44 protein-coding genes (2 of these 44 cut by a window edge) are annotated in these 57,671 nt (G+C 68.2%); 23 read left to right on the forward strand and 21 right to left on the reverse strand.

Annotated features, from left to right (window positions below; all coding sequences use genetic code 11):
• The 4 genes from H9634_RS03535 to H9634_RS03550 all read left to right on the forward strand — a co-directional run.
• Positions 1–370 carry the 3' end of an ABC transporter permease gene (locus H9634_RS03535; RefSeq protein WP_191725392.1) on the forward strand. It extends 608 nt beyond the left edge of the window, so only the last 370 of its 978 coding nucleotides appear in the window; its start codon lies beyond the left edge, outside the window; its stop codon occupies positions 368–370.
• Entirely contained in the window at positions 367–2,307 is a 1,941-nt protein-coding gene (locus H9634_RS03540; protein WP_191725393.1) for an ABC transporter ATP-binding protein, read from the forward strand. Before H9634_RS03535 ends, H9634_RS03540 begins: the two co-directional genes overlap by 4 nt.
• Positions 2,291–3,424 (forward strand): serine hydrolase domain-containing protein, encoded by a 1,134-nt coding sequence (locus H9634_RS03545; protein ID WP_191725394.1) that lies wholly within the window; start codon positions 2,291–2,293, stop codon positions 3,422–3,424. Before H9634_RS03540 ends, H9634_RS03545 begins: the two co-directional genes overlap by 17 nt.
• Positions 3,425–3,552: 128 nt before the next feature.
• Positions 3,553–4,419 carry a hypothetical protein gene (locus H9634_RS03550; RefSeq protein ID WP_191725395.1) on the forward strand — a complete coding sequence of 289 codons (867 nt, stop codon included), beginning with the start codon at positions 3,553–3,555 and terminating at the stop codon, positions 4,417–4,419.
• Here the strand turns inward: H9634_RS03550 and H9634_RS03555 are convergent.
• From H9634_RS03555 to H9634_RS03565, 3 genes are all read right to left on the reverse strand, one after another.
• Positions 4,384–5,631 (reverse strand): MFS transporter, encoded by a 1,248-nt coding sequence (locus H9634_RS03555; protein ID WP_191725396.1) that lies wholly within the window; start codon positions 5,629–5,631, stop codon positions 4,384–4,386. The genes H9634_RS03550 and H9634_RS03555 overlap by 36 nt on opposite strands.
• 168 nt (positions 5,632–5,799) lie before the next feature.
• A complete protein-coding gene (locus H9634_RS03560) occupies positions 5,800–6,615 on the reverse strand; it encodes a MerR family transcriptional regulator (RefSeq protein WP_191725397.1) in 816 nt (271 codons plus the stop codon).
• Between the two features lie 334 nt (positions 6,616–6,949).
• Positions 6,950–7,507 carry a GNAT family N-acetyltransferase gene (locus H9634_RS03565; RefSeq protein WP_191725398.1) on the reverse strand — a complete coding sequence of 186 codons (558 nt, stop codon included), beginning with the start codon at positions 7,505–7,507 and terminating at the stop codon, positions 6,950–6,952.
• Positions 7,508–7,553: 46 nt separating this feature from the next.
• Between H9634_RS03565 and H9634_RS03570 the strand changes: the two genes are divergently transcribed.
• The 5 genes from H9634_RS03570 (at position 7,554) to H9634_RS03590 (ending at position 11,883) form a co-directional block, all read left to right on the forward strand.
• Positions 7,554–8,435 carry a DUF5926 family protein gene (locus H9634_RS03570; RefSeq protein WP_191725399.1) on the forward strand — a complete coding sequence of 294 codons (882 nt, stop codon included), beginning with the start codon at positions 7,554–7,556 and terminating at the stop codon, positions 8,433–8,435.
• Between the two features lie 60 nt (positions 8,436–8,495).
• Positions 8,496–9,251, forward strand: a complete 756-nt coding sequence (locus H9634_RS03575; protein ID WP_191725400.1) for a glycosyltransferase family 2 protein — start codon at positions 8,496–8,498, stop codon at positions 9,249–9,251.
• A 28-nt stretch (positions 9,252–9,279) separates the two neighbouring features.
• Positions 9,280–10,203 carry a prephenate dehydratase gene (gene pheA, locus H9634_RS03580; protein WP_191725522.1) on the forward strand — a complete coding sequence of 308 codons (924 nt, stop codon included), beginning with the start codon at positions 9,280–9,282 and terminating at the stop codon, positions 10,201–10,203.
• A 1-nt stretch (position 10,204) separates the two neighbouring features.
• Positions 10,205–11,428: an arginine deiminase gene (locus tag H9634_RS03585; RefSeq protein ID WP_191725401.1), complete on the forward strand. Its 1,224-nt coding sequence runs from the start codon at positions 10,205–10,207 to the stop codon at positions 11,426–11,428.
• Positions 11,429–11,706: 278 nt separating this feature from the next.
• The gene (locus H9634_RS03590) at positions 11,707–11,883 is read left to right on the forward strand and encodes a DUF6458 family protein (protein WP_191725402.1); all 177 of its coding nucleotides are present in this window, start codon (positions 11,707–11,709) and stop codon (positions 11,881–11,883) included.
• A 55-nt stretch (positions 11,884–11,938) separates the two neighbouring features.
• Here H9634_RS03590 and H9634_RS03595 read toward each other — a convergent pair whose 3' ends face one another.
• A complete protein-coding gene (locus H9634_RS03595) occupies positions 11,939–12,895 on the reverse strand; it encodes an NAD-dependent epimerase/dehydratase family protein (RefSeq protein ID WP_191725403.1) in 957 nt (318 codons plus the stop codon).
• Between the two features lie 251 nt (positions 12,896–13,146).
• On the opposite strand from H9634_RS03595, the gene H9634_RS03600 reads away from it, so the two are divergent.
• Positions 13,147–14,640, forward strand: coding sequence for a hypothetical protein (locus H9634_RS03600; RefSeq protein ID WP_191725404.1), 1,494 nt, complete (start codon positions 13,147–13,149; stop codon positions 14,638–14,640).
• Positions 14,641–14,718: 78 nt separating this feature from the next.
• On the opposite strand, the gene H9634_RS03605 is transcribed toward H9634_RS03600, so the two are convergent.
• Positions 14,719–15,546 (reverse strand): enoyl-CoA hydratase, encoded by an 828-nt coding sequence (locus H9634_RS03605; protein ID WP_191725405.1) that lies wholly within the window; start codon positions 15,544–15,546, stop codon positions 14,719–14,721.
• A 94-nt stretch (positions 15,547–15,640) separates the two neighbouring features.
• Between H9634_RS03605 and H9634_RS03610 the strand changes: the two genes are divergently transcribed.
• From H9634_RS03610 to clpB, 3 genes are all read left to right on the forward strand, one after another.
• Positions 15,641–16,183 (forward strand): helix-turn-helix domain-containing protein, encoded by a 543-nt coding sequence (locus tag H9634_RS03610; protein WP_225210536.1) that lies wholly within the window; start codon positions 15,641–15,643, stop codon positions 16,181–16,183.
• Between the two features lie 3 nt (positions 16,184–16,186).
• Positions 16,187–16,768: a PIN domain-containing protein gene (locus tag H9634_RS03615; protein ID WP_191725406.1), complete on the forward strand. Its 582-nt coding sequence runs from the start codon at positions 16,187–16,189 to the stop codon at positions 16,766–16,768.
• A gap of 246 nt (positions 16,769–17,014) precedes the next feature.
• The gene (gene clpB, locus H9634_RS03620) at positions 17,015–19,681 is read left to right on the forward strand and encodes an ATP-dependent chaperone ClpB (RefSeq protein ID WP_191725407.1); all 2,667 of its coding nucleotides are present in this window, start codon (positions 17,015–17,017) and stop codon (positions 19,679–19,681) included.
• A gap of 175 nt (positions 19,682–19,856) precedes the next feature.
• Here the strand turns inward: clpB and H9634_RS03625 are convergent, their stop codons facing one another.
• Positions 19,857–20,648: an exodeoxyribonuclease III gene (locus H9634_RS03625; RefSeq protein WP_175293703.1), complete on the reverse strand. Its 792-nt coding sequence runs from the start codon at positions 20,646–20,648 to the stop codon at positions 19,857–19,859.
• A gap of 212 nt (positions 20,649–20,860) precedes the next feature.
• Here H9634_RS03625 and H9634_RS03630 point away from each other — a divergent pair, with 212 nt between their 5' ends.
• The 9 genes from H9634_RS03630 (at position 20,861) to H9634_RS03670 (ending at position 32,679) form a co-directional block, all read left to right on the forward strand.
• Positions 20,861–22,258 (forward strand): FAD-binding oxidoreductase, encoded by a 1,398-nt coding sequence (locus H9634_RS03630; protein ID WP_191725408.1) that lies wholly within the window; start codon positions 20,861–20,863, stop codon positions 22,256–22,258.
• Between the two features lie 114 nt (positions 22,259–22,372).
• On the forward strand, positions 22,373–24,571 hold the full coding sequence (locus H9634_RS03635) for a malate synthase G (RefSeq protein WP_191725409.1): 2,199 nt from the start codon (positions 22,373–22,375) through the stop codon (positions 24,569–24,571).
• Positions 24,572–24,640: 69 nt separating this feature from the next.
• Positions 24,641–25,480 carry an SDR family NAD(P)-dependent oxidoreductase gene (locus H9634_RS03640; protein ID WP_191725410.1) on the forward strand — a complete coding sequence of 280 codons (840 nt, stop codon included), beginning with the start codon at positions 24,641–24,643 and terminating at the stop codon, positions 25,478–25,480.
• Positions 25,481–25,905: 425 nt separating this feature from the next.
• Complete coding sequence (gene pyrE / locus H9634_RS03645) at positions 25,906–26,466, forward strand: orotate phosphoribosyltransferase (RefSeq protein WP_191725411.1); 561 nt, start codon at positions 25,906–25,908, stop codon at positions 26,464–26,466.
• Positions 26,467–26,602: 136 nt separating this feature from the next.
• Positions 26,603–27,505, forward strand: a complete 903-nt coding sequence (locus tag H9634_RS03650) for an ABC transporter ATP-binding protein (RefSeq protein ID WP_191725412.1) — start codon at positions 26,603–26,605, stop codon at positions 27,503–27,505.
• Positions 27,506–29,182, forward strand: coding sequence for an ABC transporter permease (locus H9634_RS03655; RefSeq protein ID WP_191725413.1), 1,677 nt, complete (start codon positions 27,506–27,508; stop codon positions 29,180–29,182).
• Positions 29,183–29,184: 2 nt separating this feature from the next.
• Positions 29,185–29,847, forward strand: coding sequence for a TrmH family RNA methyltransferase (locus H9634_RS03660; RefSeq protein WP_225210578.1), 663 nt, complete (start codon positions 29,185–29,187; stop codon positions 29,845–29,847).
• A gap of 289 nt (positions 29,848–30,136) precedes the next feature.
• Complete coding sequence (locus tag H9634_RS03665; RefSeq protein ID WP_191725415.1) at positions 30,137–31,378, forward strand: amidohydrolase family protein; 1,242 nt, start codon at positions 30,137–30,139, stop codon at positions 31,376–31,378.
• 125 nt (positions 31,379–31,503) lie between these two features.
• A complete protein-coding gene (locus H9634_RS03670) occupies positions 31,504–32,679 on the forward strand; it encodes an LppM family (lipo)protein (protein WP_191725416.1) in 1,176 nt (391 codons plus the stop codon).
• Positions 32,680–32,854: 175 nt separating this feature from the next.
• Here H9634_RS03670 and H9634_RS03675 read toward each other — a convergent pair whose 3' ends face one another.
• The 5 genes from H9634_RS03675 to H9634_RS03695 form a co-directional block, all read right to left on the reverse strand.
• Positions 32,855–34,024, reverse strand: coding sequence for an LppM family (lipo)protein (locus H9634_RS03675; RefSeq protein WP_191725417.1), 1,170 nt, complete (start codon positions 34,022–34,024; stop codon positions 32,855–32,857).
• A 192-nt stretch (positions 34,025–34,216) separates the two neighbouring features.
• A complete protein-coding gene (locus H9634_RS03680) occupies positions 34,217–35,359 on the reverse strand; it encodes an acyl-CoA dehydrogenase family protein (RefSeq protein ID WP_191725418.1) in 1,143 nt (380 codons plus the stop codon).
• 37 nt (positions 35,360–35,396) lie between these two features.
• Entirely contained in the window at positions 35,397–36,590 is a 1,194-nt protein-coding gene (locus H9634_RS03685) for an acyl-CoA dehydrogenase family protein (protein ID WP_191725419.1), read from the reverse strand.
• 247 nt (positions 36,591–36,837) lie between these two features.
• On the reverse strand, positions 36,838–38,451 hold the full coding sequence (locus H9634_RS03690; RefSeq protein WP_191725420.1) for a hypothetical protein: 1,614 nt from the start codon (positions 38,449–38,451) through the stop codon (positions 36,838–36,840).
• A 244-nt stretch (positions 38,452–38,695) separates the two neighbouring features.
• Positions 38,696–40,090 carry an MFS transporter gene (locus H9634_RS03695; RefSeq protein WP_191725421.1) on the reverse strand — a complete coding sequence of 465 codons (1,395 nt, stop codon included), beginning with the start codon at positions 40,088–40,090 and terminating at the stop codon, positions 38,696–38,698.
• A 126-nt stretch (positions 40,091–40,216) separates the two neighbouring features.
• Here H9634_RS03695 and fbaA point away from each other — a divergent pair, with 126 nt between their 5' ends.
• Positions 40,217–41,239 (forward strand): class II fructose-bisphosphate aldolase, encoded by a 1,023-nt coding sequence (gene fbaA, locus H9634_RS03700; protein ID WP_191725422.1) that lies wholly within the window; start codon positions 40,217–40,219, stop codon positions 41,237–41,239.
• Positions 41,240–41,307: 68 nt separating this feature from the next.
• Here the strand turns inward: fbaA and H9634_RS03705 are convergent, their stop codons facing one another.
• From H9634_RS03705 to H9634_RS03750, 10 genes are all read right to left on the reverse strand, one after another.
• Positions 41,308–42,243, reverse strand: coding sequence for a DUF817 domain-containing protein (locus H9634_RS03705; protein WP_191725423.1), 936 nt, complete (start codon positions 42,241–42,243; stop codon positions 41,308–41,310).
• A 177-nt stretch (positions 42,244–42,420) separates the two neighbouring features.
• Complete coding sequence (locus H9634_RS03710; protein WP_191725424.1) at positions 42,421–43,278, reverse strand: 4'-phosphopantetheinyl transferase family protein; 858 nt, start codon at positions 43,276–43,278, stop codon at positions 42,421–42,423.
• A gap of 106 nt (positions 43,279–43,384) precedes the next feature.
• The gene (locus H9634_RS03715; protein WP_191725425.1) at positions 43,385–44,446 is read right to left on the reverse strand and encodes a FecCD family ABC transporter permease; all 1,062 of its coding nucleotides are present in this window, start codon (positions 44,444–44,446) and stop codon (positions 43,385–43,387) included.
• Positions 44,443–45,492, reverse strand: coding sequence for a FecCD family ABC transporter permease (locus H9634_RS03720; RefSeq protein ID WP_191725426.1), 1,050 nt, complete (start codon positions 45,490–45,492; stop codon positions 44,443–44,445). Before H9634_RS03720 ends, H9634_RS03715 begins: the two co-directional genes overlap by 4 nt.
• Positions 45,489–46,352, reverse strand: coding sequence for a thioesterase II family protein (locus H9634_RS03725; protein WP_191725427.1), 864 nt, complete (start codon positions 46,350–46,352; stop codon positions 45,489–45,491). The genes H9634_RS03720 and H9634_RS03725 overlap by 4 nt, the downstream gene beginning before the upstream one ends.
• Positions 46,353–46,361: 9 nt before the next feature.
• Positions 46,362–47,264 (reverse strand): siderophore-interacting protein, encoded by a 903-nt coding sequence (locus H9634_RS03730; RefSeq protein WP_191725428.1) that lies wholly within the window; start codon positions 47,262–47,264, stop codon positions 46,362–46,364.
• Positions 47,261–48,616 carry an MFS transporter gene (locus H9634_RS03735; protein ID WP_191725429.1) on the reverse strand — a complete coding sequence of 452 codons (1,356 nt, stop codon included), beginning with the start codon at positions 48,614–48,616 and terminating at the stop codon, positions 47,261–47,263. The genes H9634_RS03730 and H9634_RS03735 overlap by 4 nt, the downstream gene beginning before the upstream one ends.
• A complete protein-coding gene (locus H9634_RS03740; RefSeq protein ID WP_191725430.1) occupies positions 48,613–48,807 on the reverse strand; it encodes an MbtH family protein in 195 nt (64 codons plus the stop codon). Before H9634_RS03740 ends, H9634_RS03735 begins: the two co-directional genes overlap by 4 nt.
• A gap of 87 nt (positions 48,808–48,894) precedes the next feature.
• Positions 48,895–53,022: a non-ribosomal peptide synthetase gene (locus H9634_RS03745; protein ID WP_191725431.1), complete on the reverse strand. Its 4,128-nt coding sequence runs from the start codon at positions 53,020–53,022 to the stop codon at positions 48,895–48,897.
• A gap of 73 nt (positions 53,023–53,095) precedes the next feature.
• Positions 53,096–57,671, reverse strand: partial view of a condensation domain-containing protein gene (locus tag H9634_RS03750; protein WP_191725432.1) — the 3' portion only. Its footprint extends 3,758 nt past the window's final position; 4,576 of the gene's 8,334 nt are visible here — the last part of the coding sequence; the start codon falls outside the window, past its right edge; the stop codon is at positions 53,096–53,098.

The raw sequence follows: 57,671 nt of genomic DNA on the forward strand, positions 1-57,671 counted from the left end.
CCGCTCGGCCACCCTTGGGGTCATCAACGAGGACTACATCCGGGCAGCCGAGATGTACGCGATGCCGCGCCTGCGGCTGCTGACCCGCGAGATCATGCCCAACATCACCGGCCCGATGGCCGTTGAGGCCGGCCTGCGCCTGACGTATTCGATCGGCGCGATCGCCTCGCTGTCCTTCCTGGGCTTGGGCATGCAGCCGCCGACCGCGGACTGGGGCCTGATGATCAACGAGAACCGCATCGCGCTGTCCATCCAGCCATGGGGTGTGCTGCTGCCGGTGGCAGCGATCGCACTGCTGACCATCGGCACGAACCTCATCGCCGACTCGATCGCACGGGCTTCGGCGACATCGAACGTAGGTGAGCAATGAGCAGCTTCGACACGACTTCCACCGGCAGCATCGCCACGGTCAGCCCGTCTGCGCGCCGCTCCTCAGCCTGGCACGCGCGGGCGCAGGAGGGCGGCAACGTCCTCGAGATCGACGATCTGCACATCACCGCCACCGCCTCGGGCGCCGATGTCATCTCCGATGTCGAACTCGACCTCAAACCCTCGGAGATCCTCGCGCTCGTCGGCGAATCCGGTTCCGGCAAGACGACCGTCGGGCTGGCGGTGCTCGGGCACTTCCGCACCGGTCTCACGCATGCCTGCGGCACTGTGTGGCTCTACCCCTCCGATGCCGACGAGCCGGCCGAGATGACCGCCCTGCCGGATGCGACGCTGCGGCAGCTGCGCGGAGCGCGGGTGTCCTACATTCCGCAGGATCCTGCGCTCTCACTCAACCCCGGCATGCGGGTCGGCGAGCAGATCAGCGAGGTCCTCGACATCCACGGCTTCGGATCCTCCGCCGAAGAGCGCGCCGAACGCGTCCGCTCGGTGCTGCGCGAAGTCGGCCTGCCCGATGACGAGGCCTATCAGCGGCGCTGGCCGCACCAGCTCTCAGGCGGTCAGCAGCAGCGCATCGGCATCGCGATGGCCTTTGCGATGTATCCCGATGTGCTCGTCCTCGACGAGCCGACCACCGGCCTCGACGTCGCCACGCAGGCGCAGGTCCTCGACACGATCCGCGAGATGACCGTGCGCAACAAGGTCGCCGGCCTCTACATCACCCACGACCTGGCCGTCGTGGCCGAGATCGCCGACCGGATCGCGGTCATGCTGCGCGGGCGCATCGTCGAACAGGGCGGCTGCGCCGATGTGCTCGAACGCCCGCAGCACGACTACACAAAGACGCTGCTGGCCGCCGTACCCGACCTGGCCGGACGCAACCGGATCGGCGACTTCGAACGCGCCGACGTGCCAGCGGATGAGAAGGCGGCAGCCGAGGCCAGAGCCACGGCCGCTGAGGAGAACCGGAAGACCCACCTGCTCACCACGGACGCGACCCACGCGAGCCCCGCTGCCGAGGCGGCCACCGCCTCGGGCCCGGAGACCGGCACCTCGGGCACCGCGGGCCCAGAGACCGGCACCGCTAGCCCGGAAACCGGCACCTCGGGCACGGGCGGGGCGACGGCGGCAAGCGAGGTGAGCGAACGGCAGCCGACAGCGCCGGCGACCGATGCGGTGCTGCAGGTGCGCGGGCTGGGCCTGAGCTACGGGCCGAAGACGATCCTCGAATCGATCGACCTCGACCTGCGGGCCGGGGAGTGCACGCTGCTGCTGGGCGAATCCGGTTCCGGCAAGACCACGCTGGCGCGCTCGATCGCAGGCCTCAACGACGGCTACACCGGCGATGTCATCTACCGCGGCGAGACGATCGCGCGCTCGACGCGGCAGCGCAGCATCGGCCAGCGCACCGACATCCAGTACATCTTCCAGTCGCCGTTCTCCTCACTCAATCCCCGGCGCACGATCGGCGAATCGCTGGCCGTGCCGCTGGAGATGGCCGGTGGGCTCAGTGCGGCCCAGCGGCGTGAGCAGGTCAAGGACGCCCTCGATGCTGTGCGGCTCGGCCGGCAGTTCCACGACCGGCGCCCCGGCGACCTGTCCGGCGGTGAGCGGCAGCGTGCCGCGATCGCCCGGGCACTGGTGAACATGCCCAGCGTGCTCATCTGCGATGAGATCACCTCTGCCCTCGACGTATCCGTGCAGGCGAGCATCATCTCGCTGCTGCGCACCCTGCAGGACGAACGCGGCCTGGCGATGCTCTTCGTCACCCACAACATCGCCCTCGCCCGGCACATCGCCTCCCGCGTGGCGGTGCTCAACGCCGGGCGGATCGTCGACGACGGCCCGGTCGATGCGGTGCTGGAGAACCCGCAGCACACGTACACGCAGGAGCTGCTGGCCAATGTCCCCAGCCTCTGAGTCCGGCTCTGTCGCCGAGGTATTCGACCGGCACGTGCGCGTGGGCGGCGGCGGCATGGCGTTCGCGGTGTGCCGCGACGGCGAGCTCATCTGCAGCCTGGCCGGCGGGCACACCTGCCGTGGCGGGGCTGCCGCGCCCGAGGCGTGGGGCACGGAGACGATGGCCGTGCTGTTCTCCGGGACGAAGGGCCTGGCCGCGGCTGTCGTCGGGATGCTCGTCGATGGCGGGCTCATCGACGTCGAGGCACCCGTCGCCCGGTACTGGCCGGAGTTCGCGGCTGCCGGCAAGGACGAAGTGCCGGTGTGCCAGCTTTTGAATCACACGGTCGGGCTGCCCTATGTCGACCCGGATCCTGTCGGTGACGGCGAGCAGTACGACAACCGGCTCATGGCCACCCGGCTCGCAGCCCAGCGGCCTTTGTGGTCACCAGGTACCAAGGTCGCCTACCATGCGATCACCTATGGCTATCTGCTCTCCGAGCTCGTGTGGCGGGTCACCGGCGCTGATGTCGGCGAGCTCATCGCCGAACGCATCGCCGGCCCGCACGGACTCGACATCCACCTCGGGCTGCCTGCGGAATTGGAGGACCGGATTGCGCCGATCCACCAGGCTGCCGGCTATCGGGTCTCGACGTTCCTCGATGACGACCCCGAGCGCCGGGCGATCGTCGACCGGATGTACGCTGGCCTGCTGCTTTCCGGGGACAGCCCGTTCAACACCCGCGAATACCACGCCGCGCAGCAGGCCGCTGGCGGCGGTATCGCGACGGCGGAGTCGATGGCGCGGTTCTACGCGCTGCTGCTGGAAGACGGTGCGATCCTCTCCCGGCAGACCCGTGAGATGTTCACCCGCACCTGGTCGGAGGGGATCGATGTGATCAACGACCGGCCGCTGCGCTTCGGCCTCGGCTTCGAACTCGCCGACCCGATCGGCACCTACGGGCCGGTTGAGGCGGCCTTCGGGCATTCCGGGGCCGGCGGGGGACTGCACGGCGCATGGCCCGAGCACGGCATCGCATTCTCGTTCCTCACCAATGAGATGCAGTCTGAGGATGTCGACACCCGGGTGAAGGAGCTGCTCGCAGCGCTGTACGCGGAGGTCACCGGCGGGAAGTGAAGTGGTATCGGCCGGCGGTGAGACACCCGGCTGGCGGTCAACCGATGGAGGGCCCTCAACGGCGGCCAGTTGCGGATCGTCGTGAGTATAGTGATCTCACTGACGTCTGACATTGTGAGGATTGGCCTATGCGGTTGATGAAGCGGTGGCTGATCCCGTCATGGTCGCCGTTGTTTGTCGTCACTGCAACCGGTTATGGTCTCAGCAGTGTCGCTGTGTCGATCGTGACCGCACCCGACCCGCTGACAGTTGCGCTCGAAGTCGAGCCAATCGTCGGTGGGTTCATCACTTTCTTCGCTTGGATGATGCTTTCCGGGTTCGGGTGTGGTCTGTTCGCCGGTGCAGCTTCCTTCTCAACGGTACGAGGTACGCTGCCGCTGACCGGGCTCGGAGCCGTGGGAGTGGTCTTGCTGGTGTCTCCGGTGCATTCAGTGCCGTGGCTCCACATGCTCACCAGCGAAGGCGTCGCTGACCGGCCCTCGGAGATTGCGGTTTTCTGGCTGCCGGTCTTCGGTGTATGTGTGCTGGCTGGAACGATCGCCTCAGCAGGTGTGTCGCGAGCGTTGGGCGGAGGACACTTTTCGGACAGAACGCTGATTCTCGCAGTCGCTCCAGACGGATCAGTGCTTGACGAAGAAGTCGTGAAACTGCGTCAGCGAGCAGAAGAACTCCTCTGCGAACACTGCCCGAACTTCCGCTTGCTGCCAATCGATCACAGTCGGCATCGGGCTGATCCAGAATATGATCTGGCCATAGATGTTGAAGAGCTTGTCGAAGACGTCGAGCAGGTGTGCCTGGCTGCCGTCACGCTACCCGATGGTCAGACGCAAGCCGAACTGATTCGCGCGGCTGACAACGTGATCGCTCAAACGGGATTTCATACAGAAGCTGAACGTGCTTTCGCTGTCGGGGTGCGGCAGCTGATGGACGAGTGCGCACGGTTGAGCGCCGCAGACCACTCACCCCTCGACGTCGATGACCAGACGGGCGCGTGACTGGCGGTAGGTGGTGATCGCGATCGTCGTGACGACCAGCCCGACGACGGTCAGCCCGACACCGGTGAGTGCTGGTGCGCGGAAGCCGAGTCCTGCGTCGATGACGATGCCGCCGGCGAACGCGCCGAGCGCGTTGGCGAAGTTGAATGCCGCATGGTTCATCGCCGCAGTCAGCGAGGGTGCGTCGTGGGATTCGCGCATGAGCCTGGCCTGCAGGGCAGTGACGAACAGCGAGCTGAAGATGCCGATGACCGACACGCAGCCGATCGCCACGGCCGGCACGTGGGCGAACAGCCCGAAGGTCAGCAGCACGATGCCCAGGCCGACGAGCCCGATGACAGCCGAGCGCTCGATCGACCGGTCGACGAGCGGGCCTGCGACGAAGGTGCCGACGGTCATGCCGACGCCGAAGCATACGAGCACCCACGGGATCGCCGAGGCGGGCAGCCCGGTGAGCTCGGTCAGGGTCGGGGCGATGTAGGTGTAGAGGGCGAACATGCCGCCGAATCCCACCGATCCGGCGATGAGGGTGAGGATCACCTGCGGGCGCTTCATGGTGCGCAGCTCACCGCGGATCGACGGCGCGGCAGCCGGTGCGGTCTGCGGGACGAGGAAGAACACGGCCACCAGAGTCAGCAGCCCGATGAACGCGACGAGCGCGTAGGCGACCCGCCAGCCGAACTCCGTGCCCAGCGCGGCAGCGGCGGGTACACCGATGATGTTCGCGATCGTCAGGCCCAGCATCACCCGGGCCATTGCGGTGCCCTTGCGGTGCGCTGGTGCCAGGGTTGCGGCGACGACGGCGCCGACGCCGAGGAATGCCCCGTGCGGGAGGCCGGTGATGAATCGGGAGACGAGCATGAGGTTCATCGTCGGGGCCAGGGTCGAGCCGACGCTGCCGATGATGAAGACGACCATGAGGCTCAGCAGCAGCCAGCGGCGGTCCATCTTGGCCGCCAACGCAGTGATGACCGGTGCGCCGATGACGACGCCGAGCGCATACAGCGACACCGCATGCCCAGCTGTGGTGATCGAGGCGTCCAAGCCCTCGGCGATCTGCGGCAGCAGGCCCATGGTGGCGAACTCGGCGGTGCCGATGCCGAAGGCACCGATCGCCAGTGCGAACACTGCGAGCCTGGCAGTCCGGGTGCCCACCGCCTCGGGAGCGGTCGCCGCAGATGCGGGCGCACGCTCAGACGGCGCTGCGGGCATGGGATCTCCTGTCTGCTCATCGAGTGGTGACGCATGCGCCAACCGGCGCGCAGGCCAGCCTATTCCCGATGCGGCAGAACTTCTGCCCCGGCAACGGCAGTGTCACAGTCCGCAGACGGGGAACAGATGAGGCCAGCGGGCGCTGGGCGGTGCGCCCCGGCTGCCGACTCAGCGTCGCGAGACGGGGATCGAAAGTTCGAGCACCGGCGGGTCGAGGTCGTAGCGCACCTGCTGGCGCACCGCCTGCTCGGCCATCTCCAGGCCGCGTGCGGCGATCGCATCGAACAGCGCGAGTGCTGCCGGGTGCATCGTGTCCTCCGGCAGGTCGAGCGGCTCGGACAGATCCCATTCGGCGACCAGCTCGGTGCGCTCGGGCAACTGCCCGACCTCCGTGTGCTCACCGCCCCACCCGGCGGGCAGCGGATGGTCAACTGCCCAGCAGAAGGCCACCTCCATCGAGGCGCGCGGACCCTCGCGCATGCCCGTCCACATCGCACCGCTGGGCGGATGCCCGGCGGCGACGAGCTCCCGATAGAGCTCCCCGAACGCCGCAGAGGCGGTCTCGTCGCTGAGCTGTTCGACATCGGCTTCAGATGCGAGCCGGAGGATCCGCCCGGCATAGGGCAGCGGCGGGCAGCGCCGCTCGGTCACCGGCACCGGCTGCGCGAAGCAGTCGAGCATCGTGTGCGCCTGTGCGATCGCGGCGTCCTGGGCGGCACGTTCGGCGGCCAACTGCTCTTCATGCGCGCGCAGCACCGCCACCGAGTCACCGCCGTCCAGCGCCGCCCGGACCTGGGCCAGCGGCACCCCTGCCCGGCGCAGTTGGTGGATGACCGCCCCGTCGCGCACCTGCTCCTCGGCGTAGAGCCGGTAGCCGGAGACGGGGTCGGTCTCTGCCGGGACGAGCAGCCCGGTCTCGTCGTAGTGCCGCAGCGCCTTGACGCTGAGGCTCGTGGTCTGTGCGAATTCACCGATCTTCAACATGATTCCAGTCTCCAGTCTCCTGTGACAGGAGGGTCAACTCCGGCGCGGCACAAGGCTCAGAACCTACCGGGATGGACCGCGCGCCTTCACGACGCCCTCAATCTCTGGGAGAGCAGGGACCATGAGTACGAGTGGCGCTCCGACCCGGACAGACACGGCCGGCCGCGCAGAACGCGACTTCTCATCTGATTTCATTTGCGGCCGTTTCGGTGAAGACCGGAACAGTCGAGGCGAGTGACACCAGAAACGGCGAGACGGTCTGTCGCGGATCCTGCGGGTCCGCGCAACCGCGTTCGGCAGGGACTGCTCTCGAAACGCTCAAGCGCTCTGCGCTCTACTTCACTTCCTTCAGACACCAGCAGCGGTCGCCGATCGCACCGAAGACGTCGGTCTCGATGCCGCCGAGGTCGATCGGCAGCTCCGAGCCCGGGGTGAGCACCCGGAACCCGGCCCGGTGTGCGAACGTCGCCCGCGCCTCGGAAGCGGCGGCCACGAGCAGGCAGCGGGTCGGCAGCCCGGCAGCCGAGAGCACTTGCGGGGCCATGCCCACGAGCACCGTGGCCAGCCCCTGCGAGCGGAAGTGCTCAGCGGTGGCCAGCGCCCGGATGAGCAGCGCCTGGCCGTTGTCGAAGCTCACGGCGGTGACCGCGAGGACGGCTGCGATCTGCCCGTCGGGGGAGCGGGCGATGAGCCCGGAGTCCTGCGGCAGGAACGCGAAGTCCGCGCCCGAGGCGCCGGTCGCCTCGGCAGCCCGCAGCACCTCGGCAGCGGGGCCGTGATCATCGGCAGTGAGCAGGTCGAAGCTGTAGCCGGCGTCGACGAGCCGCTGGGCGTAGCGCAGATGGCGCTGGGCGACGGCGGAATCGTGGAGTCCGGAGTGGAGGAGGGCCATGAGACCCACGATATCGGCACCGGCTGCGGGCGATACACTGACCGGCATGGGAAAGAAGTCCAAGAAGTCCAAGGAAGAGCTCATCGCCAAGCGCCTGGCCAAGCAGCAGGCCGCCGGCTTCGTCAAGCGCCCCTTTGAGGGCCTGCCGTTCGAAGCCGACCTCGTGTGCCTGCGCGAACTCGTGCCCGCCGCGACGGCGACCGCGAAGCTGAACGAGGAGCACGGCGGTGACGAGATCGTCATCGCGTCGCTGCTGCCGGCGGCCTGGCAGGCACTGCACCGCCAGGACGGTGTCATCATGGCCGGCATGCAGGTCCCGGTCGCCTCCCCGGACCCCTCCCGCGACATCGCCGCAGCGATCCTCAAGGTCAAGGACGCCGAACCCGGCACCTACGCCGAAGCCGACGCCAACCCCGGCTCCGGCCCGCGCCTGCAGGACATCCTCGACACCTCTGCTCCCTTCACCGTCAGCGTGCAGGAGACCTTCGACTACTGGCTCGCCGACGACCCCGAGCACCGTGATGAGGACCTCGCCGGTGCGCTCGAACAGGCCAACGAGTCGATCAGCCCGACAGAGAAGCTCGTCTCCGCCGACTCCGCCTACTGGACCGAGATGGGCGGGCACATCTACCTGCGCTGGGCGCAGATGCAGGACGAGGACACTGTCATGAACGGCCTGGCCCGCCTGCATGCTCGCGGCGAGAACACCGTGTCCGGGCTCGGCCGCTACCTCGGCTGCTTCCGCGCCCACGGCATCGTCATCCCCGTCTGGGAGCTGCCCGATGGCACCCAGCCCGATGCGGTCGAAGAGCCGCTGGCCGCATTCGCTGCGCAGCTCGATGCCGCGATGAGCGAGACCGGAAACCTCGACTACGACGAACGCCGCGCCAAGGCCGGCGTCGTCTCCCGCCAGCTCACCATCCGCTGACCCGGCTCAGCCGAGCCCAGCACCCGCTGCACCACCGTCTGCGTCAGGAGGCAGGATCCGATGTCTGCACCCCCAGCTGTTGCCGCGATCATCCCGGCCAAGGATGAAGCCGAGCGGATCGCCGCGACCGTGGCCGCCACCCGGCAGATCCCCGGTGTCGACCTCGTCATCGTCGTCGACGACGGCTCATCCGACGACACCGCGAACCTGGCCCGCCAGGCCGGGGCGCAGGTGCTCGTGCACCGGAAGAACCGCGGCAAGGCCGCAGCGATGATGACCGGCGCGTTCGCCGTGCGCAACCGCGAGATCACCGATGCGCCCACCGGGCAGCGTCCCGATCACCGGGCGCTGCTGTTCATCGACGCTGACCTGGAGGACTCCGCCGTCGCCACCGCGCCGCTGACCGCACCGGTGCTCGACGGTGACGCCGATATGACGATCGCGATCCTGCCGCCGCAGAAGCGCTCCGGCGGCGGATTCGGCTTCGTCGTCGGCCTGGCGAAGAAGGGCATCGCCGAGCTCACCGGCTTCGAGGCCACCCAGCCGCTGTCGGGCATGCGGTGCCTGAGCCGCGAGGCCTTCGAAGCCGCCCTGCCGTTCGCTGCCGGCTGGGGCGTCGAAACCGCCATGACGATCGACGTCCTCGACGCCGGGCTGCGCGTGACAGAGGTCGAATGCGACCTCCACCACCGGGTCACCGGCCGAGACCTCAAGGCCCAGCTGCACCGGGCCGCCCAGTACCGCGACGTGCTGCGGGCACTCACCGTGCGCCGGGCACGCAGGGCCCGCCACCGCCTCGGGCGCGGCACCCGCTGACCCGCCCCGAAAGGAGACCACTGTGACGCTGTCCTTCGGCTACCTCGGACCCGAGGCGACCTTCACCGAGGCCGCGCTCATCCAGCTGCTCACCGCCCACGACCGGATGGACGCCGCCCGCCGGCCCATGCGCAGCGCCGACGCCGCCCTGGCCGCCGTCGCCGCAGGTGAGCTCACCGGCGCGGTCGTGCCGATCGAGAACTCACTCGAAGGCGGCGTACCGGCGACGCTTGACGCGCTCACCCAGCACGGACAGCTGCAGATCGTGGCCGAAACCGTCGTGCGGGTGCGCTTCGTGCTCGCCGCGAAGCCTGGCACTGAGCTGGCACAGGTCACCGCATTCTCCACCCACCCGCATGCCGAAGCGCAGACGCGGGCCTGGCTGTCAGAGCACCTGCCCGAAGCCCACTACATCCCCGCCGCCTCGACCGCGGCCGCCGCCCGCGACCTCGCAGAGTCAGACGTCGACTACCAGGCCGCGATCTGCCCGGCGCTGGCCGCCGAACGCTACGGGCTCACCGTGCTGGCCGATGACATCGGCGACCGCAAAGACGCCGACACCCGGTTCGTGCTCGTCTCAACCAAACGCGAACTGCCCGCACCCACCGGCGCTGATAAGACGACGCTCGTCGCCGCGCTCGCCTCCGATCGGGCCGGTGCGCTGCTGGAGCTGCTCGAGCAGTTCTCCACCCGCGGCGTCAACCTCTCGCGCATCGAATCCCGGCCCACCGGCGACGGGCTGGGCCTCTACCAGTTCTCCATCGACGCCCAGGGGCATGTGGCCGAGCCGCGGATGGCCGAGGCGCTCACCGGGGTGCACCGGATCGCCCGCCGCCTGCAGTTCCTCGGCTCCTACCCCTCAGCCGACGGCGAGAAGGTCATCGTCGACCCGGACATGACCGCCCAGGCCTTCACCGCCGCAGCAGACTGGCTGGCAGAGATCCGGGGCTGACATGACGCTGGGAGTCGGTTCCGAGACCGGGCGGCTGCGCGAGGTCATCGTGCACCGGCCGGGTGTCGAACTGGAGCGGCTGACCCCGAGCAACATGTCCGCGCTGCTCTTCGATGACGTGCCCTTCGCTGAGGCCGCGCGCAGCGAACACGACGGCTTCACCGCAGCCCTGCGCGAGGCCGGAGTGACCGTGCACCTCTTCAGCGAGCTGCTCGCCGAAACCCTCACAGTGCCCGAAGCGCGCGCCGCGGTGCTGGAGGCGGTCGTCGACGAGCGCGCTTGCGGCCCCGGCGCCGCCGCCCCGCTGTCCGAGATGCTCGCAGAGATGGATGCCGCCGAGCTCACCGCGGTGCTCATCGGCGGGATCACCAAACGCGAGGTGACCGACCGCATCCCGGTGCCCGGCTCACTGTGGCTGGCCGACCTGGCTGACAGTGACTTCGTGCTGCCGCCGCTGCCCAACCACCTCTACAGCCGCGACGCGTCTGCGTGGATCTACGGCGGAGTGGCGATCAACTCGATGCGCAAGCGCGCCCGCAAACGCGAGACCATCAGCTACGAGGCCGTCTACCGCTGGCACCCCCGGTTCCGCGCAGCCGGCTTCGCCCACTGGACCGCCGGCGGCGAATCCGGGATCGCGACCACTGAAGGCGGGGACATCTTCGTCCTCGGCGACCGGGCGGTCATGATCGGGATGAGCGAGCGCACCACTCCCGCTGGTGTCGAACGGCTGACCCGCACCCTCATGTCCGCAGGTGCTGCCGAGCGGGTGCTGGCGCTGCGGATGCCCGAGCGCCGCTCGTTCATGCACCTCGACACCGTCATGACGATGGTCGATGAGCGGACCTTCCTCTGCTACGGCGGCCTCGACCCGCTGCCCTCCTACCTCATCACCGGCGGCAGCCAGGCAGGCGAGCTGTCGATCACCGGCTATCCGGCCGCGCAGATGCACTCGGCGATGGCCGAAGCGCTCGGCTGCGACCGGATGCGCGTCCTCGTCCCCGACCAGGACCCCTACGCCGCTGAGCGGGAGCAGTGGCACGACGGCCTCAACGTGCTCGCCGTCGCCCCCGGCGCAGTCATCGCCTACGACCGCAACACCGGCGCCAACACGCTGCTGGCCGAGCACGGCATCGACGTCATCCCGATCGCCGGGACCGAACTCGGCCGCGGGCGCGGCGGCCCGCGCTGCATGAGCTGCCCGATCCTCCGCGACTCCACCTGACCAGCACCGACCCCACCTGACCAGCACCGGCCGCACCTGACCAGCGGTGACGCTCCCAGGCAGCCAGCGCCGACACTCCCAGCCCGGCGGCTGAAACCGGCGCAACCGGCACCCCGGGAGTCGCAGATGCATCCGAAACCGCCCCGATCACCGGTGCCTGCACGACCCTGATCGCGGATTGGCGCGTGGTCGTTGTCTCCGGCGGGCACTTCGTCAATACTGAAACTGACCGAGTCGGGCGCGACCAGCGCTCCGGCGCGACAGAAACGGAGCACCCCATGGGATTCGGAGTCGGAGTCTTCCTCATCCTCGTCGGCGCGATCCTGGCCTTCGCTGTCCGTGATGCCTGGAGCGTCATGGACCTGACGATGGTCGGCTACATCTGCATCGGCGTCGGAGTTCTTGCGCTGCTGCTGGCCTTCATCACCATGGCCAACCGGCGCCGGCAGCTCTAGGCCGCACCGTCAGCGCCACCGACACTGAGGGGTCTGCCCATACTGGGCGGGCCCCTCAGTCGCGTCGGGGCACCTGCCCGGCGGCCGCCCCTGACCGGCGCAGCCCCTGGACACCCTCGATGCCGAGCATCCGGTGCATCCGCGATAGGCTGTACGTCCGCTCCCGGGCCAGATTCCGCATCACGTGCCTGGTGAACGGCGGGCGGCGCTTCTTCCGGCGCGCCTTGCGCTCAGCGAACCACGCCTTGACGAGCGCGAGGTCGGCAGCGATCGAGTCGAGTTCGAGCGAGGGGTGGCCGAACCGGCCGAGGTAGGTGGTGAGCGCCTCGTGCACGATGTAGGGCTGCGGGTCGCCGATGTTCATCGGCCCGTAGGCCTGCGGCTTCGTCAGTGCGGCATCGACGGCTGCGGTGAGCGTGTCGATGTGCGTCATCGTCATCGAGTGCCGGCCGCCGTCAGGCAGCCGCAGGACACCCTTATCCGCCGCACGCTCCAGCACCGGCCACAGCGTCGTGTCCTCCGGCCCGTACACGGCGTTCGGGCGCAGCACGAGCGCTTCGGGCCGCACCCGGGCGATGACCCGTTCGGCCTCGGCGCGGCTGCGCTCATAGGCGCACAGGTAGCGGTGCGGATCGACCGGCCCGCCCTCCTCGTACAGCTGGCGGTGAGCATCGGCCGGTGCGTAGACGGCGGTGCTGGACAGGCAGATCATCCGCGGCTTGGGGAACGCGTCGAGCACATGGCGGGTGCCGGTGACGTTGACGGCCTGCAGCTCGTCCTCGGCCGCCCAGTCATCGTCGATGACCGCGGCGTGGACGACGGCATCGGTGAAGCGCAGCCTGCCCTGCAGCTGCGCGGGAATCTCCTCGCGGATGTCCCACTCGTGGTGCTCGACCCCGCTGATCTGCGGGTCGGAAAGCCCGACGCTCGTGACCCGGCGACCGGATTCGACCAGCCTGCGGGCGATCGCCTGACCGACGTAACCGGCAGCACCCGTGACGACGACTCTCACTTCGACTCCTCTCCTTGCGATCAGGCTAATGCGCCCGCCCACGCGCCGGCGACATTGCCCGCGCCGTGTCTGCTGTGACTCCGCTGAGCACGCCCCGTTCCCGAGGCGGATCACCCGTTTCCGAGGTGACGGTCGCCGTTGCTGCGGCGCCTTCCCCGCTCCCGAGGCGGTGGTCGCCGCATGCACCCGGTGTGCCCGAACCGGCACATCGCCGTGACCGGGCGGCGGCGGCTCGTCCGTAGCCTGAACGTATGAGCAGCACACCGCACTCCGTCCACCGGCCGCGACGACTCCGGATCGCCGCGGCGCTGCTGTGTCTGCTGCTCACCGGCAGTGCGCTGAGCGCCTGCACCCAGTCGGCGACATTGCTGCCGGAGTCGACTTACGCGGACCTCGTCACTGAGGTCGAGGGATTGGCCGGCGTCACTGCGGTGATGCCGGCGGGCACCGTCGTCACCGTCACCATCGACGCAGACACTGATCCCGATGCCCTCGATGACACTGCGACAGCCCTGCTCACACGTGTCAACGACTACCGCTACCCGCAGGGGCCGCCGGAGATGAAGGTGGAATCCGGCCGGTTCACCGGCACCGTCGGGCACACCGTCCGCAATGCCCCTGCCAGCGTCCCGCAGCCGGGACCGCTGAATCTCTCCCAGCTGCCCTTCCTCACCAGCCTGCCCGATGTCGCTGACGGGGAGATCGGCGAGAACATGAACGCCAGCGTCACACTCGCCTCCGGCACCGATATGCGCAGCTGGCTCACCGACGCCACCACCGGTCAGCGGCAGCTCGTCCTCAGTGTGCGCCGAGCAGCGTCCGCTGACGAGGTCGACCTCGTCGAACACGGCCCGGGCTCCGTGGGCGGGGATGCAGGTGATGGGGAGCCGAGCATCTCTGCCCGCGTCGACATGTCCGAACCAGGCGTCCAGGACGCCATCACCCGGTTCTGTGACACGGCAGAACGAGCCGGCAGCCTGCCATTCACCGTCCAGTGGACGCACTCCCTCGAGCGCCCCAACGCAACGGTGCTCGTCGCACACGATGCCGACATCCCTGACGTCCGCGACGTCTTCACCGCCGAATACGGAACCGGCGAGCTCTCCGACCTCACCGCTGTCTCTGCTGAGGGGCTGAGCGTGGAGTTCGGCGACGGCCGAGCAGACACTGACGCCTACTTCCAGGCCCGGGACCTGCTGGCCGAGCGCGGCATCACCGTCGAGCACATCGCACTCAACCGCCAGTCCATAGACGTCGTGACCCCAACCAGCACCGAGCTGCACGTCCTCGCCGACCTGATCGCCGGCAGCCAGTGGCCGCTGCCCGGCGACGTGACGCTCACCGTCAGCAACACCGCCCACCCAGCCGACAGCGCCAGCTTCCCCGCCACAGACTGGCCGGCCCATGCCGACCTGCTCGCAGCGCTGTGGGATGCCGGCTTCACCGCCGTGCGCATGTCAACGTCCGTCGGCGGCACGGGCGCGGACTTCCGGCTCGACGTCCACCGCACCGACGGCCAGGACCTCACACGCGCGGCCAGCCAGGAGGTCCTCATCGAGGTGCTGCGCGACACCGGATGGGACGGCACGGCGCTCATCACGCTGGCTGCCGAAGGCCACCCCTCCTTCACCGCTACCGAACGCGGGAAGGCCACAGGAGCCCGCATGTCCCTGCACGGCGTCGACCCGAAGCCCTCAGGCTGGGCGAAGGAGTTCTTCGACCGCTTCGACGCCACCGCCAGCTGACCCGGCCCGGCCGACCCGCCCCGGCTGATTCGCCCCGGCCCGACCGCGCCGGCCGAATCGCCCGTCCAGGGCCCCGGATCAGGTGCCGTCCGTGCGGTGCTGCCACTGCGGCTGGCGCTTGGTCAGAAACGCATCGATGCCCTCCTGCGCATCGGGCATGACGGCATTGGCCGCCATCGTCTCCGACATCTGCGCATACGCAGAAGGCGTATCGAGGTGGATCTGCTGATAGAACGCCTCCTTGCCGATCGCCACCGTGGCAGCCGAGGCCTCAGCGACCGTCTGCGCCACCTCCGAGGCGGCAGCAGCCAGCTCGTCATCGCCCACAACATGGGAGACGAGCCCGAAGGACAGTGCCTCGCGGGCATCGAGCAGATCACCGGTCAAGAGCATCCGCATCGCCGTCTTGCGCGGCACAGCGCGGGAGAGCGCCACCATAGGCGTCGAGCAGAACAGCCCGATCCGCACTCCCGGGGTGCCGAACCGGGCTGATTCGGCAGCAACGGCCAGGTCGCAGGTGGCCACGAGCTGGCAGCCAGCGGCGGTCGCGACCCCCTGGACGGCTGCGATGACCGGCTGCGGGATCGACTGGATGAGCAGCATGAGCTCAGAGCAGCGCTCGAAGATCTCCTGCTGCCGGGCATGATCGGCCCCGCGGATCTCCTTGAGATCGTGCCCGGAGCAGAACACGTGGCCGGCCGTTGAGAGCACGACTGCGTGCACATCCGTGCGTTCGCCGATCGCGGTGAGTGCGTCGATGAGCGCTCCCATGACCGGCATCGACAGCGCGTTGCGGGTCGGGGCGGCATCGATCATGACGAGGGCGACCGCGCCCTCGACGGTGACAGTGACAGGGGCATCGGCGGCGGCCGGTCCCGAGGCGGTGGTGGCAGTTTCGTTCGTCATGGCACCAGTGTGACACCCGCCACGGACGTCTGCACTGGGCCTGCTTTGTCGCCAGGTCTCGGAGTGCTCGTCTGAGACTTTCATGCTGGTCGATATGGCTGAATTGACCGTTTTGGGCGATAATACTGATATGAGCAGCACGAAAAGCCGGGGCGCAAGAGACGAGCATGTCGTTGAACCTCCTGAGGATCTCCACGAGATGCTCGAACTGGCGCGCTTCCTGGAGAACCACTCCGCCCCTGCTGTGCTTCTCGGCCCGGACGGTGAACAGATCCCGCTGCCCGTTCCTGCCTACGAGGTGCTCCGCAGAGTTGTGAGTGCGATGGAGCGAGGGGCGTCCGTCAGCGTTGAGCCGATCGATAAGCAGCTGACCACGCAGCAGGCCGCCGATCTGCTGGGCATAAGCCGGAACACCTTGGTTCGCCTGCTGGACGAGCACGAGCTGCCATTCGAGCGATTTGGACAGTCACGGCACCGGCGGCTTCGGTTGCGCGATGTGCTGGCGTATCGGGATCGCAAGCGGGCAGACCGGCGCAGCCGACTTGACGAACTGACGCGGCAGGCTCAAGAGGACGGCTTATACGACGTTGGGCCGGAGGCCTATCGGGAGGCACTGGCTGAGGCACGGAAGTCGTGACCGATGTCCCGCTTCACAGTCTTTCTTGACGCATGCGTTTTGGTGCCCGTTGCGCCGTGTGACACCTTGCTGCGGATGGCTGATGCGGGGGCTTTTCGACCTTTGTGGTCTGCCAAGGTCGTCGATGAGGCGCTGATGGCATTGGCGCGGATTCACCCTGAGGTCGACCGCAGCAGATTTCTGAGTCGGTTTCGGTCCATGGATGAGGCGTTCGAGGACGCCTGCGTTGAAGGGTGGGAGCCGCTTGAACAGGGTGTCTCCTTGCCCGACCCTGATGATCGGCACGTGGTCGCGGCTGCCCTCCGCGGACGCGCTGACGCGATCATCACTGAGAGCATCAGGGATTTCCCCGAAGCGGTTCTCGAGCGTCTTGGGTTGGAGGCGATTCGATTGGATGCCTTCTTGCTTGACCAGTTTGACCTCAGCCTGGGTGCGACCTGTCGAGTGGTGAAGGACCAGGCAGCTGCAATGAGCCGACCGCCGGTCACTGTGGAAGCTCTGCTCGCGAAGCTGTCGCGCAGCGGAGCGCCCTGCTTTGCTCGTGCTGTGTCAGATGCGCTTGCTGCTCAGGTCGAATCTGACTAGCTGTCCCATCGTCTGATCCGATATCGCTGAGAAGGTGATCGGATCCTCCGGCGAGCGCCTCCAGCGCGGCTCCAAAGGCCTGGGTTGGAGGCGCCCAGCTCGCTCCTCGAACGTGGCGTCGACGGATCACACCTCTCGAAAACCAGAGTTGAGTGGAATAGACTCAACTTTGGCGGTGTTGTGCTGATCAGAAGATTCACGTTCATGCTGATCCGCGCCGGTATGCCGGCGCCGAAAGGAACTCCTATGGAAGCCAAGTTCACCACCAAATCGCAGGAGGTGCTCTCCGCAGCGGTCAAGGATGCCGTCACCCGCGGCAACTCGCAGGTCGAGCCGGCCCACCTGCTCACGGCCCTGCTCAGCCAGCCTGAGAGCATCGCCGCCGCCCTGCTCGAGCACATGGGCGCCGACCCAGCCGCCATCCGCGCAGGGGTCGAGCGGATCGTCGCCGGCCTGCCGTCGGCCTCGGGCTCGTCGGTCTCCCAACCGCAGCTGTCCCGCCAGGCACTGCAGCTCATCAACAACGCCGAACAGGAGATGCAGGCCCTCGGCGACCAGTTCGTCTCCACCGAGCACCTGCTCATCGCCGCCGCCGCAGACACCGGCGAAGTCGGCCGGCTGCTGACCGGCCAGTCCGTCACCCGCGACGGCCTGCTCGCCGCCCTGCCCGAGGTGCGCGGCGGCAGGAAGGTCACCAGCGAGAACCCCGAGGACACCTTCCAGTCCCTGGAGAAGTTCGGCGTCGACCTCACCGCCCAGGCCCGCGAGGGCAAGCTCGACCCGGTCATCGGCCGTGACTCGGAGATCCGCCGGGTCGTGCAGGTGCTCTCGCGCCGCACGAAGAACAACCCGGTGCTCATCGGCGAACCCGGCGTCGGCAAGACCGCCGTCGTCGAAGGCCTCGCCCAGCGCATCGTCGCCGGCGATGTGCCCGAATCGCTGCGCAACAAGAGCCTCATCAGCCTCGACCTCTCCGCGATGGTCGCAGGCGCGAAGTACCGCGGCGAGTTCGAGGAGCGCCTCAAGGCCGTGCTCGAGGAGATCAAGTCCTCCGACGGCCAGGTCATCACCTTCATCGACGAGCTGCACACGCTCGTGGGTGCCGGTGCCTCCGGTGACTCCTCGATGGATGCCGGCAACATGCTCAAGCCGATGCTCGCCCGCGGTGAGCTGCGCATGGTCGGCGCGACGACCCTCGATGAGTACCGCGAGAACATCGAGAAGGATCCCGCGCTCGAACGCCGCTTCCAGCAGGTGTTCGTCGGCGAACCGAGCGTCGAGGACACAGTCGCGATCCTGCGCGGGCTCAAGGAGCGCTACGAAGCCCACCACAAGGTCACGATCGCCGATGCCGCGCTCGTGGCCGCGGCCAGCCTGTCGAACCGCTACATCGCCGACCGCCAGCTGCCCGACAAGGCCATCGACCTCGTCGATGAGGCCGCCAGCCGGCTGCGCATGGAGATCGACTCCGCGCCCGTCGAGATCGACGAGCTCTCCCGCGCTGTCGACCGGCTGAAGATGGAGGAGATGGCCCTGGCCAAGGAATCCGACGCAGCCTCTGTCGAACGGCTGGCCGCCCTGCGCGAGGACCTGGCAGACAAGCAGGAGGAGCTCGCCGGGCTCAACGCCGCCTGGGAGAAGCAGCGCGCGGACATCAACCGGGTCGGTGAGCTGCGCGAGAAGCTCGACGAGCTGCGCTCGCAGGCCGAGATCGCCCGCCGCGACGTCGACCTGGAGAAGGCCTCGCGCCTGCTCTACGGCGAGATCCCGGCTGTGGAGAAGCAGATCGCCGAAGCCGAGGCGGCTGAGTCCAGGGCCGGTGCGCAGACGATGGTCGGCGACCAGGTCACCGAGAACGACATCGCCGAGGTGGTCGCCGCCTGGACCGGCATCCCCGCCGGCCGGCTGCTCGAAGGCGAACGCGAGAAGCTCCTGCATGCTGAGGAGCACATCGGCCGCCGGCTCATCGGACAGCAGTCTGCTGTGCGCTCGGTCGCCGATGCGATCCGCCGTTCACGCGCTGGGGTGTCGGATCCGAACCGGCCGACCGGTTCGTTCCTGTTCCTCGGCCCCACCGGTGTGGGCAAGACGGAGCTGGCGAAGGCGCTTGCCGACTTCCTCTTCGATGACGAGCGCGCGCTCGTGCGCATCGATATGAGCGAGTACGGCGAGAAGCACTCGGTCTCTCGGCTCGTCGGCGCACCTCCGGGCTATGTCGGATACGAATCCGGTGGCCAGCTGACCGAGGCGGTGCGCCGCCGCCCGTATTCGGTGGTGCTGCTCGACGAGGTGGAGAAGGCGCATGCGGATGTCTTCGACATCCTGCTGCAGGTCCTCGACGACGGCCGCCTGACCGACGGCCAGGGCCGGACCGTGGACTTCCGCAACACAATCCTCATCCTCACCTCGAACCTCGGCTCACAGTTCCTCGTCGACCAGACACTCGACGTCGAACAGCAGCACAAGCAGGTGATGGGTGTCGTGCATTCGGCGTTCAAGCCCGAGTTCCTCAATCGGCTCGATGACATCGTCATCTTCGATGCCCTCAGCCGGGACGAACTCGCCCGGATCGTCGACCTGCAGATCGCTGCCATGCAGGCCCGGCTCACCGAGCGCCGGCTCAACCTGGAGATCACCCCGGCGGCTGCCGAGTGGCTCGCCCGGGAAGGCTACGACCCGGCCTACGGCGCTCGCCCGCTGCGCCGGCTCGTCCAGCGTGAGATCGGCGACCGGCTGGCCCGCGAGATCCTCTCCGGTGCTGTGCGCGACGGCGATACCGTGCGCGTCGATCGCCCAGGCACCGGCGCCGAGGCGCCGGCTGGAGAGGGCCTGACCCTCACCGCGGTCACGGGAGGCGAGTCCGACGACGACGGGGATGATCCCGAGATCATCGACGGCGAAGTCATCGACTGACGATCGTCAGTCCCGACGACGATGCGCAGGCATCGTGTGAGTTGGTGGTTGCGTGGGTGCGGCACGTCTGGGTGTCACACCCACGCAGTCGATTCAGCACTGAGCCGCCGGTGACCAGCCTGGGCGGCCAGCGCGCGGTGGCCCGTCAGGCTCACGCGGTTCGCTGCGCCTCAGCTCAGAGCGCGTAGTCGACGACGACCGGGGCGTGGTCGGATGCGCCCTTGCCCTTGCGCTCCTCGCGGTCGACGAACGCACCGGTCGCTGCCTCAGCGAGTGCTGCGGAGGCGAGCTGGAAGTCGATGCGCATGCCCTCCTTCTTGGGGAAGCGCAGCTTCTGGTAGTCCCAGTACGTGTAGACACCCGGACCCGGCGTGAACGGGCGGGCGACATCGGTCAGGCCGGCGTCGAGGAGTGCCTGGAAGGCATCGCGCTCAGGCTGGGAGACATGCGTGCAGCCGGCGAAGGCCTCCATGTCCCACACGTCCTCATCGTGCGGGGCGACGTTGAAGTCGCCGCAGAGCACGAGCTTGGCCTGCGAGTCTGCTGTCAGCTGCGCGGTGACGTCATCACGCAGGGCCGACAGCCACCGCAGCTTGTAGTCGTAGTGCGGATGGTCGAGCTCGCGGCCGTTGGGCACATACAGCGAATGCACGCGCACTCCGCCGCAGTCGGCGTTGATGGCGCGGGCCTCCACGGCGTCGTCATCGCCGAAGCCGGGCACGTTCTCGAAGCCGAGCTGCACATCGGCAAGCCCCACCCGGGAGGCGATCGCCACCCCGTTCCACTGGTTCAGCCCGTGATAGGCGACTTCGTACCCGCGCTCCTCGAAGACCGCGACAGGCATCTGCGCGTCCTTGCACTTGAGTTCCTGGATGGCGAGCACATCGGCATCCGAGCGCTCCAGCCATGCGCCGATGCGTTCGGCGCGGGCCCTGACAGAGTTCACGTTCCATGTAGCGATTCGCACGCCCCCACTCTAACCGAGGACCCGGCCGCTGCCGCCTCCCTGGACCCACGCCTCGGGCACGGCCCGAGGTGAGCGCCGGCAGCGCAGACAGGAGCCGCCCGGAAACAGGGCCCATGCTGAAACCGGGGCAGTCCTGAAACGGTGACCCGGCGGGCCGGTCCGGGCGGCGGAATGGTAGCGTGCGTCACATCGGCTGGGAGGAAGGTCTGCAGATGGAACGCAACGACGCTCACGCACTCGACGACATCATCGCCGCCCTGCCGGCTGACATCCTCGTCACCGACCCGGTCAGCATGGAGGCCTACCGGTGGGACCGCGCCAACGACCCCGCTGCCGGTATGCCGCTCGTCGTCGTCCGCCCGACAACGACGGAACAGGTCCAGCAGGTCGTGAAGATCGCGGCGAAGCACCGCACCCCGATCGTCCCGCGCGGAGCCGGAACAGGGCTCTCCGGCGGCAGCACGGCAGTCGAGCGCGGCATCGTCGTCTCCCTCGACCGGATGAACAAGATCGAAGTCGACCCCGTCACCCGCACCGTCACCGCCGGGCCCGGAGCGCTCAACGCCGAGGTCAAGGCCGCCGCAGCCGAACACGGCCTGTGGTACCCGCCGGATCCGTCCTCCTTCGAGATCTGCTCGATCGGCGGCAACGTCGCCACCAACGCCGGCGGCCTGTGCTGCGTGAAGTACGGCGTCACGACCGACTACGTCCTCGGTGTCACCGTCGTGCTCGCCGACGGCCGGGCCGTCACCCTCGGCGGCCCGCGCATCAAGGACGTCGCCGGACTGTCGCTGACGAAGCTGTTCGTCGGCAGCGAGGGCGCACTCGGCCTCTTCACCGAAGTCCAGCTGCGCCTCATCCCCGCCCAGAAGCAGCCGACGACCCTCGTCGCCACCTTCCCCACACTCGACGCCGCGACCGAGGCGGTGCTGGGCATCATCCGGCAGATGCGCCCGTCGATGCTCGAATTCATGGACCAGCCCACCATCAACGCCGTCGAGGACGCCACCAAGATGGGTCTGGACCGCGACGCCGCTGCGATGCTCATCGCCCAGTCCGATGAGCCCAGCGGCGCGGCCCTCGATGAGATCTGGCGCATCGAAGAGATCTGCAATGCAACCGGGGCCACCGAGTGCTTCGCCACCGACGACCCAGCCGACGGCGAGGCCTTCGTCGTCGCCCGCCGGATGGCGATCCCGGCCATCGAACGCCTCGGTGCCGTGCTGTTGGAAGACGTCGGGGTCCCGCTGCCGCGCCTCGGCGACCTCGTCCTGGGCATCGCCGAGATCGCGGAGAACAACGACGTCACGATCGCCACGATGGCCCACGCCGGCGACGGCAACACCCACCCGCTCATCGTGCTCGAACGCTCCGACCCCGCGCAGCACGAGCGCGCCCACATCGCCTACGGCGAGGTGATGGACCTGGCCATCAGCCTCGGCGGCACCATCACCGGTGAGCACGGCGTCGGCCGGCTCAAGCGCCCGTGGCTGGCCGACTACCTCGGCGCCGAAGTCCTCGAGCTCAACCACCGCATCAAGAAGGCACTCGACCCCGATGGAATCCTCAACCCCGGATCGATCCTCGTGCCCGACAAGCCCGGTCGCTGAGAGCTGCTTCACAAACATCCGCAATATAGATAGACTATTCCACGTAATGGAATCTATAGTGCAGGTATGCCCGCTCGCAGCATCCCCCTGCATTCCCGGCATGGAGGAATGACGATGACTGACAACGATCAGACGACCGCATCGAACACAGTGACCCGCGCTGGTCTGCAGGTCGCCGCTGAGCTGGCTGACTTCACCGAACGCGAGGCGCTGCCGGCGGCCGGGCTCGACGCCGACGCGTTCTGGAGCGGAGTCGCTGAGCTGCTGGCCGACCTCACCCCGCGCAACCGCGAGCTGCTCGACATCCGCGAACAGCTGCAGCGCAGGATCGACGACTACCACCGCGCCAATCCCGGCACCCCGGATCCCAAGGAGTACCGGGCGTTCCTCGAGGAGATCGGCTACCTTGTCCCCGCCCCGGCAGAGGTGACGGTCACCACCGAGAACGTCGACCCGGAGATCACCGACCAGGCCGGCCCGCAGCTCGTCGTGCCTGTCTCCAATGCGCGCTTCGCCATCAACGCCGCGAACGCCCGCTGGGGTTCGCTCTACGACGCCTACTACGGCACCGACGCCATCGACCAGAGCGGCGAGCTGGCACCGGGCAGCGGCTACAACCCGACCCGCGGCGCCGCCGTCATCGCCAAGGGCCGCGAACTGCTCGATACCGCCGCCCCGCTGACCGAGGGCTCACACGCCGATGCCACCGGCTACCGGGTCGCGAGCGGCCAGCTGCACGTCACGCTCAGCGGCGGCACCGAGGCCGCGCTTGCCGCTCCCGAGGTGTTCGCCGGGTTCTCCGGTGACCCGGACTCGCCGACGCACGTGCTGCTGCGCCACAACGGCCTGCACATCGACATCGTCTTCGACCCCACCGGCACGATCGGCACGACCGATGCCGCCGGCATCGAGGACATCGTCGTCGAATCCGCCGTCACCTCGATCATCGACCTCGAGGACTCCGTGGCCGCCGTCGATGCCGAGGACAAGACGCACTGCTACCGCAACTGGCGCGGCCTGGCCAACGGCACCCTGTCCGAGGAGGTGACGAAGAACGGCCGCACCTTCACCCGCTCGCTCAACCCCGACCGCACCTATTCGGCACCTGACGGCAGCAGCGAGATCTCCCTGCCGGGCCGCTCGCTGCTGTTCGTGCGCAACGTCGGCCACCTCATGACCACCGATGCGGTCCTCGGCGCCGACGGCCAGGAGGTCCCCGAGGGCATCCTCGATGCGATCATGACGGCGCTCGCCGCCGCCCCGGCCCTGCGCGAGGGCACCGGCAACTCGCGTGCCGGCTCGATGTACATCGTCAAGCCGAAGATGCACGGACCCGACGAAGTCGCCTTCGCCGTCGAGCTCTTCGCCCGCGTCGAGCAGCTCCTCGGCCTGCCGGCGCGCACGCTCAAGATCGGCATCATGGACGAGGAGCGCCGCACCAGCGCCAACCTCGCCGCCGCGATCGCCCAGGCAGCCGACCGCGTCGTGTTCATCAACACCGGCTTCCTCGACCGCACCGGCGATGAGATCCACACCTCGATGCAGGCCGGACCGGTCGTGCGCAAGGCTGAGATGAAGTCGCAGAGCTTCCTGCAGGCCTACGAGGACGCCAACGTCGACATCGGCCTGGCCGCCGGCTTCCGCGGCCACGCCCAGATCGGCAAGGGCATGTGGGCGATGCCCGACCTCATGCACGACATGCTCGAGCAGAAGATCGGCCACGTGAAGGCCGGCGCGACCGCCGCCTGGGTGCCCTCGCCGACGGCGGCCACCCTGCACGCGCTGCACTACCATCAGGCAGACGCCTTCGAGATCCAGGGCGAAATCGCCACCCGCGAACCCACCGGGCTCGACCCGCTGCTCGGGCTGCCGCTGGGCGACCCGGCAGCGCTGACCGATGAGCAGCGCCAGACCGAGGTCGATGAGAACGTCCAGTCGATCCTCGGCTACGTCGTGCGCTGGGTCGACCAGGGGGTGGGCTGTTCGAAGGTGCCCGACATCCACGACGTCGCCCTCATGGAGGACCGCGCCACCCTGCGGATCTCGAGTCAGCTGCTGGCCAACTGGCTCGCCCATGACGTCATCAGCCTCGAGCAGGTCGATGAGAGCCTCAACCGCCTGGCCGCTGTGGTCGATGAGCAGAACGCCGGGGATCCGAACTACGAGCCGCTCGTCACCGACGGGCAGGGCAGCGGTATCGCCTTCGAAGCCGCCCGCTCGCTCATCGTCGACGGCGCCAGCCAGCCCAGCGGCTACACCGAGCCGATCCTGCACCGCGCCCGCCGGGCCAAGAAGGCCGAGCAGCGCACCTGAGCCGCAGCCGTTTGATCCCGCCCTGCAGATGACAGGGCGGGATCAGTCATGTGCGCCTATGCTGTGGCCATGTCATCGACACCCAGCCTGCGCCCCGTGCCCGCTGCTGCCGCGCCCGAGGCGCCGGTCGCCCTCATCACGGGTGCCACCAGCGGCATCGGGCTGGCGATCGCCCATGAGCTCGCCGCCGACGGCTACCGGCTCATCCTCGTCGCCCGCGACCTCGAGCGCCTCGACGCCACGGCGGTCAGGCTCATGCACCGCTACCGGATCGTCTGCGAGGTGCTCAGCTGCGACCTCAGCCGGACTGAGGGCGATGGGACGATCGGCGGGATCCGGCAGGTCACCGACCTCATCGACTCCCGCCGCGTCGACGTCGTCGTCAACAACGCCGGCTTCGGACTGCGCACCTCGCTGCTGAGAACCGACCCGGCGGAGCTCGCGAAGCTCGACACCGTGCTCATCCGCGCCGTTGAGGACATCTCCTGGCATGCCGCCCATGCGATGCGCGCCCGCGGCCGCGGCGGCATCGTCAACATCGCCTCGATGGCCGCGGTCACGACGATGGGCACCTACGCCGGGGCGAAGTCCCATGTGCTCATCTTCACCGAGAGCCTCGCCGCCGAACTCGCCGGCACCGGCGTCACCGCCACCGCGGTGCTGCCCGGGTTCGTGCGCACCGAGTTCCACGACCGCATGGATGTCGACATGTCGCACCTGCCGGCCGCAGCCTGGGTCGACGTCTCGACCGTCGCCCGGCAGGGGCTGCGTGATGCCCGCGCAGGCAAGGTCGTCTCCGTGCCCGGGGTGCAGTACAAGCTCGCCTATGCCGCAGCCCAGGTGCTGCCGCGGCCGCTCATCCGGTTCGCCAGCAACGGCTTCCGCTTCACCCGGCAGTCACGCCGCTGAGACCCCCGAGATCGCCCGCGCAGTGACGGCAAGGTGCCCTTTGGGAATCGGCAGCCGGGCGCAGCGAGTGGCATACCTCACCCAGACCAGTGCGATCCGCCCATCAGCCGCTTCGCATGTGCAAAGCAAAGCATGGGATATAACCGCAGGTGGGAGGCCGATTTCCGGTCTCAGGCGTCACGTGCGATCAGCGAAATTTTCTTCGCGAGACAAGTTCACAAATCAACTAATCCATGGTTAAATGGAGGTAATTCGACCCGGTGGGGATCGGGCGAATGACGGACGTATGGGGATGCGTCCGGGTACTCGAGGGGAGTGCTGCAAAGGCCCCGGGAAGACGCGTTACGCGCCCCGGGGTCTTTGTGTTTCTCCAGGCAGGACACCTCTTCAGCTGGCACTCGGCTTCGTCCACGTAGACTGAGCGCATGTCAGAAACTGCGAAATCCCAGCTGCTGCAGCTCATCGACGAACTCGCCGTCGTGCGCGGAAAGGTCACGCTGTCCTCCGGTCAGGAGGCCGACTACTACCTCGACCTGCGCCGGGTCACCCTCGACCACCGCAGCGCCCCGCTCATCGGCGACGTCATGCTCGACCTGCTGGAGTCCACCGGCTACCTCGACGAGGTCGAGGCGATCGGCGGCCTGACGATGGGCGCTGACCCGGTCGGCACCGCGATCATGCACCGCTCCGTCGTCCGCGGCGCCCCCAAGGACACCTTCGTCGTGCGCAAGGCCGCCAAGGAACACGGCATGGGCCGCCGCGTCGAAGGCCCCGATGTGCGCGGCCGCAAGGTCATCGCCGTCGAGGACACCTCGACGACCGGCGGCTCCGTGCTCACCGCCGTCGAGGCGCTGCGCGAAGCCGGCGCTGAGGTCATCGCCGTCGCCGTCGTCATGGACCGCAACACCGGCGCCAAGGAGCGCGTCGAGGCCGCAGGCCTGCCGTACCTCATCGCGCTGAGCACCAGCGACCTCGGACTCGACTGAGCCTCACGATCCCAGCCGGACCGGCGCCTCGGGCCCGGTGCCGCCACCGCTGGGATTGGACGTTAGCTGACACCGCACGCAACACTAGACCCGGCGCCGCACGCGGCGCGCACCCCCGTCAATCGAAGGACCACCCGTGCTCGAACTCACCGGCATCACGCTCAAGTCCGGCCGCAAGACGTGGCTGAAGGACGTATCGCTGACCGCCCGCCCGCGCCGCCTGACCGGCATCGTCGGCCAGCGCGGCTCCGGCAAGACCGAACTCGTCCGCGTCATCATGGGCCTCATCACCCCCGATGAGGGCACCGTCGAACTCGAAGGCCACGAACTGGGCTTCGGCGACCGGCAGAACTTCGGCTATCTGCCCGCTGAACGCGGCGGCTACCCGGGGATGAAGGTCCTCGAGCAGATCGTCTACCTCGCGCGCCTGCACGGCATGACGATGGGCGCAGCCGAGCGCAACGCCGTCACTCTGCTCTCGCGCCTCGACCTGTCCGACCGCGCCTACGCGCCGCTGTCGCACCTGTCCGGCACCGAGGTCGCCCGCGCTGAGATCGCCGCCGTGCTCGCCGCCGACCCGGACGTCGTCGTGCTCGACGACCCGTTCGACGGCCTCGACGCCGCCAGCACCCAGAAGGTCTTCAGCCTGCTGCGCGACCACGCCGACTCCGGAGTCCCGGTCATCTTCACTTCCGATTCCTATGAGCTGACCGAATCAGTCGCTGATGACATCATCGCCCTCGACCACGGCACAGTCGTCGGCAAGGGCGCGCTGGCCACGCTGCGCCGGGACGCGAACCTGTATGCCGCCCGCTACGAGACCGTTGCCGCCGCCGAGGCGGGACGCGCCAGCCTCGCTGCCCACCCCGGCATCGATGTCGCAGACGATGAGGAGACCGGCGCAGCTGACCGCGAGCTGGTGGTCTTCTCCGCATCCGATCCGCAGGCGGCCTTCGCAGCCGTGGCTGCGACGAGCGGCGTGACAGAATATGGTGCGCACCAGGCGAGCCTGGCTGAGCTGCTGAAGGAGAGGATCTGAGTGACCGACAAGAACAAGAAGGACCTCACCGACCCGGTCGACCCCACCGACCCGGTCGAGGGCAGCACCCCGGTCGACCCGGCCGATCCGACGGCTCCCGGCGCCGATGACGACCTCGTCATCCTCGATGAGGACACCGAACCCGGCGAAGCCGATGCCCTCGCCGACGAGACTGACGCCGACGACGCGGACGCAGCCGACGACGCCGACGATGAGATCCCCGTCGAGACGATCGACGCCGACGACGACCTGCTCACCGATGCCGACGTGCCCTATGAGCTGCGCGAGGACCGCCCGCAGCCAGGCAGCGAACCCAAGACCGGGCTCGTCTCCGAGTTCCGCGACTTCACCGGCCGGCAGGCCGCCTGGCTCGTGTCCAACCGCGAGACCGTCTCGGTCTCCCGCTCACCGCTGTTCTACGTCACCAGCCTCATCCTCGGCCTGGCCGTCATCGCCGCTATCATCATCGGCGCGCAGAACGCCAGCCCGGAAGGCGCCACCGGCGACTCCACCCTGGCCACCGTCGGACTCGGCGAACAGGCCGCAGCTGCCGAACAGCAGCTGGGCCTCAAGATCAAGGACGTCGAATCCGTCGAAGAGGCCCAAGAGCTCGTGCGCACCGGCGAAGCCGATGCCGCCCTCCTCGTCGACCCCTCGGGCATGGGACAGCAGCAGCTGGTGGCGCTGAACTCCAAGCCGACGGAGATCATGAACAAGCTGCAGCCGGAGATGCCGGTGACCTACCTGGAGGAACCGCCCGTGCCGGCCACCGCCAGCTCGGTGTTCGTCTGGGGCATGGCCCTGCTGCTGCTCGCCTCCGTGCTCACCCTGGGCGCGGCCCTGTACGCCAACGCCCGGGTCGAGAAGCGCAACCGGCTCGCCGAGGTCATCGCCGCCACCATCCCGCCCAAGGCTGCCGCCTGGGGCCGGGTCTACGGGCTGACGGTGCTTGCGCTCGTCTACCTCGTCATCACTGTCGGCGTGCTCATGCTCGGCCTGTCGATCGCCTCGTTCAACTCCCTGGCGATGGCCGCGCTGCCGGGCATCGGCTGGTTCTCAGCGATCTTCCTCATCGTGGTGCTGCTGTACATGTCGCTGTTCTTGTGGGCGGCCACCCCGGCTGGGCGCCGCGCCCGCCAGATCGGCTACGGCATCATCGTGCTGCTCGCCGCCGCCGGGGCTTTCGTGCCGATGGTGATCGCGCTCAAGGCCGACATCCTGCGCATCCTGTCCTACGTCCCGTTCACCGCCCCGGTCGCCATGCCGATGCGCTACTTCGCCGGCCAGGCTGAGTGGTGGGAGGGCCTGCTGGCCGCCGGCATCGCACTCGTCGTCGCGCTCATCGCCTTCGGTCTCGCCTCGGGCGCATATGAGAAGAACCTGCTGCGCGGGGCCGGCCACGGCGGACGCACCGTCAAGCCGCGCAAGAAGGGCGCCGCCGCCGAGGCGGAGAAGAAGTCCGCTGCCGCCGACGGCTCCGCAGACGCAGAGGATGCCGACGCCGAGGCGGACGAGACCGACGACACTGAGGACACCACCAGCGGGTCGCCCGCTGCGAAGACCGCCACGAAGGCGAAGCCTGCGGCCAAGCAGCCTGCAGCCAAGCAGTCTGCGGCCAAGAAGTCGACAGACGAGAAGCCTGCGGCGAAGAAGTCCGGCTCCAAGAAGAAGCCGTGACCCTGCCGCCGGGCGCCGAACGCCCAACGCCTGCACCAGGGGCCGATGCCGAGATCACCGTCGGCGTCGGCCCCTGGGCCGGTGAATGGCCCACCGGCGAGCACTACGATCCCGCGCTGCTCGCCGAGGGCGACCGCCGCAACGTCGTCGACCGCTACCGGTACTGGAAGCTCGAGGCGATCGTCGCCGATCTCGACCGCACCCGCCACGGCTTCCACGTCGCCGTTGAGAACTGGCAGCACGACCTCAACATTGGCTCAGTCGTGCGCACCGCCAACGCCTTCAACGCCGCCGCAGTCCACATCGTCGGCCGGCGCCGCTGGAACCGCCGCGGAGCGATGGTCACCGACCGCTACCAGCACCTGCACCACCACCCCGACGCCGAGGCACTGGCCGCCTGGTGTGCTGAGCGGAGCCTCCCGCTCATCGGCGTCGACAACTTCCCCGACTCCGTGCCCTTAGAGACCTACGAGCTGCCGGAGAACTGCGTGTTCCTCTTCGGCCAGGAGGGCCCCGGCCTCACTGACGCCGCCCATCAGGCGTGCGAAGCTGTGCTGTCGATCGAGCAGTACGGCTCGACCCGGTCGATGAACGCCGCTGCCGCCGCGGCGATCGCCATGCACGCCTGGATCCGTCGGCACGCCTTCGGTCAGTCGGTCCGGTGAGCAGAGGCGTCGCCTGCGATGATGCCAACTGTGGATCAACGATTGGGGATGCAGCGATTCGCGAAATCGATCGACTCGGTGATGAAAGTTCTGGAGCTTGGTCTATGCGAATGAGTGTTTGCGGCTGTTTTCTCGGATGATGAACTGTCGGGTGTTCGCGTTGAGGACTTTCCTGTTGGTGAACATTCCGCGGCGCTTGAATCCTCTCGGTCAGATCAAGTCCTCCACCACCCCGTGGTGATCCAGAGCAGCGATACCGGCCATGCATGCGCGGGCATAGACTCGGACCATGCCGACAGTCATCCGTAACACCCGCCTGTTCAACCGCCAACCCGATGCACCCGCCGTCGACCTCACCGTCGATGACGGCAGGATCGCAGCCATCACCCCGAGCAACCCGGGAACGGATGCCACCGCCTCGGGCACGGACGTCATCGACGCGGACGGTTACGTCGTCATGCCGAGCCTGGGCGATGTCCACGCCCACCTCGACTCGAACCGGCTGGGCCAGACGTTCCGGCCGCACACCGCAGGATCCAGCCTGCACTCGCTCATCATGAACGACCGCGCCAACTGGCGTAACGGCGAGCGCAGTGCCTACGACCAGGCCGTCTACGCCGCCAGCCTGATCGCAGCCTCGGGCGCGACCCGCATCCGCACGCACGCCCAGATCGACTCCGACTGCCGGCTCGAGCGCTTCGACGCGCTCATGGCCGCCAAGGACACCCTCGCCGGGATCGTCGACATGGAGATCGTCGCCTTCCCGCAAGCCGGGCTGCTGCGCGACGCCGACGCCCCGGCCTTCGTCGCAAAGGGCCTGGAGGCCGGCGCCGACCTCATCGGCGGGCTCGACCCGACGACCTATGACCGGGACCCGAAGACCCACCTCGACATGGTCTTCGGCTGGGCGGAGAAGTACGGCATCGGCATCGACATCCACCTGCACGAACGCGGCACGGTCGGCGTGTTCACCCTCGAGGAGATCATCGCCCGCACCGAGGCCGCTGGCATGCAGGGAAAGGTGACGGTCTCACACTGCTTCGTGCTCGGCAGCGTCGACGAACGCGAACAGCGCCGGCTGGCTGAGATGCTGGCGGCCAATCAGATCGCCGTCACCACCGTCGCCCCGGCCGGGACCGTGCTGCCGCTGAAGCTGCTGGCGGAGACCGGCGTGCGGGTGGGCCTGGGCGAAGACGGGCAGCGCGATTACTGGAGCCCCTACGGTGACGGTGATGTGCTGCGCCGGGTGTGGCAGTTGGCGTTCACCAACGGCTTCCGCGCCGATGCCGACATCGAACACTGCCTCGACGTTGCCTCGCGCGGCGGCCGGCATATCGTCGAGCAGATCCCGCACGTCCCGTCCGGTGACATGAGCTCCGACGCCGAGGCGGGACTGGCCGTCGGTGCCCCAGCCGACCTGCTGCTGGTCAAGGCAGATACGGTGACCGCAGCGATCATGGACTGCCCGGATGAACGGCTGGTGTTCAAGTCCGGTCGGCTCATCGCCCGCAATGGGAAGCTCACCGGCTGAGGTCGCCGGCAACGATGTCGAGTGTCGAAACCGGAACAGCGATGCGTGGCGAGCCCGCATGTGTTCCGATAGGTTGAGACCAGTGCCGCGAAGCCGTGGCGGCGACGATGCGTGAAAGGTGCCCCATGAAGACGCTGAAAGACCGAGTGACGAAGCCGCTGGCTGTCGGCTTGATGCTCCTGCTGGGGTTCGTCCTCACCGGATGCATGGCCGTCAACATCGACATGGAGATCGACAAGGATCTCAAGATCAGCGGCACCTGGCAGTACACGTTCGACCGGCAGATGCTCGAAGACCAGTCCTCCCAATACGGCAGCTACGGAACGCCGACCGACTACGAAGGCGATGTCGACAAGTCCGTCCAGGAAGCACAGGCCGAGGCACCTGCAGGGGTGACGGTTGAGAAGGTCTCCACGGACACCGATCTCGGCATGAAGCTCACCCTCGACAAGGTGGACCCGAATGGGCTGACCGACGCCTCAGAGACAGGTCTTGAGGGCATGTCGATCAGCGAGGAGAACGGCGAGATCTCGTTCTCGATGCCGAACTTCATCCGCTCTTCCGATCTGGGGACCGGTGGTGTCGCCGACTACCAGACCGGTGGCGGCGATCCCGCCGACATGTTCACCGAGGCCACCGTCAAGCTCACGTTCCCCGGCAAGATCATCGACGCCCCCGGTGGTCAGATCGAGGACAACGTCGTCACCTACAACCTGAAGACGTTCGACGGCGACACCATCACCGTCAAGGCGAAGAGCTCGTCCTTCCCATGGTGGATCCTCTTCGTCATCGGCGGCATCCTCCTGCTGCTGCTCATCGGCGGCGGCATTCTGCTCGCCGTCCTGCTCTCGCGGAAGAAGAAGCGGCAGCACCAGGGCGGTCCCGCTACCGCCGCCTCCTACGGTGTGCCGGGCCAGTACGGTCAGCCGGGCCAGTACGGACAGCCCAGCGCCGGCCCTTCGGCTCCCGGCCAGTACGGACACCCCGGACCGCAGAGCCAGCCTGGCCCGCAGGGGCAGCCGCCCCAGCAGGGACAGCCCGGTGGACCCGGCCGCGTGCAGCCGCCGCAGGCGCCCGGTTCGGCACCAGGACCCTACGGACAGCAGGGCGGTTCGCAGCCGCAGTGGGGACACGGCCAGTCTGGTCAGCAGTACGGCCAGTCTGGTCAGCAGTACGGCCAGCCTGGTCAGCAGTACGGCCAACCCGGTCAGCACTACGGCCAGCCGCCCCAGCAGGGCCCAGGACATCCGGGTTACGGCAATCCGGGGTACGGCTCGGGTCCTCAGCCGCCGCGACAGTGAAAGCTGAGCGCGCTTGACATGCGCCGAATGCTGCGGGGCCCAGACATCGGTCTGGGCCCCGCAGTCATGTGCAGATGATCGACTCCATCCGGCGAGTCGTCGTCCCGATACCAGTGCCGGGTTTTCGGGCTCATGACGATACGCGGTTTCCCGGCTAACACGGCTGCAGGAGATATCAGTCTGCTTCTGGCGGATTCTTGTGCGTGCGAGATTCCGGTGGGGCAAAGCGACGGTGGTCATTCGGCGCAGCAGGCCCCGGCCCCGGCTGTGCAGGCCCTGGGTGCGGCATACCTGGCTGCCCCGGCTGTGCAGGCCCCGGATGCGGAGGGACGGACAGGTGCGCAGGACCAGACGCTTGCGGAGTGGGCGGGCCGTAGGGCCCGGACGGGGCGTGCGGGGGTATCGGCTGACCGTGCGGCGGACCCACACCGGGCCCAGCCGGAGGCGGACCGGCGGCTCCCACCGGTCCGGGATATCCGGGAGCTGCAGGCCCCGGTCCTGCTGAACCGTATCCTTGCCCGCCGTATCCCGGGCCTCCCGGCCCTGGCATCCAGGGGCCTGCTCCATAGCCGGGCCCACCGTAACCCGGTCCAGGCGGCATCGTCTGCCGTTGGCGCTTCTTCCGTGCGACGACGGCGATGATGACTCCGGCCACGATGAGCAGCAGGAGCACCCCGCCGACGATGAACAGGATCCACCAGGGAAACGATGAGGCCTTCGCCGTCACCTCGATGGTGTCGCCGGCGAAATGCCGCAGATCGAATGTCACCGTCTTCCCCTTGACCTCGCCGCCGGGTGCGCTGACGACACGACCGGGGAACGTGAAGGTCATCGTCGCCTCATCGAACATGAACCGCCCGGGAGCATGGCTCCAGCCGGGGGACCCATAACGGATGGCGGGGTCATCGACGAGGAGGAAGTTGGGCATGCGCAGGGTGATCTCGTCGTCCTGCTCGGTCAGGTGCAGTCCGCTGAGGCCGAAGTCCTCCACCGCGGTATGGCTGGGGTCGACTGCATCGTAGGTGTAGCGCGCCCCGATGTACTGCTCATCGGCGATCTTCTCCATCGTGACACCTGCAGGCAGGCTCTGCCGTGCCTCCTCGATCGACTCATCGATCAGGGTGTCAGCGTCGCGGGTGCCGGAGCCGTAGGTGCTGGTGTCGAATGCGCCGAGGTCTTCGACGGCCGTGCGCTCGATGAGTGCGTCGACGGTGCCGGAGACCTTCAAGTCCGTGCTGATGGTGAGGTCGCCGTTGATCTTCATGCAGCCGGTGAGCAGGACGGTGAGGACGAGCAGGACGACGACTGCCAGGTGGCGGGTGGCAGAAATCCGGGGCAGGGTCATCGCGGTTCCTTCGGCGGGTCATCACTGGCGGCAGCGCAGTGCACTCCTCAACCTAACCGAACTCACCGCCGGCAGCCACCGTGCCCATCGTCGGTCAACAGCAACCGACCCCGAGGCGGTGCTCACCACCTCGGGGTCGGTTCAGGGGAGTGCGCGGGTCAGGCAGGGAGTCTCGGCCTGCCGCCCGCGGTCTCAGCCGGCCTGCAGGTCGGCTGCACGGGCTTCGATGAGCCCGCCCATCTCGGCAAGCTCGGCGGTCAGTGCGTCGGCTTCGTCGAAAGTGCGGGCGATGACGGTCAGCCGCTTGGCGTAGTGGCCGATCGGGTACTCCATCGTCATGCCGATGCCGCCGTGCATCTGGATCGCCTCCTGGCTGATGTGCCGGCAGGCGTCGTCGATGACGAGCTTGGCTGCGATGACGTCCCGGTGACGGGTGTCCGGGTTGTTCTCGATGACGGCGAGCTTGGCGTACAGGGCCATGCTCTTGGCGTACTCGAGCGTGGCGTACAGGTCGGCTGCCCGGTGCTGCAGGACCTGGTTGCGGCCGATCGGGAAGCCGAACTGCTCGCGGGTGTGCAGGTATTCCGCGGTCATCTTCAGCGATGCCTCCATCGCGCCGACGGCCTCGGCGCACAGGGCGGCGTTGGCGGTGTCGATGACGGCGGCGATCGCTGCGGACGCGTCGCCTTCGCCCAGGCGGGTGGCCGGGGCGCTGTCGAAGAGCACCGAGCCGGCCTTGTGGCCATCGGCCTGGGTGCGCACGTCGATCGTCACGCCCTCGGCTGCCGGGTCGACGAGGAACAGGCCGACCCCGCCGTCGACGGCAGCGGAGACGATGAGCCGGTCGGCGGCTCCGAGTCCGAGCACGCCGGACTTCTCGCCGGTCAGCGTCACGCCGGACTCCGAGACCGAGGCGGTGGTGCCCGGGCGGGTGAGATCGTAGCGCCCGGCCGGTTCATAGGCGGCCAGCGCCAGCTTCGTCTCACCGGCGGCCACGCCGGGCAGCAGCTCCGACTTCTGCTCATCGGTGCCGACGGCGGTGATGAGTCCGGCGCCGAGCACGACGGTGGCCAGGTACGGTTCCAGGGTCAGTGCGCGGCCGAACTGCTCCATGACGACGGCGACTTCGGCAAAGCCCATGCCGGCGCCGTCGTAGTCCTCGTCAATCGGCAGGCCGAGCAGGCCGATCTCAGCGAACTGGCTCCACATGCTCTCGCTGTAGCCGGCTTCGGAGGCGAGCACCTCATCGCGGGCGGCAGCATCGTATTTGGTGGCAAGCAGGCGGCCGACGGTCGAGGCAAGCTCCTGCTGGACGTCTGTGAGTTCGAGATCCATTGAGTTCTCCTAATGGTGAAAGAGTCGAGCCTGCGGATCAGAGTCCGAGCAGAGCCTTCGAGATGATCGAGCGCTGGACTTCCGAGGAGCCGCCGTAGATGGTGACCTTGCGATAGTTGTAGTAGTGCGGGCCGGCATCGACGGCACCCGGGGGCAGGGTCGTGAAGCCGGTGGGCACCTCGCGGCTGTCGACGAAGTCGATGCCCTGCGGGCCGAGGACGTCCATCATGAGCTCGGAGATGTCCTGCTGGATCATCGAGCCGCGCAGCTTGAGCACCGAGGAGCGCGGGTCCGGCTTGTCATCGCCTGCGACCTGTGTTGAGAGGATCCGCAGCTGGGTGAATTCCAGGGCGGTGAGCTCGGCTTCGACCTTCGTCAGGCGCGCAGCGAACAGCGGGTCGTCGAGCAGCGTGCCGCGGGAGGTCTTGGTGGCCGCAGCGTAGGCCTTGACGCGGGCGAGTGCGACCTTCGAGTCGCCGATCCGGGCGATGCCGGTGCGCTCGTTGCCGAGCAGGAACTTCGCGTACGTCCAGCCCTTGTTCTCTTCGCCGACGAGGTTCTCGACGGGGACCTCGACGTTGTCGAAGAACACCTCATTGACCTCGTGGCCGCCGTCGATGAGCTCGATCGGGCGGACAGTGACGCCAGGGGACTTCATGTCGATGAGCAGGAAGGAGATGCCGGCCTGCTTCTTGGCATCCGGGTCGGTGCGCACGAGGTTGAAGATCCAGTCGCCGTGCTGGCCGAGTGTCGTCCAGGTCTTCTGGCCGTTGACGATGTACTTATCGCCCTTGCGCACGGCCGAGGTCTTGACGGAGGCGAGGTCAGAGCCGGCGTTGGGCTCGGAGAAGCCCTGCGACCACCAGATGTCGATGTTGGCTGTGGCCGGCAGAAAGCGCTCCTTGAGCTCCTGGGAGCCGAACGTCGCGATGACCGGGCCGACCATTGCGGTGTTGAACGGCAGCGGAGTCGGCACGGAGGCCAGCTGCATCTCCTCAAGCCAGATGTGGCGCTGCACGGGCGTCCAGTCCTGGCCGCCCCATTCGACTGGCCAGTTCGGCACCGCGTAGCCGTGCTTGTTGAGGATGCGCTGGCTGGTGACGATGTCCTCTTTGGAAAGCTCCTGGCCGATGGCCTGGCGGTAGCGGATGTCTTCGGGGATTTCGGTGCGGAAGAACTCGCGCATCTGATGGGCGAAATCGAGCTCTTCCGGGCTGAGCAGATGATCCATAAGAACTACCTCGATCGTTCGATAAGTGAGCGTGCGTTCAGTCTAAGCCTGTGGCTGAGGTCTCACAACTCGATCGGCTGGCGGCAGGAGGGCCGGTCTCGGCTGGTGGCCGTCCACGAGGTATGCGTGCTGATTTTGTCCAGCTGTGAGCAGATAGCTTGATCGCCGCGCTTTCCTTTCCGGCACAGCGAAGCGCCTCTGGTTCAGACAGAACCAGAGGCGCTTCGCTCATGTGCTGCCGGTCAGATCACCGGCGGCGGCGTGCGGCCATGACGACTGCCGCTCCGCCTCCTATCAGCAGGGCTGCGCCGAAGAGAGCGCTGCCGACACCGGCACCAGTCCGCGGCAGGCGTCCGTCTCGATCGCGGTCACGACCGTTGTCGTCCCGGCCATTGTCGTCGCGGCCGTCGTCGTCATCACCTGGCGGCGTCGGTCGCGGGTCATCGGTCGGCTTGCCAGTCGCGGTGGGTTCGTCCGTGGCCGTCGGCTCATCCGTCGCGGTCGGGTCATCGGTCGCCGTGGGCTCATCGGTCGCGGTCGGGTCATCGGTGGCCGTCGGGTCATCCGTCGGGGTGGGCTCAAGGCAGCCCCGGCTCTCGAGGACCTCTTCGGGGTACTCGCCGGTGAGCTTGCCGTCGATGGCGTATCCCGTGGTGTTGATGTCGGTGTCCTCGTTCGGAGTGGCTGCAGCGGTGAACATGATGTGGCTGTCAGCCGGCATCTCCGGCAGTGTCACGACCAGTTTGCCGTCAACGAGCTCGTAGGTCGGCATCTCAGCGGGCACGTTGTTGAAACGAGGGTTCTCGTTGGTGCCCGGGTCGTGGAACAGTAGGTCGGTGCCGGTTCCTCCGTAGAAGCGGTGGAACAGGTACATCTGCGGTGAGCTGCCGGCCCATTCGACACCGGTCTGCTCTTCGACGGTCGAAGGATCGTTGAAAGTCCAGTTGTCACCGGGTTCGAGGACGAGCTTAGCTCCTGCCTTGATCGGTTCAGTCGTGCCGATCGGGATGCGCCAGCGCAGCGTCTCACCGATGAAGAAATGCTGGATCTCGGACAGGCCGTTATCAGTATCGCGGACCTTGCTGCGGTATCCGTTGTTCGACGGGTCGATGAGGCGCCTGTCCATGGTCGAAGCCAGAGTCCAATCGACCTCGCAGACCGATCCTGCACTGCCTTCCTCAGCATCGTAGTAGCCGGGGTTGTCCGGATCCTCCTCACAGGGCACAGCGATCTTGCCGGTGACGGTCACCTTGACCGTCAGCGGTTCCGTGCTGTCGCCGAGCACTTCCTTGTTTCCGGTCGCGTTGAAGCTCGCTGAGCTGTTCTGCAGCAGGGTCTGGTCCTCGGTGATGTTCCAGGAGAGGGACTTCTTGTCATCAGCCAGCTGCGGCTCCACCAGATTCGTGAGCTTCGTCTTTTTGTACTCAGGCGGCGTCGCACCGGCCGCCGGGCTGACCAGCGAGTTGGTGTCAGTGAACTCGGCGCTGTCGTTGTCGACGTAGGCGATCGTTGCGCTGACGTCGGTGAGGTAGCTCAGCGTGCCGACGACGATGCGGAAGGTCGGTGTTCCCGATTCGTCCCACCCGTCGACGCCAGAGCCGCCTCCGGCCCAGCCGTCGACAGCGACGTCGGCCCCATGCGTGAGCTCCTTCTCGCGGTCGACGACGTCACTGGCTCCAGGGTGGAGTGTCGACTGGCTTGTCCAGGTGAATTCTTCGAAGCAGGTGACCTGGCCGTCATCGGTGGGATCATTCTTAGAGGTGTCGATGGCTGCAGCCGAGATGCCTACTCCTGAGAGGAGCAAAGCGGTGCCAGCCGCACTGGCAAGTGCGAGAAGCTTGACCGGTTTCAAGATGGTCATGGGTGCGAAGTACCTTCCGGAATGCGCAGAATCAAGCGCGATAAGATGTCGATCGGCAACGCCCAGTGAGAGTACATGCAGAAGAATCTGCATATTCGCTGAGTAGACGTTGCTTTGATGATCTAGCACATACGCGCATAAGTCAATCGCGCGGGTCCATCTAGCAGGCCGTTGCGGTGCGCAGGCTGAGATTTCACGTCAATGTGCTGGACAAGTTCACCGGGTGGCCGTGCCTAAACGATGGTCACCTGTCTTGTCGTCTGATCGCTGCTGCGGCGGAGCCTTCCGGCACGGGGATGACGAGGATGAGCCCGAGGGCCAGCACGGTGATGATGCCGATGACCCCGGCGCGCTGGAAGCCGAAGATCATGATGGACAGCGCGAACATCGCAGGGCCCAAGAAGCTCACGGCCCGGCCGGTGGTGGCATAGAGGCCGAAGTTCTCGCCGGCCTTCTCCGGTGGGGTGATGCGGGCGAGGAAGGAGCGGCTGGCTGCCTGGACTGGCCCTACGCAGAAGCTCAGCACCATCGCACACACCCAGAACACGGTGACGCTGTCGGTGAAGACGATCGGGGCGCCTGCGACGATGAGGACGATGAGCCCGCCGATGATGACGCTCTTGGGTCCGAACCGGTCATCGAGGAACCCGGCGAGGATCGACCCGACGCCGGCGACGATGTTGGCCGCGACCCCGAGGATGATGACATCGGCAGCTGAGAACCCGTAGGAGCCTGCCGCCAGGACGCCTGCGAAGGCGAAGATGGCCGCCAGCCCGTCGCGGAACACGGCCGAGGCGATGAAGAACTTCAGCGTCCGGCGCTCATCGCGCCACATCGTCACCAGCCGGATGACGAGAGCCTTGTAGTCGCGGGCGAAGGCGAGGATCGGATTGCCCTGCTCTCTCGCGGCCGCCGTATCGGCTGCACCGGGGGCGAAGAGGAAGACGGGGATCGCAAACAGCAGGAACCACACCGCGGAGATCACCGCGACAATCCGGTAGCGCAGGCCGTCGGCGTCGGTAGCGCCAAAGATCCCGACCTCGGGCTGAATGACGGTGAGCAGCAGGATGACGAGCAGCACGAGCCCGCCGACGTATCCCATTCCCCAGCCGAACCCGGAGACCTTGCCGATGCTGGCCGGGGTCGTGATGCGGATCATGAGCCCGTTGTAGGAGACCTCGGCGAACTCGAAGAAGATGCTGCCGAGTGCCAGCAGGATGAGCCCGAGCGTCAGATGGTCGGGGGTGTCCTTGACCCAGAACATGCCGGCCATGCTCGCGATGACGATGAGCGTGTGGATGCCCAGCCACATCTTGTGCCGCCCGCCGGCGTCGGCACGGGCGCCGGCGGCTGGGGCGACGAGGGCGATGACGAGGCCCGCGGCGGCCATCGACCAGCCGAGTGCTGTCGACCCGGCCTCCTCGGTCGAGGCGACGGCCTTCGTCAGATACGGGGCGAAGACGAAGGTGATGATGACGGCGTTGAACGCCGCCGAACCCCAATCCCACAGTGCCCACGCGGTGATCGCCGAGCGCGAGCTCCCGCGCGGAGTCGGGCCTGTCGCAGTACCGGCCGGTGTCAGTGCTGCGGCGGACTGCTCCGGGGCGGGGCCGCCGGCGGGCGGGGGAGAAGAGGTCATGGTTCGACTTTAGCCCGGAACCGCGCGCCTGCAGCCGATGCACATGTGGCAATACGGACCCCGAGGTGACAAGATCAGAAGTACGACCGACCATGCGTCCATCCCTGCTCGTCGAAGGAGAAACCCATGCCCATCGCAACGACCGAGGTCTATTCCGAGCTCATCGACCGTGCCAAGTCGCAGCAGTTCGCCTACCCCGCCGTGAACTGCACATCCTCGCAGACCATCAACGCCGCCATCCGCGGCTTCGCCGAGGCTGAGTCCGACGGCATCATCCAGATCTCGACCGGCGGTGCCGAGTACATGTCCGGCCCGACCATCAAGGACCGGGTGCGCGGAGCGGTCGCCTTCGCCGTCTTCGCGCAGGAAGTCGCCAAGAGCTACGACGTCAACATCGTCCTGCACACCGACCACGCCCCCAAGGACGCGCTTGAGCACTGGGTCAAGCCGCTGCTGGAGATCTCAACCGAGCGCGTCAAGAACGGTGAGCAGCCGCTGTTCGGCTCCCACATGTGGGACGGTTCGGCCGTGCCGCTGGAGGAGAACCTGCAGATCGCCGAGGAGATGCTGGGTCTTTCGCAGGAGGCCCATACGCTGCTCGAGGTCGAGATCGGCATCGTCGGCGGCGAAGAGGACGGGGTGGAGAACGAGATCAACGACAAGCTCTACACCACTGTCGAAGACGGCCTCGCCACCGCACGGGCACTCGGCACCGGTGAGAAGGGCCGCTACCTGACCGCGCTGACCTTCGGCAACGTCCACGGCGTGTACAAGCCCGGCAACGTCAAGCTGCGCCCGGAACTGCTGGGGGAGATCCAGGAGGCTGTCGGTGCTGAGGTCGGCAAGGACAAGCCCTTCGACCTCGTCTTCCACGGCGGCTCGGGGTCCTCGGCTGAAGACATCGCCGAGGCGGTGCGCAACGGAGTCGTGAAGATGAATATCGACACCGACACCCAGTACGCCTTCTCCCGCCCGGTCGCCGACCACATGTTCAAGAACTACGACGGCGTCCTCAAGATCGACGGCGAGGTCGGCAACAAGAAGATCTACGACCCGCGCTCCTGGGGCAAGGCCGCAGAGGCGAACATGGCGGCCCGCATCGTCGAGGCCTGCGAGCACCTCGGCTCGGCTGGCAAGCGCATGAAGTGACCTGACCACTCCACCAGCGGCTCCACCTCAGACGGCATCTTCCCGTCCCCGAGGTGGGGCCGCCGTTGTCATGTCCGGGTGCCGGTGTTCGAGGTGGATGGCTGGGGCCGGTAGACGAGGGTGACGAGGACGACGGAGATGATCATGAGCAGGAACCAGGCGACCAGCTTCGAGATCGAGACGAGCTCCCAGCCGTCGTTCTGGTGCGGATAGATCCACGAGCCGGTGTAGGTGCCGATGTTCTCGGCGATCCAGATGAAGAAGGCCACCCCGATGAATGAGACGAGCACCGGCATCCGGCGGTACGGCTGATCACGGTGGTTGCGGAAGTGCATGACGCAGCGGCCCCAGATGACGAGGACTGCGGCGACGAGCAGCCAGCGGATGTCAGGCAGGTAGTGGTGGGTGAAGAAGTTCACGTAGATCGCCACGGCGATGAGGGCCGTCAACCAGATCGGCGGGTAGTTGGTGAAGCGCAGGTGGAAGAGCTTGAAGACGCGCACGAGGTAGGAGCCGACGGCGGCGTACATGAACCCGGTGTACAGCGGGACTGAGCCGATGAACAGCAGGCCATCACCTCCGTAACTCCACGAGCCGACGGAGGTCTTGAACAGCTCCATCCCGGTGCCCACGACATGGAAGAGGATGATGACCCACAGCTCGCGGCCGGTCTCCAGGCGGCCGATCACCATGACTACTTGGATGCCGATGGCGATGAGCACGAGTGCATCGCTGCGGGACATCCCGGCTTCGGCTGGGTAGAAGAAGTGCGTGAGGACCAGCGCTGCCAGCATCGCTGCGCCGAACAGGCACGCCCACGCCTGTTTGAGAACGAAGACGGTGAACTCGGTGAGTGCATGTGCGGTAGTCGATTTGCGAGCACAGGGCTGCTGTACCGCTCCTGCGCTGTGCAGCGGCCGTCTGCCGGTTGCCAGCCGCCGGTGCGCCCACTCATCGATGGCGGCTTCGACCCTGGTGAAGTCGGGGCGGCGAGACGGGCACATGCGCTCACGGTAAAGGCGAATCCTGAGAGGGCCGTCCAGGGGAATTGGGGCGCGGGCACTCGAAGATCGCGCTCTCCCCGGTTGCCGCATACCGGGTTTGTGGAGCGCGGAGGCGACGAGGGATAGCTGCCTGCGAAGGCGATGTGGAACTCGCCGTCGCGGAACAACTCGCAGGGATCACGGGTGCGCTCGCCTGCATTGTCGATGAGAGAACCGATGATCAGATCGTTGATGTGAAGCGCTACTATCGACAACCGGCCTCATGCACCAGCAGTCTGGTAACCGGTCGATCACGCACAGCGCTGCATGAACCGCGCTGCCCGGCAGCAATGGCAGATCGGTGATCGTTGTGCCAGCCGGAGCATCGGCGGGGATGCGCGGTTGCTGTCCGGCGCCGATCGTGTCAAGGCTGGGGTCGCGCAGCAGACCGGTGCCGAGTGCCTTGAGGTACGCCTCTTTGCGCGTCCACAGCTGCGTGGTCGCAGCGGGGAACACTTCTTCGCGCAGGCCGGCGAGTTGGTCCTGTTCACCCGGCGTGAAGACACACGCCAGCTCTGCAGCAACGCCGTGAGTGACGCGCGGTTCAGCATCGATGCCGAGCGCGCAGTCGGGGCTGACCGCGTGGCCGGAGCTGACCGCGATGAGCACCCAGTCCTCAGTATGCGTCAGAGAGAACGGCACCGCTCCCTTATGCTCCCCGCCGAGCATCGGCTTGCCGGCAGCAGTCCGCTCGAAACGCAACGCGGCGGGGTCCGCATCGAGCTGTGCTGCAAGCACGACACGCAGCAGCATCTGGGCCGCGCTCCAGCGGCCGGCGAGTTCCGGGGTGGCGAAGCGGGCGGCACGCGCGCGTTCAGCAGGGGAGAGGACGCCGGCGCGCGCCTGAGCCCAGGAGCCGAGTGCCAGAGGAACCCCGGCCGTTTTCGTAGCGCCGGTCGGGTCCGCCGGCCCAGCCACACCCGCCGTCTCGGCCACGCCCGAGGCGGCGGTCACCACCACCTCGGGCGCGACAGCCTGCGAGCGCAGGGTCCACACCGGGACCGTGGGCACCGCAGCCAAACGGCTCGGCTGCCAGCTGGCAGCCTGCGACTCCGGTGGGAGCGCAGGCTGCCTCGCACGGCTGTCATCCGTGCCCATCCGCTCAGCTTCCGACACGACGGTGGGTGCGCAGCAGCAGCCACAGCAGCACCGGGATGCCGATGAACGAGGTGATGACACCCACCGGCAGTGCTGAGGAGAACAGGCGCACGGCAGCGAAGTCGGCGGTGAGCATCATGACCGCGCCCACCAGCGCCCCGCCGGCCACCGGCGGACCTTCGGTGCGCATCGCCGCGAGCGCGATCTGCGGGGCGGCGAAGGCGACGAAGGGCACAGGCCCGGCGACCGCCGTGACGACCGCGGCTAAGCCGATCGCTGCGATGAGCAGCATGAGCTGACCGCGCGGCACATGAATGCCCAGCCCGCCGGCGATCCGCACGTCATAGCGCAGCAGCGCGAGTGTGCGGCCGAGCAGCACGAGCAGCACGAGGATGATCGCGATTATGAGCGCGACCGAGGCGAAGATCTCGGTGCGCACCTGATTCAGGCTACCGGTCAGCCACGTGAGGCTGGAGGCCAGTCCGGGCAGGTCGGCATGCAGGAGCACCCACGAGGTCGCCGCACCGAAACCGGCGTTGACCCCCAGGCCGACGAGCACCACCCGGTGCGGTGCCAGGCCGCGCCGCCACGCCAACGCGAGGACGAGGCTGCCGGCGATGAGTCCGCCAGCGAGCGCGGCCAACGGGACCGGCAGCCCAGCGATCCAGGATTGGACGCTCAGCAGCGCACTCGAACTGGCTAAAGCGAGGACAGCAGCGGTGCTGGCGCCGGCGGTGACGCCGATGATGTCGGGGCTGGCGAGCGGATTGCGCAGCAGCGACTGGGTGATCGCACCGGCAGCCCCGAGCCCCACCCCGACGATGATCGCCCCGATGACCCGCGGCGCCCGAAGCTCCGTGACGACGAAGCTGCCGGTACCGGCGTCGAGGCCGAGGACGGCGCGCACTACCCCGGGAATCGGCACATCGACGTCCCCGGTCGACAGCGACAGCAGCGCGAACACGATGCCGACGCAGCCGAACACACAGGCGACGAGGACACGCCGAGTGAGCCCGCCTCGGGCACGGGACCCGTGACCGCGGAGACCGCGGCTACCCGGCGTCATCGAGTCACCGCCCGGGCGATGACGACGAACACCGGCGCGCCGATGAGCGCGGTTGCCACCCCGACCGGCAGCTCGCCGTGGGTGACGACCACCCGGCCGAGCACATCGGCGGCCAGCAGGAGCACCGCCCCGATCGGCGCGGTTAGCAGCACTGCGGCGATCGGCGCATCGGGCATCAGACGGCGAGCCACATGCGGGCTCAGCAGCCCGATGAACGCCAGCGGCCCGGTGATCGCCGTTGCTGCGGCAGCCAGCACGGCGATCGCGCTGATGCCGATGGTCCGGTCGGCCGCGACATTGCGGCCGAGCCCGGCTGCCAGCTCATCGCCGAGCGCCAGACCCGGCCAAGCCGGCAGATTCACAAGCGTCAGCACGATCCCGGCGGCCAGCAGCGGGGCGATCGCCGGCAACAGATCGAGCTGCCGGTTGACCAGCGCGCCGGTCGACCAGCCCTGGAAGGAGCGCATGATCTCCTCATGGGTCAGCACGATCGCCGTTGAAGCAGCACCGAGCAGCGCGCTCGTGATCGCCCCGGTCAGCACGATCGTCGTGATCGGGCCGAAGGCGCGGATCCGCCCGGCGATGAGCAGGACGAGCGCCCCGCTGAGCGCGGCACCGACGAGGGCGCACCACACGTACTGCAGCGGCGCGTTGAGGCCGAGGAACGCCATCCCGGCGATGACCGCGAACCCCGCTCCCGAGGTCACGCCGAGCAGCCCGGGGTCGGCGAGCGGATTGCGGGTGTGGACCTGGGCGAGCGCGCCTGCGACACCGAGTGCGGCGCCGGCGATGAGCCCGACGATGGTGCGCGGGATCCGCAGTCCCCACACGACGGCGACGGCCTCGGAGCCGGCCGCGGCAGGGTCGCGCAGCACCGTGAGGACCTGGCTGAGCGGCATCGGCTGCGATCCGAAGGCCACGCTGGCGGCAGCGCTGAGCATGACAGCTACGGCGGCTGTGGCCGTGATGAGCGTCAGGCGCAGGCGCCGGTGGCGGCGGGTCGCCGTTCCCGGGGCGGTGGCTGGGGTGCCGGAGGGGATCGTCATGGCCGCCTCCCTCCGGCAGGGCAGACGCCGCCGCCGGCGGTGAGCTCGTCGAGCCACGATGCTGTGGCCAGCAGCCAGCTGCCATCGTGCAGCAGCGCGTGGTGGCCGCCGTGCAGGTCGAGGCGTATCGAACCGGCTGTCGTGCGGGCTGCCCAGTCGTCCATCGCTGCGGGAGGGACCAGCGGGTCGTCGTCTGCGCTGAGCAGCAACAGCGGCACGTCGAGGACGGCGTCGGCAGGCGATGCTGGAGCTTCGGCGGCGATGAGGTCGGCGCGCAGCGCAGCGGCGGTGAGGGCGAGGAGCTCGTCGCATGCGAGCAGATCGGCGGGCAGGCCGCCGAGCTCACGCACCCAGGTGAGCAGCGCCTCGGCGGTGGACATGTGCGGGTCCGGATGCCGGCGGTGACCCGGCGCGGGAACCTGCGCGGCACACCCGGAGACGATGAGCCCGGCCACCGGGAATCCTTCCGCTCTCAGCTGGAGCGCCGTGTCGAAGGCGACGCGCGCGCCGAAACTGTGCCCGAGCAGCACCACACCCGGTGCACTGCTCAGTTGTGCGCGGATGGCAGCGGTGGCTTCCCCGGAACGTTCGGCGCAGGTGAGCGTGTGCGGTTCGCGCAGGCGGGATTCGCGTCCCGGATACTGCACAGCCCACACCGTGGAGAACAGCTGTCCTGCCACCGGGCTGGTGAGCCCTTCCACCGGGCTGGTGGGTGCTTCCTCTGGCCCGGTGAGGCGGGGCGCAAGCCGGCGGTAGAACGAGGCGCCCGCCCCGGCAGGTGGGAAGCACACGAGCGCAGGCTGGGCGGCGCCTCCGCTGCCGGGCAGCGCGGTGAGCACGAGAGTCATCGGATCGTCCATGCTGTGGTCCTAGCCGTCGGCCGGCTCTGTGTGGTGGTCGTGGTTGGCGGTGCCGCGCCGCCAATAGCCGTCGACATCCCAGTGGTCGCGGGAGAAGCCGGCCTCCTTGACGAAGCGTCGGGCCGCGCGGATCGACTGGGCCTCACCGGCCACCCACACGAACCCGTTACGGTCGGGATAGTCATGGGCGATGATCGCCTCGCTCAGCAGTTCAGTGCTGCCGGCAGGAGCTCCGTTGCGGTGGCACCACACGGTGGTGAGGTCAGAGCGCGTCGGCAAGGCGATATGCGACTGCGGGCCGTCGACTTCGATATAGGCGCACACCGGCACCCCGTCGCGCAGCCCCTCCACCCAGCGGGCCAGCGCCGGCAGCGCGGTCTCATCCGCGGCGAGGACATACCACGAGTAGACGTCCTTGATGAGGAACGCCCCGCGCGGTCCGAGCGCGCCGAGCCGATCACCGGGGGCGGCGCTGGCAGCCCAGCGGCCGGCGACACCATGATCGTGGAGGACGAAATCGACGTCGAGCAGACCCGCCTCGGCGTCGAACCAGCGGACCGTGTAGTCACGGTACGTCAGACCGCGCGGTGACCAGCGTCCCTCGGTCAGGGTCGGCAGCACCGGTGAACCGTCGTCGGCGGTGTCGAAGAACAGCTTGAAGTGATCTTCCGGGGCGACTGCCGGGAAGCCTGCGAATCCGTCATCGGCGGTGAAGCGGATCCGTGCGAGCGTGGCGGAGAGTTCGGCGCGGGCGACGACGGTGAGGGTGCGTGGCCGAAGGTCGAAGGAGTAGCCGGCGGTCAGCTCGTCCTCCTCGGCAGGTTCCGGGCTGGTGGTGCACCAGCCGCGCGGTTCGCGCGGCACAAGACCGGCGGTCAGCGGGGGGTTCTCAGGGTGCGATTCGGTGGTCATGCGTGTTCCTTCTCTCGATTCGAATGGATATGCCCGCGCACCGCAGACCGGGCCAGCAGTGCGCATGTGAGGACAGCGGCGATGACACCGCCGATGCTGATGGCAGCCCCGGCGCCGAGGACGCGGGCTGCCAGCGACAGGAGGGGACCGCCGAGGGTATCGCCGACGGTTGCCTGCGCCTGCCACAGACCGGTGATGCGCCCGCGCAGCCGGTCGGGGGTGCGGGAGCTGATGATCGTGAAGCGCAGGATCTCCCCGATGACATCGCCGGTGCCGACGACGGCGAGGAAGACGAACGCCAGCCACAGCGATGTGCTCTGACCGAACGCCGCGACTCCGAGCGCTGAGGCGGTGAAGACGACAACGACGATGACCGAGAGGCGGGACCGCCCGGAGATCCACCCGCTGCTCAGCCCTGCCAGCAGAGCACCGCAGGCAGGCGCACTGTAGAGCAGACCGACCTCGGTGTTGCCGCCGCCGAGTGCGGTGGCGACGAACTCGGGAATGAGCACGAACGGCGAGGCGAACAGAATCTGGATGAACCCGATGAGCAGCACCGTGCCGACGACACGGTCGCGGCGGGAGAACGCCCACGCCTCGGCGGTCTGGGTGCGCAGCTGACGCAGATGCCCGCGCAGCCAGCCGGTCACCGTGGCCGCGGTGCCCGCACGCGGTGCGCTCGCCTGCAGGGAGGCGGCCGTTGCGGAGGGGTCACGGAGCGAGTCGGCCTCATCTGCAGGTTCGGGCGGTAGCGCAGGGATCCGGCAGATCGCCAGCCACGACACGATGCCGAGACCGACGACGATCCACATCACGAGCGCTGGATCGAACCGGGCGATGAGCACACCGGCCAGTGCCGGGGCCGCTGCTGCGCCGAGGTCGATGCTCAGCGCCATGATCGCTCCGGTGGCCGGCAGCTCCTCGGCTCGCACCACCGCTGGGATCGCGGCTCCGAAGGCAGCTGCACCGGCCGAGCCGATCGCCGCATCGAAAGCGGTGATGACGTAGATGGCTGCGAGGGAGGTTTCCGGTAGCATCGCGTTGAGCGCCAGGGCTGCGAAACCGAAGACCGCCAGTCCACGGGTGGTGAGGATGACGATGCGCCGATCGACTCGGTCAGCAATCGCCCCGCCGATGAACGACCCGGCCACCGAGCAGACTCCGAGCACAGAGTTGACCAAGGCGATGTGCAGCGATGAACCGGTGAGCGCATAGATCTGCACATTGACGGTGACGACCAGCATGGACAGGCCGAACACCGTGAGTACGCGGCCGATGAACAGCGCCCGGAAGACCCGATTGCTGCGCAGCAGAGTGACGTCGATTCCCCAGCGGAGGAAGAAATCTATCATGCCTGTGAGGTGCGCGGGGTGATGTCGGGCCAGTGCTCGTCGGTCCAGACGAGCGCGTCATGGCGGTCGGTGGGTCCGTAGACCGGTGTCCAGCCGTCGGGCACCGCAGCGAACGTCGGCCACAGACTGTGCTGGCCGGCGGCGTTGGTGAGGACGAGGAAGGTGCCGGAGTCGTCATCGAAGGGATTCATACGTTCTTCTTTCAGTGGTGGTGTCTGTTCTGTCAGTGGTTCTGTCTGGCGGTACCGCGCTGCGGAGCTGCGCGGTCACCGGGATTCTCAGGTGTAGCGGGAGCCCAGCAGCGTCATGAGCTGCTCAGCATTCGACGGGGTGGTGAACGATTCGTGGTCGATGTCCATCCGCAACGTCCGTAGCCGGGTGCCGGCTGTTGCGGCCAGCTGTTGCCATGCCTGTTCGACGGCGACCAGTCGCTCAGGAGTGCTGTCGAGCACGGCTGACACCACAGTGGTGTCAGCACGCGGCACGACTGCCGGCAACTCGGAGAGCAGCTGACTGTTGACCGTCCAGCAGTCGAGCATGGCGTCGAGTTCAGCGGCTGTGAAGTGGGAGAACACCCCTGCCGAGGTCGCGAGATGGGTAAGGACATCACCCCGGTCGTACGGTGGTGCCAACCAGGCCGGGGCCTCCGTGCCGGAGGCCTTGAGCACGAACGCGAGCGCCTCCTGCTCCGGATCGGCTGCCATACGATCACCTTCGTCGCCTGCCTGCTCGGCAGCGCGTGGGCTGTTGCGCTCGCCGGTCTTCCCACTGACCTTTCCGCTGGGCGGGCCGGGGTCGAGCAGCACCGCTGCGCTGACCGTGATCCCGTGCGCGGCGAGTGCCGCCTCGAGATGACCGATGAGATGAGCGCCGAACGACCAGCCGATGAGCTGCACCCTCCGCGGCGGCGTCCCACCGGCGGCGAGGAGTTCGGCGATGATGGCATCGACGAGCATTTCCACCAGCGCCTCCGGATCCGACGGCCGACCCGCCGGCCAGCCGGCCAGACCAGGAGACTGCACAGCCCACGCCCGCCTGCCTGCCGGCAGGTGAGCGGCGAGGGTGCTGAATGACCAGCCGAGTCCGAGCGCTCCATGGATGAACAGCACCGGCTTAGCAGCATCATCGGCAGCAGCGGTATCGGCTGCACTGTCACCGCCCAAAGCCAGCATCACCGCATGCGCATCAGCAGCGGTACCGAGCCGATGAGCCAACCCGCGCGGGGTCGGGGCTGCGATGACAGTGGCCACGGACACGCGCCTGTCGAGACGAGCAGACAGCAGTGTGGCGGCCCGCATGGCGGTCAGCGAATGCCCGCCGAGGGCGAACAGGTCATGTTCGGCACCGCATTCGCCAATGCCGAGTGCGGTGGCGAAGACCTCGCAGATCTGTTCTTCGAGCTCGGTGCGTGGCGGTGTGTACACCGGCTGAGCGAAATCCGGTTCCGGCAGAGCGGCGACGTCGAGCTTCGAGTTCACCGTCAGCGGCAGCTGCGGCAGCGTCATCACCGCAGCCGGCACCAGATGCTCCGGCAGCCGGGCCCGCAGTTCGCGGCGCAGCCGCTTCCCGAGTTCCTCACCGGTTGGACCCTCGGCATCCGGCAGGTCTTCTGCGCCCGCCGGACCCTCGGCACTGTGGCCGGCTGCGGCGGGCACGACATAGGCGACAAGTGCGTGGGAGCCTGCCGGGGTGCGCACCGGAAGCACCGCGCAGGTGCGCACGAGCGCAGACCGGGCGAGGGCGGCCTGCACCTCTCCCGGTTCGACCCGGTGACCGCGGATCTTGACCTGACCATCGCCTCGGCCGTGGAATCGCAACTGCCCGTCAGCACCGCGGCTGACGATGTCGCCGGTGCGGTACATGCGCTGACCAGGCACCCCGAAAGGGCAGGCGGTGAACCGTTCGGCGGTGAGCGCCGGCTGCCGGTGATAGCCCTCAGCCAGACCGACCCCGGTGACCCACAGCTCCCCGGGCACATCGTCGGGCACCGGTTCGAGGGAGGAATCGAGGACGAAGACATCAGTCACCGCGATCGGAGAGCCGACGGTCGGTTCGGCGGCATCATCGGTGCCGCCGCCGAGCGTGTTGATCGTGTACTCGGTGGGACCGTAGAGGTTGTAGCCGAGCACTCCGGGGGTGTCCCGCAGCCGCGCCCACAGCCCGCTCGTCACCGCCTCCCCGCCGAGAAGCACGAGGCGCGGGCGATGGCCGGCCAACAGGCCCGCCTCGACGAGAGCCTCACCCAGCGACGGCGTCACGTTGATGACATCCACCTGCGCGGCGTTGAGCATGCTCACCATCAGCTGCGGATCATGCCGGGTCTCGTCATCACAGATGAGGACCGTGTGCCCGTCGATGAGCCACAGCAGCTCCTCCCAGGACATATCGAAGGCGAAGCTCACCGCGTGGGCGACTGTGAACGGGTGCTGCCGGTCAGCGCCGGCGGGTGCGAAAATCTTCGCGCGGTGATTGTGCAGCATGTTGACAAGACCGGCATGGTCGATCCGCACACCCTTCGGCTCACCTGTCGAACCGCTTGTGTGGATGACATAGGCGAGATCGGAGTGCCGATACCCCGGATGCAGCTGCCGGGCGGACGATGCCTGCGCTGAGGGCGAGCCGCCGTCAGGGAGGACGACCGGCAGCGCGGGCACATCCGTCGGGGCTGCAGCACCGCCAGCGAGCACAGCGGACACACCGCTGCGGGCGAAGATGCCGCTGCGGTGGGCCGGTGGGTGCGCCTGGTCGACTGGAAGATAGGCGGCTCCAGCGGCGAGCACCGCGAAGATCCCGACGACCGCGCTGATGCCGCGGGGCACATCGATGCCGACGAGATCACCCGGCTGGGCTCCGGCTTGCCGGAGCTCAGTTGCAGTCGCGGCGATGCTCGCCCACAGCTGCTCGTAGCTCAGCGTCTCATCCCCGCAGATGAGCGCGGTGCGGGCTCCGTGCGCCCGGGCGGTCTGTTCGAGCAGCTCGCACAGCGAGGCGTTGCCGAGCCCGCCGGCGCCACTCTCAGCCTGACCAGCGTCACTGCCCCCGCAGCGGGTGCGGGCGAGCCAGCGTTCGTGCGCGGCCTCAGGCCACAGCCGCAGCGTGCCCACCTGTCCCTGCGGGTCAGCGCTCAGCTGCTCCAACAGCCGGCAGGCGGCCTCGAGGATCGCGCTCGCCTGCTGATCGCTGACGGTGTCCTCCCGGTAGGACAGGATCAGCTGGGTCGACTCACCGGGATGGACGATGAAGGTGAGCGGATAGTGCGTCGCATCCCCACCCTCGAGCTCCGTCAGCCCGGTGGCAGCCGAGAGCTCTGTGAGCCCGTCGTCATCCTGCGGGGTGTTGCGCATGACGTAGAGCGTGTCGAACAGCGGGCCGAGCGCTGCCGCACGCTGGATCGCACCCAGGCCCACATGGTGGGCATCGAGCACCGCCGTCTGCGCACGGTGGGAGGCGGCCATGAGCTCGGCGACGGTCTCATGCGGGCGGACGGTGACCCGCTGCGGAACGGTGTTGAGAAACAGCCCGACCATCGCCTCGGCTCCGGCAAGCTCAGCAGGTCGACCCGAGACCGTCGTGCCGAACACCACGTCGTCACGGCCGGTGAGCCCGCGCAGCACCAGACCCCACACGGTCGAGAACACCGTCGACACCGACACCGCACAGCTGCGGGCGAAAGCCTCGATGCCTGCGGTCAGTTCGGCACCGAGGTCGTATTCGACGACGGCAGGCAGCACGGTCTGACCGGTCTGCGCCTCGGCGACGAGCGTGCCAGCGTCGAGACCGTCGAGCGCGTCCGCCCAGCGGCGCAGACCCGCCGTCTCATCCTGGGCAGCCAGCCAGGCGAGGTAGCTGCCGAAGGACGGCGGTTCCGGCAGCGTGTCATCGCTGCCGCCGGCGGCCAGATGGGCGAGCAGCTCGGTCACGATGAGCGCATCCGACCAGCCGTCGAACAGAATGTGGTGATTGGTCACGACCAGCGCCGACCGCGCCTGGCCGTTGAGTGCTGGCAGCCGCACATCGACGAATCGGATGAGCGGTGGTCGGTCCATGACGAAACGGGTTTCGCGCTCCCGGCGCTGAATCCGCTCCAACCCGGCCGCCGCCTCGGGGGCGGGCAGGGCGGTGAGGTCTTCGACGGTGAGCGGAACCGGCACCTCGGGGGCGATGAACTGGACCGGCCGCTCGCCGACCGCGGTGGTGAACCCGGCACGCAGCACCTCATGTCGGCGCAGCAGCGCGGCACACGCCGCGGACGTCTGGGCGGGGCTGGGTGCCGGGCAGAAGCGGTAGGTCGACTGCATCGAGTAGACGTCGAGAGTGGAGTCGTCGCCGAGGGCGTGGAACAGCAGTCCCTCCTGCAGCGGGGCCAGCGGCCATACGCGCACATCAGGCGTCACGGTGGAAGTCATCGGTTCCTTTCACAGTCGGAGCTGTCTGAGCGGCCGGGGCGCGGCCCAGGTCGTCGGGTCAGGGAGTGTCGGGTCATGTGGTCTCGATCTTGGCAAGCAGCGCCACGAGCGCATCGTGTCCTGCCGCGTCGAGGTCGGCGTCCGGGACGGCTGGGCTGGGTTCGCGGGACGGTTCCGGAGTCTCCAGCGGCACGGCGGCCGAGGCCATCGCCCGGGACGTCGGGTGGGTGAACACCTGGGCTGCGGTGAGCTTCCACCCCGCGGCCCGCAGCGCGGTGATGACGGCCATCGCGGTGAGCGAATCCCCGCCGAGGGCGAAGAAGTCGTCCTCAGGCTCAGGCCGGCGCCCGAGCGCATTGGTCAGTGCCTCGGTGACGGCGGCGAAGGCATCGCTGGAGATCCCCGAATCCGCCGGTCCCGAGGCGGTGGCTGGGTCTGGTGCCGAGGCTGGCCCCGTTCCCGAGGTGGTGGTTGGGGCCGAGGCGGTGGCTGTGAGCGCCCTCGCGGTGGGGGCGAGGACGGCACGGACGGCGGCGATGAGCTCGCTGCTCGGCGCCTCGGCGGGTGCTGTGTGCAGGAACTGCAGCGCGGCACTGACGCCGGCGAGCAGGGACTCAGCTGTCTGCGCGTCGATGAGCTCGGTCGGATAGTCCAGCCGCAGCGCACCGGCCCGGACAGCCTGGTCGCCCGGGTCGTCGGTGTCGAATTCGACGGTCAGCGCAAGCGGATAGTGAGTGTCGTCAGAGCCGTCGACGGCACCGAGCTGCACTCCGGGTGCCAACTGTGTGCGGTGCGGGGTGGGATAGTTCTCGACCACGATGAGCGTATCGAACAGGGTGGGCGCCGACCGCCGGCGGGCCAGTTCTGTCAGCGGAGCCTCCGGAGTGGTCAGCGCCAATCGCGTCGCAGCCGTCAGGCCGGTCAGCGTCGAGCCGAGGTTCTGCGCACCGAAGCACGCTCCGACCGGCACCGTCTGCAGCAGCATGCCGATGGTCTCAGCGTCAGTGTGGGACCGCCCGGAGACGACCATGCCGGTGATGACCTCATCTGCATCGGCCACAGCGGCCAGCAGAGCCGTCCACGCTGCGGTCACCGCTTCAGCCTGCGAGAGCTGAAAGCGTCGCGCCGCCGAGGCGATGCAGGCCGGAAGCGGTGCGCTGAGCGTGGCGTGTGCAGAATCGACGGCGGAGATGAGAGCACCTGCGCGGCGCGGCAGGACTGCGTCCCAGCGCTGCAGCTCATGGTGGTTCTGCCCACGCGCCTGCCGGATGAGGGTGTGGCGGGTCAGCGGATGTGCGCTCAGTGAGCTGCGGCCGGTGGTTGAGTTGCGGCCGGCAGATGCGCTGCGGCCGGTGGATGAGCTGCAGCCAGTGCCCCTGATGCGGCCAGTGGGCCGGTGGCGCTGGGGCCCACCTGCGCGTTCGTGCCCGGGGTGTGCGGACTCCAGCTCTACGCGGTAGCTAGTGAAGAGCGCATCGACGACGAGCGGCACCGACCATCCGTCGAGGACAAGGTGGTGATCGAGCAGGGCAAGCCGGTGCGGGGTGCCGGCACTGCCGTGGACGAAGGCCCACCGGGTGAGCGGATCGGAGGTGACATCGAACGGCTCGGCGAGCCACGCCTCGGCGGCGGCACGGGAGGTGAAGACACGGAGGTCCGGAGTCGCCTGGGCGAGGGAGACGAGGACGTGCCGGCTGCCCAGCTGGGTCAGGCGCATCCGCAGCGCCGGTTCGCCGGCTGCCACCGCGGTGACGGCACGCTGGAGGGCGGCGGTGTCGATCGGGCCGGTGAGCTCGAGATCGGTGCGGGCCAGATAGCGGCCGTGCTCATCGCCCAGACTCTCCAAGGCAATGCCGGTCTGCGCGGCAGTCAGCGGCCACAGCCCGTCGACGCCTTCAGCCTGCAGGCGCGCCAGCTGGGGCGCGGCGGCGCCGACGAGGTCGAGCACCGGGCTGCCGAGGCCGAGGTCTGGGTCGCTGTTGCGGGTCGGGTCGCCGAGGTTGCGGCCTGGGTCAAGACCGCCGAAGTCTGGGTCAAGGCTGCCGAAGTCTGGGTCGATGCCGGGGCTTGCGCTGTCCTCGAGGGCGGCGGTGATCGCGGCGATGCGTGCGTCGACGGCGGCATCATCGAGCGAAGGGTCCGCGCACTGCCAGCGGAGCACCAGCTGCTCGCCGTCCAGCCCGGCGTTGAGCTCCCACGGGTGGGAGGCCGGCAGCGATCGGCCCGAACCGAGGGCGTCCTCGCAGTCGGCGGCATCGTCGACTACAGTCCAGTCCGCGCTGGCCCCGCCAGCAGGGGAGGTGTCTGCACTGCCTTCCCTGCCGAGGAAGTTGACGAGCAGATCAGCGCGGATGTCCTCGGCCGCACCGGTAAGTGCGAGGGCATCGGCGAATGCTGTGAGGGTGGCGCAGCGGGAGGCGCAGCTGCGCAGATGCGCGGCCGGGTTCAGCTGAGCTGCGTGCGGAAGCGGCACCGGCCAGGTCTGGGTGAACCAGCCGACGACCGAGGCGAAGTCGATTTGATCGCGTGGATCCCCGGTGGAAGTCAGCGGGCGGCCATGGCCTTCGAACTCGATGACCAGCCCGGTGTCGGCTGTGCGCGCGACAGCGGCGGCAAGCTGCACTTCGACGGGAGTGTCTGCTGCAGCACGGTCGAGCAGCGCTGCGGTAGCTGACCGGCTCAGCCGGACGGTGCGCTGCCAGGCTGCCCCGACCGCACTCAGCTGCCGGTGCGTGGCTGCTTCCGGTGCAGGTGCGCCGTCGGCGGCCTGCATCCGGTCGAACAGGGCGCGAGCCCCGTGCGCCTGAGCGCGCAGCTGGCCGGCGGCGGCATCGAGTGCGAGTGCCGCAGCACAGAAGCTCTCAGCTGGGGGCAGCTGTTCGCCGTGAGCGACCGCGCGCAGCTCCGCGATGAGCACCGGCCATGACACTGCATCGACGCCCAGATGGTGGGCGATGAGGACGAGGCGGTCGGCGCGGGTGCGCACTGCGGTCAACAGCCGACCGGCCGCCGGGTCGAGGGCTGCGGCAGCGGTGCGCAGTGCGCTCAGGTCATCGTGTGGTGCAGCCACGGCCGTGCTGAACAGCGGCCCGTCATCGAGTCCTTCGGCGGGGAGGACGCAGGCTTCCGTTCCGCGCAGCCGGAGGCGCAGCGCCTCATGGCGGGACACGAGGGTGCGCACCGCGCGGTGCAGCTGGCTGTCGGTGAGATCGGTGGGGATCCGCAGCGTCCGCAGCTGCAGAAAATGGTCAGCGCTGTCACCAATATGGGCGGCATACCACCGCAGCGCAGGCGTCAGCGGCACCGGCTGGACAGGTTCGGCCACCGCCTGGGCCGCGGTGTCCACCGCCGGCAGCTGAGCACCGGCGGGTGTCTGCTCATCTGCAGGTGTGTCTGCTGTGGGGCCGGTCGCTGCGGTGCCGAAAGAGATCCGAGCTGCCAGCGCTGCTGGGGTGCGGGCCTCGAAGATGTCGGAGATCTCGACGGTGCAGCCGGCACGTCGCAGCGCACCGACGACGCTCATCACCAGGATTGAGTCACCGCCGCCGGCGAAGAAGTCGTCATCGGCCGCGAGGGCATCAGCATCGAGTGCTGCTGCCATTACACGGCGTACCTGTTCGACGTGTTCGCGCTGAACTCTCGCGGTGGTGTCGGACTGGTCGTCATCGCGATCAGCGCCGACCGTGCCAGCCGTGACCGGGCGGGCCGGCGCCTCCTGAGTTGAGGAAAACTCGGGGTCTCCGGCCTCGGCGGGGAGACCGAGCACGGCCGTCAGCTGCCGGGCGAACCGGGCGAGCAGCGCCTCGGCTACCTCGGTTGCTGCACCGGGAGCGTCGAGTTCGAGTTCGAAGGCTGGCCCGTCGGGGCTCTCGAATCGGGTCAGGGTCACCGGGTAGCCTGATGCGTCCGCACCGCGCACCGGAACCACCCGGGGCAGCGCCGCCTGAGACTCCTGACCTGGGGTGCGGCCGGCAATGGAGGCATGGGCTGCTTCGATGACGAGGAGTGAGTCGCACGCGGTGCCGGTCAGTCTCGCAATAGCACCGGAGCCGAGGTGGGCGGCACGTTCGGTGCGTGCGGTCTGGCGCATGAGCGTTGTGCACAGCCGGTCGGCGGTAGTGCTCGCATCGGCGAGCACCGGACGGGTGGTGAGGAAGGCGCCGACAGCCCGTTCGATGCCGTCGATGGGCACATCGCGGCCTGCCGAGGTCAGGTCGAACACCACCTGCGGTGCTCCGGTGGTCTCCGACAGCGTGCGAGCCCACGCGGCTTGGATCGCCGCTGCCTGCGTGATGTCCATGCGCTGTGCGGCAGTCTGCATGGCCGCGGTGAAGCAGGCGTCTGGCTGCCATACTGCGCGCACTCGGGTTCGCCGGCGCGCCCGTTCAGATGCCCCCGCCTCTGCAGGCACGCACTCCTGCTCAGATGCCCCTACCTGGCTCGTCGCGCTCGCCTGCCCCGACGCATCTGTCCCAGCGGCGGGCATGACGATGGTGCGCACAGCCGGCCCGCGGAACAGCTCCCGCCATTCGGCCTCCCACTCGCCGGTGTCCTGCGCTGCACACCAGCGCAGGTACTGCGCCCAACCGGTGTCCACCGGTAGCGGCTCACCGCGCAGCGCCTTCGCAAACGACTCCGCCAGCAGCGGT

This window comes from Brevibacterium gallinarum (assembly GCF_014836885.1).
GTDB lineage: Bacteria > Actinomycetota > Actinomycetes > Actinomycetales > Brevibacteriaceae > Brevibacterium > Brevibacterium gallinarum.

What these genes read in the sequence shown, in the direction of transcription:
- H9634_RS03540 (WP_191725393.1), top strand. Translation starts at nt 367, where the DNA reads ATGAGCAGCTTCGACACGACTTCCACCGGCAGCATCGCCACGGTCAGC.
- H9634_RS03545 (WP_191725394.1), top strand. Translation starts at nt 2,291, where the DNA reads ATGTCCCCAGCCTCTGAGTCCGGCTCTGTCGCCGAGGTATTCGACCGG.
- H9634_RS03550 (WP_191725395.1), top strand. Translation starts at nt 3,553, where the DNA reads ATGCGGTTGATGAAGCGGTGGCTGATCCCGTCATGGTCGCCGTTGTTT.
- H9634_RS03555 (WP_191725396.1), bottom strand. Translation starts at nt 5,631, where the DNA reads ATGCCCGCAGCGCCGTCTGAGCGTGCGCCCGCATCTGCGGCGACCGCT.
- H9634_RS03560 (WP_191725397.1), bottom strand. Translation starts at nt 6,615, where the DNA reads ATGTTGAAGATCGGTGAATTCGCACAGACCACGAGCCTCAGCGTCAAG.
- H9634_RS03565 (WP_191725398.1), bottom strand. Translation starts at nt 7,507, where the DNA reads ATGGCCCTCCTCCACTCCGGACTCCACGATTCCGCCGTCGCCCAGCGC.
- H9634_RS03570 (WP_191725399.1), top strand. Translation starts at nt 7,554, where the DNA reads ATGGGAAAGAAGTCCAAGAAGTCCAAGGAAGAGCTCATCGCCAAGCGC.
- H9634_RS03575 (WP_191725400.1), top strand. Translation starts at nt 8,496, where the DNA reads ATGTCTGCACCCCCAGCTGTTGCCGCGATCATCCCGGCCAAGGATGAA.
- H9634_RS03585 (WP_191725401.1), top strand. Translation starts at nt 10,205, where the DNA reads ATGACGCTGGGAGTCGGTTCCGAGACCGGGCGGCTGCGCGAGGTCATC.
- H9634_RS03590 (WP_191725402.1), top strand. Translation starts at nt 11,707, where the DNA reads ATGGGATTCGGAGTCGGAGTCTTCCTCATCCTCGTCGGCGCGATCCTG.
- H9634_RS03600 (WP_191725404.1), top strand. Translation starts at nt 13,147, where the DNA reads ATGAGCAGCACACCGCACTCCGTCCACCGGCCGCGACGACTCCGGATC.
- H9634_RS03605 (WP_191725405.1), bottom strand. Translation starts at nt 15,546, where the DNA reads ATGACGAACGAAACTGCCACCACCGCCTCGGGACCGGCCGCCGCCGAT.
- H9634_RS03610 (WP_225210536.1), top strand. Translation starts at nt 15,641, where the DNA reads ATGGCTGAATTGACCGTTTTGGGCGATAATACTGATATGAGCAGCACG.
- H9634_RS03615 (WP_191725406.1), top strand. Translation starts at nt 16,187, where the DNA reads ATGTCCCGCTTCACAGTCTTTCTTGACGCATGCGTTTTGGTGCCCGTT.
- clpB (WP_191725407.1), top strand. Translation starts at nt 17,015, where the DNA reads ATGGAAGCCAAGTTCACCACCAAATCGCAGGAGGTGCTCTCCGCAGCG.
- H9634_RS03630 (WP_191725408.1), top strand. Translation starts at nt 20,861, where the DNA reads ATGGAACGCAACGACGCTCACGCACTCGACGACATCATCGCCGCCCTG.
- H9634_RS03635 (WP_191725409.1), top strand. Translation starts at nt 22,373, where the DNA reads ATGACTGACAACGATCAGACGACCGCATCGAACACAGTGACCCGCGCT.
- H9634_RS03640 (WP_191725410.1), top strand. Translation starts at nt 24,641, where the DNA reads ATGTCATCGACACCCAGCCTGCGCCCCGTGCCCGCTGCTGCCGCGCCC.
- pyrE (WP_191725411.1), top strand. Translation starts at nt 25,906, where the DNA reads ATGTCAGAAACTGCGAAATCCCAGCTGCTGCAGCTCATCGACGAACTC.
- H9634_RS03665 (WP_191725415.1), top strand. Translation starts at nt 30,137, where the DNA reads ATGCCGACAGTCATCCGTAACACCCGCCTGTTCAACCGCCAACCCGAT.
- H9634_RS03670 (WP_191725416.1), top strand. Translation starts at nt 31,504, where the DNA reads ATGAAGACGCTGAAAGACCGAGTGACGAAGCCGCTGGCTGTCGGCTTG.
- H9634_RS03675 (WP_191725417.1), bottom strand. Translation starts at nt 34,024, where the DNA reads ATGACCCTGCCCCGGATTTCTGCCACCCGCCACCTGGCAGTCGTCGTC.
- H9634_RS03680 (WP_191725418.1), bottom strand. Translation starts at nt 35,359, where the DNA reads ATGGATCTCGAACTCACAGACGTCCAGCAGGAGCTTGCCTCGACCGTC.
- H9634_RS03685 (WP_191725419.1), bottom strand. Translation starts at nt 36,590, where the DNA reads ATGGATCATCTGCTCAGCCCGGAAGAGCTCGATTTCGCCCATCAGATG.
- H9634_RS03690 (WP_191725420.1), bottom strand. Translation starts at nt 38,451, where the DNA reads ATGACCATCTTGAAACCGGTCAAGCTTCTCGCACTTGCCAGTGCGGCT.
- H9634_RS03695 (WP_191725421.1), bottom strand. Translation starts at nt 40,090, where the DNA reads ATGACCTCTTCTCCCCCGCCCGCCGGCGGCCCCGCCCCGGAGCAGTCC.
- fbaA (WP_191725422.1), top strand. Translation starts at nt 40,217, where the DNA reads ATGCCCATCGCAACGACCGAGGTCTATTCCGAGCTCATCGACCGTGCC.
- H9634_RS03705 (WP_191725423.1), bottom strand. Translation starts at nt 42,243, where the DNA reads ATGTGCCCGTCTCGCCGCCCCGACTTCACCAGGGTCGAAGCCGCCATC.
- H9634_RS03715 (WP_191725425.1), bottom strand. Translation starts at nt 44,446, where the DNA reads ATGACGCCGGGTAGCCGCGGTCTCCGCGGTCACGGGTCCCGTGCCCGA.
- H9634_RS03720 (WP_191725426.1), bottom strand. Translation starts at nt 45,492, where the DNA reads ATGACGATCCCCTCCGGCACCCCAGCCACCGCCCCGGGAACGGCGACC.
- H9634_RS03725 (WP_191725427.1), bottom strand. Translation starts at nt 46,352, where the DNA reads ATGGACGATCCGATGACTCTCGTGCTCACCGCGCTGCCCGGCAGCGGA.
- H9634_RS03730 (WP_191725428.1), bottom strand. Translation starts at nt 47,264, where the DNA reads ATGACCACCGAATCGCACCCTGAGAACCCCCCGCTGACCGCCGGTCTT.
- H9634_RS03735 (WP_191725429.1), bottom strand. Translation starts at nt 48,616, where the DNA reads ATGATAGATTTCTTCCTCCGCTGGGGAATCGACGTCACTCTGCTGCGC.
- H9634_RS03740 (WP_191725430.1), bottom strand. Translation starts at nt 48,807, where the DNA reads ATGAATCCCTTCGATGACGACTCCGGCACCTTCCTCGTCCTCACCAAC.
- H9634_RS03745 (WP_191725431.1), bottom strand. Translation starts at nt 53,022, where the DNA reads ATGACTTCCACCGTGACGCCTGATGTGCGCGTATGGCCGCTGGCCCCG.